Below are 56355 nucleotides of genomic sequence, written 5' to 3'. Positions count from 1 at the left end.
GCCGGCCAGCTCGGCGCGGCCCATCGCGTTGGCGTACCGCCGCTCGATGCGGTCGCGCACCTCGTCCAGCGACGGGGTGTTGGTGGGCGCGGTCAACGACGACATCGACTCCAGCGAGCGGGCCACCGTCTCCTGCATCTTGGCCTGCTCCAGCTGGCTGAGCAGCTTGGTGCGTTCGGCGAGCTTCTGCTGGAGGATCATCGAGTTGTTCTCGACCGCACGGCGGGCCTGTGCTGCGGCACCCAGCGCCTGGTCGTGCAGGGTCTTGAGGTCTTCGGTGGCCTGCTCGGCGGAGACCAGCTGGGTGGCCAGGGTCTGCGCCGACTGCTCGAACCGCACCGCCTCGGCTTCGTCACCCTTGGCCCGGGCCTGGTCGGACAGCACCAGGGCCTGTCGGGCGTTGCCCTGCAACCGCTCGACCTCGGACATCTGCCGGGACAGCTTCATCTCCAGCTGACGCTGGTTGCCGATCACGGCGGCGGCCTGCTGGACCAGCGCCTGGTGCTGCCGCTGGGCATCCTCGATGGCCTGCTGGATCTGCACCTTGGGATCGGCGTGCTCGTCGATCTTGGCACCGAAGAGTGCCATCAGGTAGTTCCAACCCTTGACGAACGGGTTCGCCATCTCCGCGGTATCCCCTCAGTAGCGTCGCTCCACCACAGCCGGGCCGGATGGACCGACCGACCACGACCGGCCGGTCTCCATCGTCCCAGCCGAACGCCAACGAGGCATCCGTACCGGGCGGTCGACGGCACCGGCAGCTCCTGCGGGCCACCCTACGCGGCCGGGGCCAGCCCGCCCACGGTCAACCGGAAGGACGGGCTCAGGCCGCGCAGACCACGTCCCGGTCGCGCTCGGTCGGGCGGACGCGGGCACTGCGCAGCGTGGCCTTGAGCGGCGAATCCTGACGGACCGACACGGCGACCTTGCCATCGGAGGTGACCTGACGCACACCCCGGTTGGTGCTCTTGGACGCGGCCGAGGGATCGGCCTGCTCCTCCTGCATCGAGACGAGCACCCCGGGCATCTGCTCGGCGAGCGCCACTGTGTCGCTCACCTCACGCAGCAGCTCGGACAGGCGCGCGCCGAGGGCGTCGCAGATCGCGGCGAGCAGCTCGCTGGACGGCTCCTTGTGCCCCCGCTCGATCTCGGAGAGGTAACCGAGGCTGACGTTGGCGGCGGTGGAGACCTCACGCAGCGTGCGCTGCTGGCCTTGCCGGCGCGCCCGCAGTGCGTCACCGATCACCCGGCGTAGCAGGATCATCGCACCTCCCCCTGAGGGATACCTCGCGCCCGCCGTTGGGCAGCCGGTCGCGGCGGACCGCGCCGACCCCGAACGTCGGAGCCTTCCCGCAACCGTACCCGCTGCGGGCCCGGCCGACATCCCGCCCCGCCCGTCGGTTCGCCGGCGCGGGCTCGCCGGCGGGCGGCGTCGGCCGTTCCGGCCCTGTCCCGGGTGCCCCCGGCGGTCTCGGCTGGATTTTCCGGGCCGTCGACTTCTGGGGCCTAGGGGTGGCCGGTTGCGGGTTCGGGGGCCCGGGCGCCGGGGCCGGAGTCCTGGGCGTCCGTGCCGAGGTCGGGGTCCTGGACGTCGGCGTCGTGGATCCGCTCGGCGAGTAGCCGCAGAGCCTCGATCACCGCGACCGCGCGGACGTGGTCCCGCCCGCCGTCCAGCTCGAGCTGGCGGACCTCCGCACCGTTGGGGCCGGCGACCGCGACGTAGACCAGGCCGACGGGCTTGTCGTCCTGCGGCTCGGGGCCGGCGACGCCGGTGGTCGCCACCCCCCAGTCCGCGCCGCAGCGCTGGCGACCGCCTTCGGCGAGGGCCGCCGCCACGTCCGGGTCCACCGGCCCCCGCTCGGACAGCAGGTCGGTGGGGACGCCGGCCAGGGTGCCCTTCAGCTCGGTGGCGTAGACCACGAGGCCACCCCGGTAGATCCCGCTGACCCCGGCGATGTCGACGATCGATGCGGCCAGCGACCCGCCGGTGAGCGATTCGACAGTCGCGAGGGTCTCGTGCCGCTGCACCAACCGGTGCACCACACCCGCCGCCGCGCTGCCCATCACGGCCTCGTCCGACGCCGCACCATCCCCCGCCCGCCCGACACCACCACCACTAGCCTCGCGCTGCATGAATCCGTCCTTCCCCACCCAACGGCCCCCAACCCTGCCGACCCGATCCCGTCGATCATGAAGTTATCGCCACGACACGCCGCCGCGGAGGACCACAACTTCATGATCAACCGAGGGGGTGGGGTGGAGCGCCCGGGGGGGTGGGGTTTTCAGCGGGGGCGGCGGAGGCGTAGGGCCTGGGCTATGTAGTCGAAGCCGGTGGCGACCGTGACCACGACGGCGGCGGCCATGATCCACGGGCCGACGGCGGCCAGGGCGGCCGGCATCGGCCAGAGGTACCAGGCGATGGCCAGGATCTGGAGCGCGGTCTTGACCTTGCCGCCTCGGCTGGCGGCGATCACGCCGTGCCGGATCACCCAGAACCGCAGGCCGGTGATGCCCAGCTCGCGGACGAGGATCAGCGCGGTCACCCACCAGGGCAGTTGGTCGTACCAGGAGAGCAGCACCAGGGCCGCGCCGGTGAGCGCCTTGTCGGCGATCGGGTCGGCCACCTTGCCGACCGAGGTGACCAGCCCGAACCGGCGGGCGATCCAGCCGTCCACCAGGTCGGTCGCCGAGGCCACCGCGAAGATCAGGCACGCCGCCATCCGCCAGCCGGAGTGGGTCATCCCGGACACCCCCACCGAGGCGGCGAAGACCGGCACCAGCACCAGCCGCAGGGCGGTCAGCGCGTTGGCCGCGTTGAGGACGGGCACCACCGCGACCACCGCCCGGCCGGGCGTCGACTCCGTCGCCCCGGTCACCGCCGCACCCCGCTCGGGTCGCCGTGGCGTTCCCGGTACCGCACCACGTGGCTCCCCCGCTCCGCTCGGGCCCGCCGTCACCGTGCCGCGCCGGGCGCCGCCGAGATCATCTCATCCGGCACGGCGAGCAGGTCCACCCCTTCGGTGCCGGTCACCGTTGCGCGTACGAGGTCACCCGGGCGCAGCGCGGAGAGGTCGACCCCACCCTCGGCCGGCGCGACCAGGGTGGTGGAGCCGTCCACCTCCGGCGCCTGGTGCGCCGCCCGGCCCTCGACCACGCCGTCGGAGATCGAGTCGACCAGCACCTCGACGCGTGTGCCGAGGCGGTCCTCGGCCCGCTGCGAGCAGAGCTCGTCGGCGAGCGCACTGAGCCGGTCGTACCGCCGCTTGATCGTGGCGGCGGAGACCTTGCCGGGCAGGCCGGCGGCCTCGGTGCCGTCCTCGTCGCTGTAGTCGAACATGCCGATCGCGTCGAGCCGGGCCTCGGTCAGGAACCGCACCAGCTCGTCGACGTCGGCGCGCGTCTCGCCGGGGAACCCGACGATGAAGTTGCTCCGGGCGCCCGCGTCCGGGGCCAGCGCACGGGCACTCGCCAGCAGCTCCAGGAACCGGTCGGTGGAGCCGAAACGCCGCATCCGGCGCAGCACCGGCTCGCTGGAGTGCTGGAACGACAGGTCGAAGTACGGGGCCACGCCCCGGGTGTTGGCGATCGCCTCGACCAGCCCGGGTCGGGTCTCGGCCGGCTGGAGGTAGCTCGCCCGCACCCGGACGATGCCGGTCACGGCGGCGAGCTGCGGCAGCAGCTTCTCCAGCGCACGGGGGTCGCCCAGGTCCTTGCCGTACGAGGTGGAGTTCTCGCTGACCAGCACCAGCTCCCGTACGCCGGACTTGGCCAGCCACTCCGCCTCGGCGAGCAGCTCGTCGGGCGTACGCGAGACGAACGCCCCGCGGAAGGCGGGGATGGCACAGAACGCGCAGCGCCGGTCGCAGCCGCTGGCGAGCTTCAGTGAGGCCACCGGCCCGGTGTCCAGTCGACGGCGCAGGATCTGCCGCAGGTGTGCCGGGGTGTGCTCGTCGGTGTCGGTGGTGGTGCGGGTCACGGTGCCGTGCCCGGGCAGCGACACGCCGCTGTCGCGCCGCTTCACCGGGGTCAACGGCAGCAGCTCCCGCCGGTCCCGGGGGGTGTGCGCCGTGATCTGCTCACCGGCGACGACCGCGTTCAGTCGGGCGGCGATGTCCGGGTAGTCGTCGAAGCTCAGCACCGCCTGGGCCTCGGGCAGGCTGTCGGCGAGCTCCCGGCCGTACCGCTCGGCCATGCAGCCGGCGGCGACGACCTTGGCCCCGGTGCCGGCGGCGGCGAGCAGGGTCTGGATGGAATCCTGCTTGGCCTTCTCCACGAAACCGCAGGTGTTGACGACCACCACGTCGGCGCCCTCGCCGTCGGTGCTCACCTGCCAGCCGTCGGCGTGCAGCCGGGCGGCCAGCTCCTCCGAGTCGACCTCGTTGCGGGCACAGCCGAGGGTCAGGAGGGCGACACGACGGCCCTCGGCGTGGTCGGAAGGAGAAGGAGCGGTGGCAGACACCATCCGAGGGTACCGGGCCGGCCGGGGAACCCCACGCACGCGGGCTGCGGGCACGACCCACGCACCGTCGTTCCGCCGCGCCCGAGGCCGGTCAGCGCGCCGCGACACCGACGCGGGTCAACGCGTCGAGCAGGAAGACCTCGGTCCCGGCCAGGCCGGTGGAGCAGAAGACGGAAACCTGGTCCGCGGTGGTCCGGCCGGGGACCGCGCCGGCCAGGATGCCGCCCAGGTCGCGCAACCGCTCGGCGTACGGGGGTGTGGCCGCGAGCATGGGCGGCTGGTAGTCCGCTGCCTGGGCTGGTGAGTCGGTGACCAGCAGGTCGGCCGTGTCCAGCAGGTCGGTGCCGAATTCGCTGCGGTCGAGTTGCTTGAAGCCGACGGCGTTGACGTGCGTGCCGGGGCTGAGGTCGGCGGCGCAGAGCACCGGGGTCGGGCTGGTGGTGGCGAGCACCACCAGGTCGCGCCCTGCGACGGCCGCGCCCGGGGTGGCCACCGCGCGGGCCGGCACACCCAGCTCGGCGCGGACCCGGGCGGCGAACGCGTCCCTGCGGGCGGCGGAGCGGCTGTGCACCACCACCTCGCGCAACGGGCGGACGGCGGCGGCGGCCCAGACCTGCGTCCACGCCTGCCGGCCGGAGCCGATCACACCGAGGGTGGCCGCGTCCGGGCGGGCCAGCGCGTCGACCGCGAGGCCGCCCAACCCTCCGGTACGCCGTGAGCCCAACTCCTCGCCGACCGCCACCGCCCGGACCGCCCCGGTGCGGGCGTCGTGCAGCACCACCAACTGTTCGCCCTGCTCGTGGCCGAAGGTGTCGTAGGAGCGGAAGCCGTACCACTCGCCGACCAGGTGCCCGGCGGTGAGCACCATCCGCCCGCCGTCGAGCGGGGCGGCGGCCCGAGGTGGAGCGATCAGCCGTCCCTCGTACGCGGCCAGGAGAGCGGCCCGCATGGCGGCGACCGTGGTGGCGGCGTCCAGCGCGGCGGCGACCTCGGGGTCGGCGTAGAGCAGAGTCATGCCAGCAATACTGCAAGTTGAAGTGAAGTGGAGGTCAACGGGCCGTGGCGGGAGTCACCGCCCGACGCCCGACGCCGGTGCTAGCGTCGGCTTCGGTGGCCCCGGATGCTCGTGGCCGCCCCGGACGAGTGGTGGGCGTACCCGGTCAGGCCAAGACGCCCCGCGTGACGTGCAGACTCGTCCCGGCGCGACAGCCCGGGCGCCTTCCGTGAGGTGGACGATGGCTTGGCTCGTGCTGGTGATCTCGGGACTGTTGGAGACGGCCTGGGCGATCGCCCTGGACCGCAGCGCCGGCTTCAGCCGGCTGATCCCGTCCGTGGTGTTCGTGGTGACCCTGCTCCTGAGCATGGCCGGGCTGTCGTACGCCCTCCGGGAGATCCCGGTCGGCACCGGGTACGCGGTCTGGGTCGGCATCGGCGCAGTCGGCACCGCGCTGGTCGGGATGCTGGCGCTCGGCGAGTCGGCGAGCCTGCCCCGGATCCTCTGCCTGCTGCTGGTGGTCGTGGGCGTGATCGGTCTGAAGATCTTCCACTGAGGAAGTACGCGTGACAAGTCCGCACAGTGGGTAGTCATCGATCCGTCACGACAGGCTCTCACACGGAGGAAGACATGGCTGACATGCCGAGCACCGCCCGTCCCCGCAGCAACGCCGCCCGCATCCTCACCATCGTGGGCTTCGTCTTCGCGGTCCTCGCCCTGCTGCTCAACCCGATCATCTTCGGCGTGCTCGGCGTGATCGCGGGCATCGTCGGCGCCGTGCTCGGCGACAAGCCGCTCGGCTGGTACGCCGCCGCAGCCAGCGTCGTCGCCGCGATCATCAGCATCGCGGTCTTCTCCGCTCTGGTGAACAACTAGCCGTATCCACGACACGGGCCCGCCGGCTGCCGGCGGGCCCGTCGCGTGTCCAGGGTCGGCCGCAGGTCACTCCCCGTCGCCGCGCAGGCCGGCCAGGACGTCCTCCAGCTCGTCCGGCTTGACCAGCACGTCGCGCGCCTTCGACCCCTCGGACGGCCCGACCACCCCACGGGTCTCCATCAGGTCCATCAGACGGCCCGCCTTGGCGAAACCGACCCGCAGCTTGCGCTGGAGCATCGAGGTCGAGCCGAACTGCGAGGTGACCACCAGCTCCACCGCCTGCACCAGCAGGTCCAGGTCGTCGCCGATGTCCTCGTCGGTCTTCTTCTTGGTCTCCTGTGCGGGGGCCAACACGTCCTTGCGGAACTCCGGCTCGCGCTGGTCCTTGCAGAACTTGACGACGTCGGCGATCTCCCGCTCGGTGACCCAGGCGCCCTGGATCCGGACCGGCTTGGAGGCCCCCATCGGCAGGAAGAGCCCGTCGCCACGGCCGAGCAGCTTCTCCGCGCCCGGCTGGTCGAGGATGACCCGCGAGTCCGCGAGCGAGGAGGTGGCGAACGCCAGCCGGGACGGCACGTTCGCCTTGATCAGACCGGTCACCACGTCGACCGAGGGGCGCTGGGTCGCCAACACCAGGTGGATGCCGGCGGCCCGGGCAAGCTGGGTGATCCGGACTACCGAGTCCTCCACGTCGCGCGGCGCCACCATCATCAGGTCGGCCAGCTCGTCCACGATCACCAACAGGTACGGGTACGGGCGCATCTCCCGTTCGCTGCCCGGCGGGGCCTTGATCTCGCCGTTGCGGACCTTGCGGTTGAAGTCGTCGATGTGCCGAACCCCGTTGGCGGCGAGATCGTCGTAGCGCATGTCCATCTCGCGGACCACCCAGTCCAGCGAGTCGGCCGCCTTCTTGGCGTTGGTCACGATCGGGGTGACCAGGTGCGGGATGCCCTCGTAGCCGGTCATCTCGACCCGCTTCGGGTCGATCAGCAGCAGCCGCACCTCGTCCGGGGTGGCCCGGGTGAGGATGGACACCAGCAGGGTGTTGAGGCAGCTCGACTTGCCCGCGCCGGTGGCGCCGGCGATGAGGATGTGCGGCATCTTGGCGAGGTTGGCGACCACGTAGCCACCCTCGATGTCCTTGCCGAGGGCCACCACCATCGGGTGGTGGTCGCTGGTCGCCGCCCGTGAGCGCAGCACGTCACCGAGGGCGACGTTCTCCGGGTCGGTGTTCGGGATCTCCACACCGACGGCGCTCTTGCCCGGGATCGGGCTGAGGATCCGCACGTCCGGCGACTTCACCGCGTACGCGATGTTGCGGGACAGCTGGGTGATCCGTTCGACCTTGACGCCGTGCCCCAACTCCACCTCGTAGCGGGTGACCGTCGGGCCACGGGTGAAGCCGGTGACCGCCGCGTCCACATCGAACTGGTCGAACACGCCGGTCAGCGCGGCGATCACCTCGTCGTTGGCCTTGCTGCGGGTCTTCGCGGCGGCGCCGGCGCTGAGCATGTTGGCCGGCGGGAGGGTGTAGTCCCCGGAGAGCCCGGTCAACGCGAGCTGCTCGGCCCGGGTCGGCGCGGGCGAGTGCTCCGGCGGCTCGACCGGCGGCTTGCGGCTCGCCGGCACCTTCGCCGGCGACTTGCGCGGCAGCACCATGGTTTCCTGGAGGTCCGCGCCGTCCAGGTCCTCGAAGTCGTCCGGGTCGAGCGGCGGAGGCATCCGCTTCGCCGGCCGCTTACGCGTCGGCTTCGCGGCCTGCTCGTCGGCGTCCTCCGTGGAGGAGTCCGGTGCCGCGACCAACCCACCGGCGAGCAGCCCGAGGCGCTCGGGGATCTTGTTGATCGGCGTCGCGGTCACCACGAGCAGACCGAAGAGCAGCAGCAGGACCAGCAGCGGCACCGCCACCCAGGCGGTGACGGCCCGCTCCAGCAGACCACCGACGCCCGCGCCGACCAGACCGCCTGCGAAGTCACGCTCCAGCGGGTCGGCCGGGTCCTGGCCGATCTGGAGCAGCGCGGCGGTCGACACCAGCAGCGAACCCCAGCCGATCAGCCCACGGCCCCTGTGCTCGGGGTCGGCCGGCTGACGCATCAGCCGCCACGCCCCGATCATCAGCAGCACCGGCACGACCACCGAGATCGCGCCCAGGAACAGCCGGATCGTGTCGGCCAGTCGCGCGCCCACCGGGCCCGCTCCGGAGAGCCAGAGCGCCACGGCGGAGAGCAGGGCGAGCCCGAAAAGCAGCAGCCCGGCGCCGTCGCGGCGGTGCTCCGGGTCGAGGTCACGGGCCGAGGCGGCCTGCCGGCCGGCGGCCCGCACCGCCCAGCCCATCCCGTGTGCCAGACCCATCCACAGTGCGCCGACCGCCCGGCCCACGTAGACGGCCGGGCCGGGCCGGGCGGGCGCGGTGCGCCGCCGGACCGGTGCCCGGGTCTTCTTCGCCGGTTGACGGGCACGACTGTTGGTGCCACCGCGCGGCGACGCGCCGCGCCGCCGGCTCGCCTGAGAGGTACGGCCCGCCATAGAGTCACGGTAACGGTGGGGCCGGGCAGATCCCCGCTTTTCCGGGTCGTGTCCGCGCGTCGCAACACGACCGCCACCGCCGGTCGTGATATCCGCCTCAGAAGGGATGCCCCATGGCGTCGCCGGAAACCGCGGGCGGTCCGGACGATCCGCTGGCCGGGCACCCTGGTGCGCTGCGTCCACTGAGCGGCGAACTGGTCGCCGCGGTGCTCGCCGCCCGTGGCCGGTCCGTCGGCCTGACCGTGGACGGCGAGTTGGTGGGCCTCTTCGACGACAACATGATCTGGTTCCTCCGCCTGGGCGGCGACGGGGAGCTGCTCCAGGTACGCACCATGGTCACTCCCACCTTCGGAATCGAGCAGGTCCCCGCCCTGTACGCCTTCTGCAACTCGTGGAACCACGACCGGCTCTGGCCCAAGGCGTTCGTGCACGTCGACGACGACGGTCGAGCCCGGGTCTACGGCGAGGTGATCACCGACCTGGAACGCGGGGTGACCCCGCACCAGCTCGACCAACTGCTCGACTGTGGCATCTCCACCGGCTGCCAGCTCGCCGTGGCGGTCCGTCGACTGCCCGGCGCGGTGCTGTCGTGACCGGCCGGGACGAGTTCACGGGCAGTCGCACCAACCGGGCCGGCGCTGCGCCCGACGGCCCGGTCGGCGGGGGCCGCCTACCGGCGCTGGAGGCCGCGCTCGCCGATGCCCGGGACCTGCCCGACGGCCCGGACCGGCAGGTGGCCCTGGAGCGGCTCGCCGAGCGCGCCGACGCCGCCGGGGACGTCCGGTCCGGGGTGGACGCCCGGTTCGCGCTGATCGAGGCGTACCTGCTCGACGGGGAGCGGTGGCGTCTGGTCGAGCCGGTCCGGCGCTGCCGGGCGGCCGCCGACCACCGACCCGAGCTGCTGACCGACAACGAGACCGGGCTGCTGCTGCGCTACCAGCGGTATGCGGTGGAGGCGCTGCTCGGCACCCCCCGGGTCGGGCTGGACCAGACCCGGGCCCTGCTGCACGACCTGGCCCACCGGGTCGGCACGGACGGTCCGGACGCGCCAACCGTCGCGGAGCTGCACTGCCGAATCGCCGATCACCTGGGCGACGAGCCCACCGCCCGCCACTGGTACGAGCGGTGGTCCGGGAAACGGCCCGGCCCGGCCGGTGGCTGCCCGGGCTGCGCCTCGGCCCGGCGGGCGGAGCTGCTGGCCGGCTGGGGTGAGTGGCGAGCCGCGCTCGGCGAGCTGGAGAAGCGCGACGGCGAGCCGGAGCCCTGCACCGACCAGCCCGAACGGGACCTGGTCGCCGGTCTGCTGCCCGCCCTGCGGGCTGGGGAGCGGGAGCGGGCCGCGGCGGCGCACGTGCGGGCGTACCGCCGGCACCGGCGTGAGCCGGCCGCGTTCCCGTACCTCGCCGCGCACCTGCGGTTCTGCGCGTTGGGCGGGCACCTGGAACGAGGGCTGACCATCCTGACCGAGCAGCTGCCCAGGTTGGACCGACCCAGCGACGACCTCGCCGCGATGGAGTTCGCCGCCGCTGGCGCGCTGGTCTGCGCGCTGGCCGAGGAGGCCGGGCTGGGTGGGCGGCCGCTGCCCCGACCTGCGTACGGCGGACGACCCGCCACCGACCCGGACGTGTCCACACTCGGCGCCCTGCTGCTCGGGGTGGCCAGTGAACTGGCCGGCAGCTTCGACGCCCGCAACGGCACCGGCCACCACTCCGGCCGGATGGCCGCCTGGCTCGCGGAGCGCCCGCTCGCGGCGCCGGTTGCGCTGCCCGCCGACGACGAGCCGGACGAGCCGGACGCCGACGGGTCTGACGGGCCCGACGCCGACGGGTCCGACGAGGCGAGCGGGTCGGGCGAGCGGGAGCTGATGGCGCTGACCGTCGACATGATCACCGCGGTACTGGACCGGCGCGGCGACCGGTACCTGGTGGAGGAGGGCGACACCGTCGTCGGCCGGTGGGGCGGCGTGGTGATCCAGTTCCGGCGGGCCGGCGAACGCGGCGAGGTGCTGCACGCCCGGGCGATGGCCGCCCGCCGGCTGCCGGCGACCCGCCGCTCCGAGGCGTACGCCTTCTGCAACGCCTGGAACCACGACCGGCTGCTGCCCAAGGCCTACGCGCACGACATCGGCGAGGAGTTGGTGCTGGCCGGCGACGTGGCCACCGACCTGACCCACGGGGTGGCCCCGGCGCAGCTCACGGTGCTGGTCGACGCGGCCATCGCCACCGGCGTCGCCTACGCCGAGGCGGTCGCGGCGCTCCCCTGAGTCGCGGACAGGGCGAATGGTTGCGCTCCGGGGCGCGGCTGTGCGACATCCGACAGCACGCAACCGGAAGTGCCACGTCGATGTGCTACGGCCATCACCGACCGCGCACCCCCGGGAGTCACCATGAACCGCCTGTTCGCCTCCGGCCTCGTCGCCGCCGCTCTGCTCTTCGTACCGACCCTCGCCGGGCCGGCCGTCGCCGCGCCGGCCGCCTCGACGAGCGTGGAAGCCGCGCCCACGATCACCGCTCGGGGCGACATCGTCTTCCTCGGCAGGGACCCCTGGTCGCCGTCCGGCCCGCTGGAGGTCACCGTCAGGAACCCGGGCAGCACGGCCGCGAAGGGCTTCTTCGTGCTGCGCCTGCCGGCCAACGCCGACCTGACCCTGGGCGGGGACTGCCGGACCGTCCAGGGCACGCCGCGTACCTGGCTCTGCGGCGGTGCGGAACTGCCGGGCGGGGGTGAGCGGGTGCACCGGCTGACGGTGGCCTCGACGGCTGCGGAGCCGGTCTTCGGGGTGCAGGCGTGGGGTTCCGTCGCCGGCCGGGACGCCGCCGGGGTCACCGACGAGTTCTCCGACTTCCGGATCAACTGGCCGGACCGCACCTCGCTGCGATTGCGGGCCACCGCTGGCCCGGTCGTCAACGGGACGACGACGGTGCGTGTGCGGGTCACCAACACCGGCACCTTCGACATCGGCGGTTACTCGTTCACCGTCACCACCCCGACCGGGGTGCGAGTGGCCGCGCCGGCGTGCGCGGACAGCGGCCGGATGGTCGGCGTCGGCTGCGAGATCCTGCGGCCGAACGTGCTCGCCGACGGCGCCACCGACAGCTTCGACGTACGGCTGGCGGTCACCGGGGGCACGAAGACCGTGAAGGTGTCGCTCTCCCCCGCCGACCGCTACACCAACAAGGACACCGCGCTGACGCTGCGCCTGAGCGGCTCGGGCGGGTCAGGTGCCGGCGACGCCACCACGCCGCCACCGGCCGGTCCGACCGCCACGCCGAGCCCGACCGCCGCCGCGACCACGTCCACCCCGGAGGCGGCGCAACTGCCCCGCACCGGCGTCTCCGGCAGCACGTACGGCCTCATCGGAGCAGCCCTGCTGGCTCTGGGGATCGGGCTGCTGGTGCTGCGGCGGCGACTGTTCCGGGGCTGAGCCGGAACCCCTCCTGAACGAGCCGGGCCGGCCACCGACATCCACGGGGGATGTCGGCGACCGGCCCGGTCACGCGAGTGTCAGACCTCGACGACGGTGGGCACGATCATCGGGCGACGACGGTACTTGTCGTTGACCCACCGCCCCACTGTGCGCCGAACGATCTGCTGGAGCTGGTGCGGGTCCGTGATGCCGTCCGCCGCGGCCCGGTTGAGCGCCTCGGTGACCAGCGGGACCACCGGGTTGAACGCCTCCGGGTCCTCGGAGAAGCCCTTCGCGGACAACGTCGGGCCGGCGACCACCTTGCCGGTGACCGAGTCCACGACGACGGTGGTGGCGATGAAGCCGCCGTCGCCGAGGATCCGCCGCTCGGTGAGCAGCGACTCGCTGACGTCACCGACGGCGAGGCCGTCCACGTAGACGTACCGGCTCTTCACGTGCCCGACCAGGGTGGCGCGGCCCTCGACCAGGTCGACCACGTCACCGTCCTCGCAGATCACCACCCGGTCGGCGGCGACCCCGGACTCGATGCCGAGCCGGGCGTGGGCACGCAGGTGGCGCCACTCGCCGTGCACGGGCATCAGGTTGCTGGGCCGGACCACGTTGAGCAGGTAGAGCAGCTCTCCGGCGGGGGCGTGCCCGGAGACGTGCACCTTCGCGACGTCCTTGTGCACGACCACCGCGCCGGCCCGGGCCAGCCGGTTGATGACCCGGTAGACCGAGGTCTCGTTGCCGGGCACCAGCGATGAGGCCAGCACGACGGTGTCGCCAGGGGCGATGGTGATGTGCCGGTGGTCGCCGCTGGCCATCCGGCCCAGGGCGCTCATCGGCTCACCCTGGGAACCGGTGGACATCAGCACGATCTGGTCCGGCGGCAGCGTGGTCGCCTCGTCGATGCTGATGACCAGCCCGGCCGGGATGTTGAGCAGGCCGAGGTCCCGGGCGATGCCCATGTTGCGAACCATGGACCGGCCGATCAGCGCGACCTTGCGGCCGTGCTCCGCAGCGGAGTCGAAGACCTGCTGCACGCGGTGCACGTGCGAGGCGAACGACGCCACGATGATGCGGCCCTTGGCCTTCGCGAAGATCGAGTCGAGCACCGGCCCGATTTCCCGCTCCGGGGTGACGAAGCCGGGGATCTCCGCGTTGGTGGAGTCGGACAGCAGCAGGTCGACACCTTCGGCGCCGAGCCGAGCGAAGCCGGCCAGGTCGGTGATCCGACCGTCCAGCGGGAGCTGGTCCATCTTGAAGTCGCCGGTGTGCAACACCAGGCCCGCGGGGGTGCGGATGGCCACCGCGAGGGCGTCCGGGATCGAGTGGTTGACCGCGAAGAACTCACACTCGAACGGGCCGAGCCGCTCCCGGCCACCCTCCCGCACGGTCAGCGTGTACGGCTGGATCCGCCGCTCGGCCAACTTCGCCTCGACCAGGGCGAGGGTGAACTGTGAGCCGACCAGCGGGATGTCGGGCTTGTGGGCGAGCAGGTAGGGCACCGCGCCGATGTGGTCCTCGTGACCGTGCGTCAGCACGATCGCCTGGACGTCGGCGAGCCGGTCCAGGATCGGGCCGAAGTCGGGCAGGATCAGGTCCACACCTGGCTGCTCGACGTCGGGGAACAGGACCCCGCAGTCGACGATCAGCAACTTGCCGTCGTACTCGAAGACGGTCATGTTCCGACCGATGGCGCCGAGCCCGCCGAGCGGGATGATCCGCAGGCCACCTTCCGGCAGCGGCGGGGGTAGTTCCGCCTCGATGTGCGCCTCGGTCACGCGTCCACCTCAATCTGCGACGCCGTCACTCGGCGTCCATCGTGTCGTTTGATCATTCGGGCAGCTCCAGGCCCGCTGCCGCGAAGTCCGCGCGCAGCTGGGCGATCTCGTCGTTGGTGGCGTCCACCAGCGGGGGTCGCACCGGGCCGGCCGGCAGGCCCAGCGATGCCAGGCCCGCCTTCACCAGGATCGTGCCCTGCGTGCGGAAGATGCCGGTGAACAGCGGCAGCAGCCGCCGGTGCAGCGCCAGCGCGGTCGGCATGTCCCCCGCGTCGTACGCCTCGATCATTTGTGCGGTCAGCGCCCCGGTGAAGTGCGTCGAGGTGCCGACCAGGCCCACGCTGCCGACGGCCAGCGCCGGCAGGGTGAGGGCGTCCTCGCCGCTGTAGAAGGCGAGGGCGGTCCGGCTGGTCACCCAGCTGGTGGCGGTCAGGTCGCCCTTGGCGTCCTTGACCGCGACGATCCGGCCGTGCTCGGCGAGCCGGACCAGCGTCTCGGTGTCGATCGGCACGCCGGAGCGGTGCGGAATGTCGTACAGCATCACCGGGAGGCCGGTGGCGTCGGCCACCGCGGTGAAGTGTCGCAGCAATCCACTCTGCGGCGGCTTGTTGTAGTACGGGGTCACCACCAGCAGACCGTGCGCACCTGCCTTCTCGGCGCCGGCGGCCAGCTCGATGGTGTGCCGGGTGTCGTTGGTGCCGACCCCGGCGACCACCTTGGCGCGGTCACCGACGGCCTCCACCACGGCCCGGATCAGGTGGTCCTTCTCCGCGTCGGTGGTGGTCGGCGACTCGCCGGTGGTGCCGTTGACCACCAGCGCGTCGTTGCCCTGCTCGTCGACCAGATGGCTCGCCAGCCGGGCGACGCCGTCAAGGTCGAGCGAGCCGTCGGGGGTGAACGGGGTCACCATGGCGGTGAGCAGCCGGCCGAAGGGGCGGGACGCCGGTCGGGCGGCGGCGTCGAGGTGGTCGTGCGTCATACCCTCCAACCTAGCGGACGACCAGCCGGGGCCCGCCGGGGAAGGGCTCAGGACGCCTCGTGCGGGCTGGCCGCCACTTCGGTGCCGTCCGGCAGCGTGGAGATCACGAAGTCGGCGAACACGTTGGGGGCGACGCCCTGAAGCTGCCGCAGGCACTCCACGGCCAGCTCACGGATCTCCACATCGGCGTGCTCGGTGGCGCGCATCGCGACGAAGTGCCGCCAGGCCCGGTAGTTGCCGGTGACCACGATCCGCGTCTCGGTGGCGTTGGGCAGCACCGCCCGGGCGGCCTGCCGGGCCTGCTTGCGGCGCAGCGTCGGGTTCGGTTCGTCGGAGAAGCGCTTTTCCAGGCCCTCCAGCAACTCGTTGTACGCCCGAACGCTCGCCTCGGCGGCCTCGGTGAACTTCTTGTGCAGCTCCGGGTCGTCGGCGATGACCGCCGGCTCGACCATGGCCGCGTCCCGTTCCGGGACGTAGCGCTGGGACAGCTGGGAGTACGAGAAGTGCCGGTGCCGGATCAACTCGTGGGTGAAGGAGCGTGACACCCCGGTGAAGTAGAAGGTGACCGACCCGTGCTCCAGCACCGACAGGTGCCCGACCTCCAGGATGTGCGCCAGGTAACCGGCGTTGGTGGCGGTCGCCGGGTTCGGCTTCTTCCACGACTGGTAGCAGGCCCGGCCGGCGAACTCGGCGAGCGCCTGGCCACCTTCCGCGTCGGTCGACCACGGCACGTCGTCCGGGGCCGCGAACTGGGTCCACGCGATCAACTTGACCTGGGGCTGCACCATCTCCGGCATGCCAGGGACTGTAGTGGCGCGGTGCCTCCCGCCCCAACTCAGGCGCGCCTCGTGCAATGTCGATCACTCAGGGCGCGGGCGGCACCGCCGCCGGGACGCGCCCGCCTGCGCGGCGCTCGCCGCGTGATCGACTCGGGTTCCTGGAAGTCGGGGTGTCCGGGGCGGGTGGACGGCCCGGTTTCCTGAACACCGAGTCGATCATGGGGTGGCAGCACATGCCGGCGGTGCGGCGAACCTCGGGCGGCGGGGCGCGCTCAGACGTAGAGCGACGTGAACGGCGCCCAGGGCAGGTTGCGCAACACCGAGAAGGCCAGCCACGCGCCCATGAACCCGACGATGACCTTCGAGCTGAGCCGCAGCTCCGGCAGTCGCCAACCGAACGCCTGGTTTCCCGCCCAGGCCACGAAGAGGTACGCGAGGAACGGCAGCGCGAAGACGAACAGGAAGTGGTGCCGGGCGGCGGCCGGCAGGTCGGCGTGCAGCACGTACCAGAGTGCGCGGGTGCCCCCGCAGCCCGGGCAGTCCAGCCCGGTGGTCAACTTCAGCAGACAGGTGGGCGCGGCGTCCGGGGCGGCGTGGGTCGGATTGCTGAGCAACGCGTAGCCCATGCCGATGGCGACGCAACCGACCGCGGCCAGCGGCACCGCCCAGCGCGGCGAACGCTCGTAGAGCCGCAGCACGAACCGCGTGATCCGGTCCGGCTCCGGTGCCACGTAACCATCCGGCGGTGACGTCGGCCAGCCCACCGGACCCGAGCCACCCGTGGCCGGGTCGGCCGGGACCTCGCCGGCCGATGCCAGGCCGGTCGGACCCGGGCTGGTCGACACCGCGCCGACAGGCACCGGGTGAACCGACCCGGGGGCGGGCTGCGGCTGGTCGACCGGTCCGGGAGCGCTCGTCACGCGCTCACGGTACACCGGACACGCCGGTCAACGCGGCGGTCAGCGGACCGGCCAGGTCGCCGGCGGTGGGCGGCGCCACCGCGTCCAGGCCGAGCCAGCCGGCGAGTCGGTGCAGCTCGGCGGCGAGCGCCACCGCCGTCTCCCCCGGGTCGGCGCCGGGCTCGACCCACGCGGCCGGCACCAGCAGCACACCCGCCTTGCGATCGGCCTTCAGGTCGACCCGGGCGGTGAACCGGTCGCCCTGCAGGAAGGGCAGCACGTAGTAGCCGTAGATCCGCTGTGGCGCCGGGACGTAGATCTCGATCCGGTAGCTGAAGTCGAACAACCTCTCGGTGCGGGCACGTTCCCAGATCAACGGGTCGAAGGGGCTGACCAGCGTGTTGCCGCGAATCCACCGGGGCAGCCGCGCGGACGCGTGCAGCCAGGCCGGCTGTCGCCAGCCCGCCACGGTGACCGGCACCAGCTCACCGGCCTCGGCCAGCTCCGCGACGGCCTGGCGGGCACCGGCCAGCGGCAGTCGGAAGTAGTCGCGCAGCTCCGGCTCGGCGGCCACCCCGAGCGACCGCGCGGCGAGGGCGACCAGCGTGCGGTACGCCTCGGCGTCGGTCGGGGTGGGCGCGGCCAGCACCGCCGCGGGCAGCACCCTCTCGGGTAGGTCGTAGCGGCGGGCGAAGGAGGTGCTGCGCTCCGCGGCAGTCACCTCGCCGGCCCAGAAGAGGAACTCCAACGCGCGTTTGACCGCCGACCAGTTCCACCCCCAGTTGCCGGTCTCCCGAGGTGCGTCGTGCTCGATCTCCGCAGCCGTCAGCGGGCCACGGGCGGCCACCTCGTCGCGAACCCAGGCGACCAGCTCCGGCTGCTCCTGGGCGATCCGCCGCATGCCGCCCCAGGATTCGCTGTGCGCCCGGGCCATCCGCCAGCGCAGCACCGGGTGCAGCTCGACCGGCACCAGCGACGCCTCATGACCCCAGTATTCGAACAACTCGCGGGGGCGGCGGTAGGCGGCCTGGTCCAGCAACCCGGTCGGGTAGGGCCCGAGCCGGCTGTAGAGCGGCAGGTAGTGCGCGCGTTGCAGCACGTTGACCGAGTCCATCTGGATCAACCCGACCCGGTCCAGCACCCGGCGCAGATGCCGGCGCGTCGGCACGCCGGTTGGCGCGGGGTCGGCGAAGCCCTGGGCGGCGAGCGCCACGCGGCGGGCCTGGGCGAGCGAGAGTGATTCCGGTGCGGTCATCGTCGGCGACGATAATTCATCGGTACGACGCCGGTGCGGGAAGCTGGACGCGACGGCCAACGGGGCATAGAACGGTGCAATGCTGACCATCCGCCGGGAGGAGCCGGACGACGCCGAGGCGGTCGCCCGGGTGCACGTGCACGGCTGGCAGGCGGGCTACGCCGGCTTCATGCCGGACGAGGTGCTTCGGCGGCTGAACGTGGCGGCGTGGGCGCAGCGCCGTCGCGAGGTCGGCACCGCCGACCCCGAGCACCCGTTCACCACCCTGCTCGGCGAGGTGGACGGGTTGGTCGTCGGCTTCACGACGTTCGGGCCGTACCGCCGCGACCAGGACCGCGACGACCTGGACCCGACGGTCGGCGAGGTGGTGGCGATCTACGTGGAGCCCGCGTGCTGGGGTGACGGGACCGCCACCGCCCTCCTGGCCGCCGCCCGGGCCGGGCTGCACGAGCGGGGCTGGACCGACTATCGGCTGTGGGTTCTGGCGGACAACCGGCGGGCCCGACGATTCTGTGAGCGGGCCGGGTTGTCACCGGACGGTGAGCAGTCGACCTACCAGGTGCCGCTTGCCGGTGGGAGCCCGCCGGTCGGGCTGATCGAGTTGCGGTACGCCGGACGCCTCGACGGCTGAGCCGCCCGGGGTCAGCCAACGGCGGATCGGCAGGAAGGCCAGCAGCGCCAGGCTGATCCACACGTAGGCGTTGCTGCCCAGGAAGCCGTCGACCCCGGTGAAGTCCTTCTCCCAGAACCAGACGGTGCGGCTGATCAGCACCGCGTACCCGATGGTCGCAGCGACCAGCAGGACCCGCCGACGGCGGCCGGCCGGCGCGGCCATCGCGTTGTCGACCAGCAGGATCAGCGCGGGCAGCAGCCAGACCAGGTGGTGCACCCAGGTCACCGGGCTGACCAGGCACATCACCGCGCCGGTCAACGCCAGGCCGGTCGCCTCGTCACCGACCGCGACGGCGGCACGGGACCGCCAGGCCCAGAGCGCCAGGGTGCCGAGCACCAGCAGCAGCCAGAGCACTGTGCTCGGGTGCTGCGGGTCGAGCCGGGCGACCACCCCGCGCAGCGACTGGTTGGAGACGAAGGCGAGCTCACCGACCCGGCCGGTGTTCCACAGCGCCTCGGTCCAGAACTCCCGGGACGCGTCGGGGAAGAGCGCACCCGCCAGCAGCGTCACCCCGGCGGCGGTGCCGCTGGCGGTGAGGGCCGCCCGCCATCGCCGGGTCACCAGCAGGTAGACGATGAAGACACCCGGGGTCAGTTTGATCGCGGTGGCGAGCCCGATGCCCACCCCGGCCCACCGGTTGCCGGCCGGCAGCAGCCGCAGCAGATCCACGGCCACCAGGAAGAGCAGCAGCGTGTTGACCTGACCGAAGTTGACCGTCTCCCGCATCGGCTCGAACGCGGCGGCCAGGCAGAGCGCCACGGCGAGCGCGAACCACCGGGTCCAGCCGGCCCGGCGGGCGATCGGGTCGATCAACCACCAGAGCAGCACCGTGGTGGTGACGACGCTGGCGAGCACACTCACCACGATCGCGGCCGTCCACGGCAGGTACGCCATCGGCAGCATGACCAGCGCGGCGAACGGCGGGTACGTGAAGCCGTACTGGGTGCCCGGCTTGAGATAGTCGTAGATCTCCCCGCCGTCGTGCACCCACCAGGTCAACGCGCCGTAGTAGACCTTCAGGTCGAAGAAACCGTGCCGGACGGCCGCGACGGCGAGGAACGCGGCGACCGCCGCAGCGAGCACCACCACCCCGACGACCTGCGCGGTCGTCCTGTTGGCACCCTGCGCCACCGTCGCCTCCCTCGCCCTGCGTAGGCTTCCGTCCCATGGCTCTCGGGTACGTCCGCCCGGCGCGTCCCGAGGACGCCGGCGAGATCGCACGCATCCAGCTCGCAACCTGGCGGGTCGCGTACCGCCGCATCCTGCCTCGGCACGTGCTCGACAACCTGGACGAGGCGTTCCTCGCCCGGCGGTGGAGCGCCGCGGTGCTGGAGCCGCCCTCGGGCGCGCACCGGGTGCTGGTCGCCGTCGAACAGGCCGAGCAATCGTATCTGGTGGGGTTCGCCGCCTCCGGCCCGGCTGACGGCGAGGCGTTGGCCCCGGGTGAGCCGGCCGACGCGCTCGGCCCGGACGTGGCCGCCGTGACCGACCTGCTGGTCGAGCCGCGGTGGGGTCGCCGGGGGCACGGCAGCCGGCTGCTCGCCGCCGCCGTCGACCTGTGGCGCGAGGACGGAATGAGCCGGGCGGTGGCCTGGGCGTTCGAGGGTGACGAGGCGACCCGGAAGTTCCTCACCAGCACCGGTTGGGAGCCCGACGGCGCGGCCCGCGCGCTGGACGTCGACGACATGCTGGTGCCCCAGGTGCGCCTGCACGTCGGCGTCCCGGCAGAGAAGGTGCCCACAGACGAGTGACCCCCCCACCACGGGTCGATCACGGACTTGTGGTGGGCGCTACTTCCGCATACACCCCTTTTGTGGGGCACCACAACTCCATGATCGACCGGGGCGGGGCGCGGGCGGGGGCTTTATGGGGTTGGGGATTGTTCGGCTACCAGCTCTTCGTCGTCGACCGCTCCGGTGGGGTGGAAGCCCAGGGAGGTGTAGAGGGCGGCGGCCCGGGTGTTGTCCGGGTGGTACGAGAGGCGGACCGGCGGGTTGCCCTCCCGGGCCGCCAGCCAGGGGGCCAGCGTCTGCACTGTGGCACGGCCGACGCCCCGGCCCTGCTCGGCGGCGTCGATCAGCATCCCGCCGATCCAGTGCGAGCCGTCGTCGTCCACGCCCCACATGACGTGGCCGACGACCGTCTCGTCGGCGTACACGGCGAGCGAGGTCCACACCTCCGAGCGACTGCTCAGCAGCAGGTACCGCGCGCCCAGCGCGGCCACGAACCGGCGCTGGTCGTCACGCGGGGCCACGTCGGCCACCGCCCGCCAGTTGTCGTCGTCGACCGGCCGCAGCGTCACTCGCCGCCCGGCCCGGTCCAGGTGTCCCCCATTGATCATCCGCCGGATGCTACCCGAGCTGAGGACTCAGATCTTGGACAGTTTCCGTTCAGCGCTCACGGAAACTGTCCAAGGTCTGCCGCTGGCGACGAGCATTCTGGCCGCGTGGCGGAGGAACGGACCGTCAGTCGAGCAGGGCGTCCAGGCCGACGGTGAGGCCGGGACGGTTGCGCACCGCGCGGACGGCCAGCAGCACGCCCGGCATGAACGACGCCCGGTCGTACGAGTCGTGCCGGATGGTCAGCGTCTCGCCCGTGGTGCCGAAGAGCACCTCCTGGTGGGCGACGAGGCCGGTGGCACGAACCGCGTGGACGCGTACCCCGTCGATGTCGGCGCCGCGCGCGCCCGACACCTCGTCCTTGGTGGCGTCCGGCACCGGGCCGAGGCCGGCCTCCGCCCGGGCCCGGGCGATCTGCCGGGCGGTGTGTGTGGCGGTGCCGCTCGGGGCGTCCAGCTTGCGCGGGTGGTGCTGCTCGATGATCTCGACGGACTCGAAGTGCCGGGCGGCCCGCGCGGCGAACTGCATCATCAGCACCGCGCCGATGCCGAAGTTCGGGGCGATGACCACGCCCACCCCGGGCTTGTCGGCCAGCCAGCCGCGCACCTGCTCCAGCCGCTGCTCGGTGAAGCCGGTCGTGCCGACGACCGCACTGATGCCCTGGTCGATGCACCAGCGCAGGTTGTCCATGACGACATCGGGCGTGGTGAAGTCGACGACCACCTCGGCGGCGGACACGGCGGAGCGGCTGTCGCCCTGGTCGATCGACGCCGCGAGTTCGAGGTCGTCGGCGGCGTCGACCGCCTTGCAGACCTCGATGCCCATCCGGCCGCGGGCACCCAACACGCCGACCCGCAGCGGCTCGGCCGGGGTCTTGTCCTGCTCGTCAGTCACGGGGCACAACCTATCCCAATCGGGACGTGCCCCTCCGGCCGGATCCGGTGCGCTCCACCGGCCGGGACGCCCCGACCGGGGCGCCGTCGACCGCGCCGCGCGGCAGACCTCAGACCGCGAAGTCGCCCGCGCCGAACGGGCCGACCACGGCCAGCGACATCGGCCGGCTGAGCAGCTCGGCGGCGAGGACGTTGACGTCCTCCACGGTGACGTCGTCGACCCGGCGGAGCAGCTCGTCGACCGGCATCAGGTCGCCGTAGAGCAACTCACCCTTGGCCAGCCGGCTCATCCGGGAACCGGTGTCCTCCAGGCCGAGCACGAACGAGCCCTTGCTCATGCCCTTGCCCCGGGCCACCTCGGCCTCGGTCAACCCGTCGGCGGCGACCCGGGCCAGCTCGGCGCGGGTCAGGGCCAGCACCTCGTCCACCTTGCCCGGCGCGCAGCCGGCGTAGACGGCGAACAGGCCGGTGTCGGCGTACTGGCTGGCGTAGGAGTAGACCGAGTACGCCAGGCCGCGCTGCTCGCGGATCTCCTGGAACAGGCGGCTGGACATGCCGCCGCCGAGCACGTTGTTGAGCACGCCGAGGGCGAAGCGCCGCTCGTCGAGGCGGTCGATGCCGGGGCAGCCGAGGATGACGTGCGCCTGCTCGGTCTCCTTCGGCTCCACCAGGGTGGTTGCCGGCTTCGTCCGTACCGCGGGTGTTGCCGCGCGGTACGGCGCCGGGGTGGCCGGGTCGCTGTCCAGGGGGGTGCCCCGCACCGCCTGGCGGACCATCTTGACCACAGCGGCGTGGTCGAGGTTGCCGGCGGCGGCGATGACGATCTGCGGTGCCGTGTAGCGGCCCCGGTAGAAGCTCTGGATCTGCCGCCGGGTCATCGGCGTGACGGTCTCGGCGGTGCCGGAGATCAGCCGGCCCAGCGGGTGGTCGCCGTAGACGGCCTGGACGAAGAGGTCGTGCACCTCGTCACCGGGCTCGTCGTCGTGCATGGCGATCTCTTCCAGGATCACGCCACGCTCGGTCTCGACGTCCGCCGGCTCCAACAGCGAGTCGGCCACCAGGTCGCACATCACGTCGACCGCGAGCGGCAGGTCCTCGTCCAGCACGCGGGCGTAGTAGCAGGTGTATTCCTTCGTGGTGAAGGCGTTGGTCTCGCCACCCACCGCCTCGATCTGCGAGGAGATCTCCAGTGCGGTGCGCTTGTGGGTGCCCTTGAACAGCAGGTGCTCAAGGAAGTGCGCGGCACCGGCCTGCGGGCCGGTCTCGTCGCGCGAGCCGACCGCCACCCAGACGCCGAACGAGACGCTGCGCATCGCCGGAATCGCCTCGGTGAGGACGCGCAGCCCGCTGGGCAGCACGGTACGTCGTACCGTGCCGCCCAGCGGATCGTCGCTGAGCGTCCGGGTCACCGCGCGGGCGGTGCCGCCGGAGCGGCCCGCCCCGGTGTCCCGAGAGGGGGCCACCCCCCGTCGATCCGGTGGAAACGGCGCGCTGAAGGCCCGACTCACGTACTGCTCCCGGTTCGACGAGGGGTGGGTGATGCGAAGTACGACGATCAGCTGTGCCGGGTCCGGCGGCGCGGACGCTCGCCGCCCTCGCCACCCTCGCCGCCGCCGCCGTTGCCGCCCTCGCCGCCGCCGTTGCCGCGCTCCGGGCCACGCCCGCCCCGGTCGCCGCCGCGCTCACGGTCACCGCGGTCACGCGGAGCCCGGTCGCCGCGGTCACGACCAGCCGGACGGTCGCCACCGGCGGCCTCGCCGGCGGCCGGCGCCTCGGCGCCCTCCGGCCGGACCTTGTCCAGGTAGATCTTGCCGCGCGCGTCGATGTCGGCGATCTCGACCTCGACCCGGTCACCGACGTTGAGGAAGTCCTCAACGCGCTCGACCCGCTTGCCGTCGCCCACCTTGGAGATGTGCAGCAGGCCGTCACGACCCGGCAGCAGCGAGATGAACGCGCCGAACGCGGCGGTCTTGACCACCGTGCCCAGGAACCGCTCGCCCTGCTTCGGCAGCGTCGGGTTGGCGATCCCGTTGATCCGGTCGACGGCCGCCTGGGCCGACGGGCCGTTGGTGGCGCCGACGTAGATCGTGCCGTCGTCCTCGATGGAGATCTCGGCGCCGGTCTCGTCCTGGATCGCGTTGATGGTCTGACCCTTCGGGCCGATCACCATGCCGATCTTGTCGACCGGAATCTTGACGGTGGTGACCCGCGGCGCGTAGTCCGACATCTCGGCCGGAGCCTCGATCGCGGCCTTCATGACACCGAGGATGACCTGCCGGGCCTCGTTCGCCTGCTGCAGCGCGGAAGCCAGCACGTCCGACGGGATGCCGTTGAGCTTGGTGTCGAGCTGGAGCGCGGTGACGAACTCCGGCGTGCCGGCGACCTTGAAGTCCATGTCACCGAACGCGTCCTCGGCACCGAGGATGTCGGTCAGCGTCACGTACTGGGTCTTGCCGTCCACCTCGTCGGAGATGAGCCCCATCGCGATGCCGGCGACCGGCGCCTTCAGCGGGACACCCGCGGAGAGCAGGCCCAGCGTCGACGCGCAGACCGAACCCATCGAGGTGGAGCCGTTGGAGCCGAGCGCCTCCGACACCTGCCGGATGGCGTACGGGAACTCCTCGCGCGACGGCAGCACCGGGATCAGCGCACGCTCGGCGAGCGCACCGTGGCCGATCTCGCGACGCTTCGGCGAGCCGACCCGGCCGGTCTCACCGGTCGAGTACGGCGGGAAGTTGTAGTTGTGCATGTAGCGCTTGCGGTTCTCGGGGGACAGCGTGTCCACCATCTGCTCCATCCGGAGCATGTTCAGAGTGGTGACGCCCAGGATCTGGGTCTCGCCCCGCTCGAACAGCGCCGAACCGTGCACCCGGGGCAGCACGCCGACCTCGGCGGTCAGCGCCCGGATGTCGCGCGGGCCGCGGCCGTCCATGCGGACCTGCTCGCGCAGCACGCGGTTGCGCACCTCGGACTTGGTCAGCGAGCGGAAGGCGGCACTGAGCTCCTTCTCGCGACCCTCGAACCGAGCACCCAGCTCCTCGGCGACCCGGGTCTTGACCCGGTCCAGGGCTTCCTCGCGGTCGGCCTTGCCGGCGATGGTGATCGCCTCGGCCACGTCGCCACGGGCCAGGTCGGCCACGGCGGCGAACACGTCGTCCTGGTAGTCCAGGAAGACCGGGAACTCGGTGACCGGCTTGGCGGCGACCTCGGCCAGCTCGCTCTGCGCGCGGCACAGCTCACGGATCGCCGGCTTGGCGGCCTCCAGGCCGCTGGCGACGACCTCCTCGGTCGGGGCGGTGGCACCGGCCGAGATCAGGGCGACGGCGTTCGGGGTGGCCTCGGCCTCGACCATCATGATCGCGACGTCGCCGTCCTCGAGCGTGCGGCCGGCCACGACCATGTCGAAGGTGGCGCGGGCCAGCTCCTCCAGGGTCGGGAAGGCGACCCACTGGCCGTCGATGTGGGCGACGCGGGTCGCACCGATCGGGCCGGAGAACGGCAGGCCGGAGAGCTTGGTCGACATCGAGGCGGCGTTGATCGCCACGACGTCGTACGGGTGCTGCGGGTCCAACGCGAGGATGGTCTCGACGACCTGGACCTCGTTGCGCAGGCCCTTCACGAAGGACGGGCGCAGCGGCCGGTCGATCAGGCGGCAGGTGAGGATCGCGTCCTCGCTCGGCCGGCCCTCACGGCGGAAGAACGAGCCGGGGATGCGGCCCGCGGCGTACATCCGCTCCTCGACGTCGACGGTCAGCGGGAAGAAGTCGAACTGCTCCTTCGGGTGCTTACCGGCGGTGGTGGCGGAGAGAACGACCGTCTCGCCCAGCTGGGCGATGACGGAACCGGCGGCCTGGCGAGCCAGCCGACCGGTGGAGAAGGTGATCTCACGGGTGCCGAAGGACCCGTTGTCGATCACGGCGGTGCGGGATTCGGTGCCGAGTTTGGTCTCGGTCATGTGCTGTCGTGCTCCTTCGCGTCGTGGGCCCACGACATCGGGGAGCTGCTCAGCCGGCCGGTCTTCGATCGAAGCGCCCGGGTGGCCGGCATGATGCCGGGGTTCCCGGGGGCCACTACCGGAGACCGGTACGCTGACCGGCTCCCTCTCGGGTGGTCGCGCGGCCCGTGTTTCTTCAGATGGGACGCAGTACGGGGGAGCGGCCGGTCGGCCACTCCCCCGTCACGTCACCTGCGCAGGCCGAGCCGCTCGATGAGCGACCGGTAGCGCGCAATGTCCTTCTTCTGGACGTAGTTGAGCAGCCGACGGCGACGGCCGACCAGCAGCAGCAGCCCACGGCGGCTGTGGTGGTCGTGCTTGTGCACCTTCAGGTGCTCGGTCAGCTCGGCGATCCGCTTGGTGAGGACCGCGACCTGAACCTCCGGCGAACCGGTGTCGCCCTCGGCGGTCGCGTACTCCGCGCGGATGCTGGCCTTGGCTTCCTGGTCGAGCGCCATGTTCTCCCTGTTTCGGTGGGTTGATCAAGTAGGTGTCCGTCGTCCCGATGGACCGGGAACGGACCGGTACCTCGCACCCGCGGCGTCGAGCAGGCACGCGAGGCCCCACGCCGGTCACCCGACGTCTCGGCAAGACTACCAGCACTCACCGGTAACACCCGGCCAAGGGCCTCGGCCGGGCCGCGCGGGGGTCAGCCCAGAGCCCGCCGGGTGCGCTCGACGTCCTGATTCATCTGGGCGATCAGCGGCTCGATCGAGTCGTAGCGGATCTGACCGCGCAGGCGCGCCACGAAGTCCAGGGCCAGCCGTTCGCCGTACAGGTCACCGGAGAAGTCCAGCGCGTACGCCTCCACCCGCCGCTCCCGGCCGGAAAAGGTCGGGTTGGTGCCCACGGACACCGCCGCCATCAGCGGTTCATGCTGCCCACGGCGGATCAGCCGAGCCGCGTACACGCCGTCGGCGGGCACCGCCGCGTACCGGTGGCAGAGCAGGTTGGCGGTGGGAAAGCCCAGCTCCCGGCCCCGCTGGTCGCCACGGACCACCACGCCCTCCAGGCGGTGTGGGCGGCCCAGCGCGGCGGCCGCCGCGCCCACGTCGCCCGCGTCGACGCAGGAGCGGATGTACGTGGAGGAGAAGACGGTGCCGTCCTCGGCGACCAGCGGGCCGCCCTCCACGGCGAAGCCGAAGGTCTGCCCCAGCCGCTCCAACAGGGCCACGTCGCCGGCCGCCCGGTGCCCGAAGCGGAAGTTGCTGCCGACCACCACCAGCGCCGCGTGCAGGTGCTCGACCAGGACGTCGTGCACGAACTGCTCGGCCGGCAGCCGGGAGAACTCCTGGGTGAACGGCACCACGCAGAGCACGTCCACGCCGAGTGCCTCGATCAGCTCCGCCTTGCGGGCCGGCTCGGTGAGCACAGCCGGATGCGAACCGGGGCGGACCACCTCGGCCGGGTGCGGGTCGAAGGTGACCACCACCGACTGCACGCCCAGCTCCCGGGCTCGGGCCACGGCGTGCCCGATGGTCGCCTGGTGCCCCCTGTGCACGCCGTCGAAGACGCCGATGGTGACGACCGAGCGTCCCCACCCACCGGGCGCCGCGTCGTACCCCCGCCACCGCTGCATGCCGTTCCTCCCTGTGTCCCGCCGGCCGGCGGGTCGACACCGCCGGCCCCGGGCCGGCGGACCTGCTCCCCGCCGTCAGGCCGGGGCGAGCACGATCTCCGCGCGGGCCCGCCCGTCCCGCTCGCTGACGATAGCGATCAGGCCGCCGGCCGGCCCGAAGACGGCGTACGGCCCGGTGAGGCCGGCCGGGTCCAGCGGCCCGCCGTGGGCGAGCACCCGGGCCTCCTCGGGTGTCGCCTCGCGGCGCGGGAAGAAGCGGTCGGCTGCCGCGTCCAGCGGCAGGTTCACCACGTCCGGGGCGCGCTGCTCCAACTCGCCGAGGGTCGCCGCCTCGGCGAGGGTGAAGCCGCCCACAGCGGTCCGGCGCAGCGCGGTCAGGTGGCCGCCGACGTCGAGCGCCAGGCCCGCGTCCCGGGCGATGGCCCGGATGTACGTGCCGGAGGAGCAGGTGACGTCCACGTCCACGTCCACCACGTCCGGCTCGGTCCGGCGGATCGCCAGCACCTCCAGCCGGGAGATGGTGACCCGGCGCGCGGGCAACTCGACGCTCTCCCCGTCGCGAACCCGCTTGTACGCCCGCTGTCCGTCGATCTTGATGGCGCTGACCGCGCTCGGCACCTGGTCGACCTCGCCGCTGAGCCCGGTCAGCGCCGACCGGATCGCGTCGTCGGTGAGGTGACCGGCGGGCGCGGTGGCGATCACGTCGCCCTCGGCGTCGTCGGTGACGGTGGCCTGGCCGAGCCGGATGGTGCCGTTGTAGCTCTTGCCCGCGCCGATCACATAGGTCAGCAGGCGGGTGGCTCGGCCTACGCCGATCACCAGCACACCGGTCGCCATCGGGTCGAGGGTGCCGCCGTGCCCGACCCGTCGGGTCTTCGCCAGTCGGCGGATGCGTGCCACCACGTCGTGCGACGTCATGCCGCCGGGCTTGTCGACCACGATCAGACCATCGGTGCTCACGTCGGCCAAGCCTGCCAGATGCCCGGCGCCCGGCGGTGTGTGGGCGGGCCCGGCGTGACCCGAGCCTCCGCCCCGCGGGCTGAGCGGCTTTGTCGGGACGAGGCGTCGATCAGGCGATTTGTCAGGCCGGGGCAGCCGGCCGACCTCGGCGGGTGCGAAGATCATCCGCCCGCTGACGCCGACCCGAGATCAGGACCGCCGATGACCCCCGACCAACGTCCGGCCCATCAGCACCGCGCTCGGGTCGACCTGCCGGAGTGGATGCGGCATCCGGCGCCGAAGCGACGCACCCCGGCGCGCTACGTGGACGACCTGATCGAGAGCTGGCCGGCGCTGCGGACCATCCGCCGGGCGGTGTGGCACTGGCGCGGCCGGACCCGGTGGAGCGAATCGCATCCGAACCTCGTCGCCGTGCTGTCGTTCGTCGTGGCCGCCGTCCTCGGGACCGCGTTGGTGACCGGCGCCTACTACCTGCTTGCGCTGGCCACCAGCGGCGAATACTGACGGAGGAACGATGGAGCACACGTCGCCGAACGAGCCCACGCCGACGGACCCGGTCGAGCCTTCACCGCCGCCGGCCGCGGTCGCGCAGGTCAACCCGACGCAGCTACCGGAGTGGATGCGGTCGTCGCCGATCGAGCACCGACCTACCGGATGGGACCGCGTCCGCTTCTTCTCGGCCCGGCACAACGGGGCTGTGCTGGTCGGCCTGGGGCTGGTGCTGGCACTGCTGATGGTCGTCGGCGGCATGGCCCTGGTCGGCCGGATCATCGGTGGTGGCGGCGTGTCCGCCTCGGCGAGCCCCACGCCGAGTCCGACGCCACCGCTGAGCAGGGTCGGCGAGCCACGGGACCTGTTCGCCGGGTCGCCGGCGGCCTCCTTCACTCCAGCCGAGGAGGCCGTGCGGATGCCGGCGGCCAAGGGCACCGGGCCGTTCAGCGAGAGCCAGGTGCGGACCTCGCTGGAATCGGTGCGCAAGGCACTGGTCGAGAGCCGGATCGACACCTCGATGTTCATGGGCGACCCGGAGCCGTTCCTCGCGTTGCTCGCCCCGGACGCCCGCGAACGGCTCCGGTCGGACTTCTCCAACAACAGCTTCCTGCGGTACGCGACCCGGATGGCGTCGCCGTCGGAGTGGGAGCCTGGTGTCCGTGCCGACGGCCGGGTCAGCTACCGGGCCACCACGGCGAACGGCATCCGGGTGCTGGAGGTCTCCACGGAGTTCGTCTGGGCGTACCCGTTCGACGTGGACCTGCGGGCGCCCGCCGGTGCCAGCGTAGTGGCGCTGCGCGACCGCGTGGTGTGGCAGGTGCCGCATCCGGACGACGTCCCGGCCTCCACCCGAGGCCTCTGGATCACCTCGGCCGAGGCCGTGACCTGGAACGCGGACTGCGACGCGCTGCGCGACGGTTGGGTGCACGAGCAGTTCTGGGTGGCCGACGTGCACCGGGACCGGATTCCCGCCGGCGACCCGGGCACGATCTTCGACCTCGACGCACCCGCGCCGACGACCATGCGCTGCTGACCAGCGGGCCCACCGACCCGGTCAGCGGACCGCGCCGGTGACCGCCCAACCGCCGTTGCGCAGGCGCAGCAGCAGGGCGACCAGCCGGATCACCACGAACAGGGTGAGCCCGGCCCAGATACCGCCCAGCCCGAGGTCGAGGGCGTACGCCAGCCAGATGGCCGGCAGGAAACCGCCGAGCGCCGCCACGATGGTGAGGTTGCGCAGGTAACGCACGTCCCCCGCGCCGATCAGCACGCCGTCCAGGGCGAACACCACCCCGGCCAGCGGCAGCATGACGACGAACCACGGCCAGGCCGCCATGGCCTGCTCGCGTACCCCCGCGTCGGAGCTGAACCACGACGGTACGACGCTGGCGCCGGCGGCGATGAGCAGCGCGAAGCCGACGCCGCAGACGCCGCCGAGCAACCCGATCCGGCGGGCGAGCGCCCGGGCGCCGGCGTCGTCGCCGGCACCGAGCGCGGCGCCCACCAGCGACTGGGCGGCGATGGCCAGCGCGTCGAGCACCAGCGCGGTGAAGAACCAGAGTTGCAGGGCGATCTGGTGGGCGCCGACGGCGGCGGCGCCGAAGCGGGCGGCGACGGCGGTCGCGGAGAGGAAGCTGGCCTGGAACGCGAGCCCTCGGATCAGCAGGTCCCGGCTGAGCACCAGTTGCTGGCGGATGACGCGGGGGCGGGGCCGCAGCGACACCCGCTCGGCGACCAGCGCCGCGGCGAACAGCGCCCCGCAGAGCGTCTGCGCGACGACGTTGGCCACCGCCGAGCCGATCAGGCCCAGCCCACCGGGGTAGACCAGCAGCGGGCAGAGCAGCGCGGAGAGCAGGTTGGGGCCGAGCACGAAGAACAAGGGGCGGCGGGTGTCCTGCACGCCGCGCAGCCAGCCGTTGCCGGCGGCGGCGAGCAGCAGGCCAGGGGCGCCGAGGGCCGCGATCCGCAGCCAGTGCGCGGCGGCGTCGGCCACCTCGCCACCACCGCCGGCGAGGGTACGCGCGAGCGCGCCGCCGCCGAACTGCATGCCGATCGCGATCAGCAGACCGACACCGAACGCCAGCCAGGACGACTGGACGCCCTCGGCCACCGCGGCGGCCCGGTCACCCGCGCCGAAGCGGCGAGCCGCGCGCCCGGTGGTGCCGTACGCGACCACGGTGCCGACCCATGCGGTGAGGGTCATCACGGTGCCGCCGACGGCGAGCGCGGCGAGCGGCACCCGGCCGAGGTGACCGACCACGGCTGTGTCGACCAGCACGTAGAGCGGCTCGGCGGCGAGCACCACGAGGGCCGGCAGGGCGAGGCTGGCGATCCGCCGAGGCGAGGCGGATAGGTGGGTGGTGGCGGCGGCGGTCGGGCTCATCGCCGCCGATCCTGGCATGGGCGCAGTAAGGATCGCAAGCCCGATGGTGGCTTACTCCAACGGGACGGTGCGGTTGGCAGTCGGCAGTCGGTCCGGCCGGGGCGAGTGCCTCTGGTCAGAGGCTTTGGAGCTGATGTCGTAGACGAGTCACGTCGCGATGTCGCAGACGATTCAGCTCCGAAGGCACGCCACGAAGGGTCCGCCTTGACCGGCGGCACCGATCCGAAGGATCACCACCGCGCGGGTCGGATCACTACTGACGGGTGTCCATCGACGTCTGCAGCGCGCGGCGGGCCTGCTCGCGGGCGTCGTCGGTGGTCTCGGGCTTGGGCTTGTTCGGCATGGTGGTGGTCCTTCCAGGGAGCGAGCCACCGGCACGCGGCGGCCCTCACGGGCGGTCGTGCTGAGCGCCCCACGGCGGTCCGGGATTACCGGAGCAGCCGACTGGGCAGCGTGAGCCCGGGTCGGTGCGACCCTGGAGGGAGGCGGCACGAGGTGTGGCGCCACCACCCATGAGCTGCGCCGCCATGCGGCGCCGGCCCTCTCCCAAGTTATCGTTCAGGTCCACATGCTGCTCTTGGTTCCCGCCATCTGGACAGCGGACAACCCGGCTCAGCGGGCCAGGAAGTGCCAGCCCAGCCACCACCAGAACCCGAACAGACCGATCCGGCCCACCGGCACCGGACCGACCTCATAGCGCATCACGTACGCACAGACCTCGCCCAGAGTGGGTATCCGGGAGCCCTCCCGCCGGGCCATCCACTCGACCAGCGCGAAGAGGACCAGCGCGGTCAGGAAGCCACCGATCGCGAGTGCCCGCATCATCGCCGCACCAGCCCCCAGAAGGCGGCCAGCCAGGCGAACCAGACCGCCGAGCGGGTCAGGTGATCTTCCAGGAGGGGGTCGGCCAGCCGGGAGAAGGTGGGGAAGTCATCGCCGACCGCCAGCACGAAGGTCGTCCCCTCGAAGACGCCGAAGACCACCACCGGGACCGCCCACCAGGCCGCCCCCGCACCCAGACGACGCGGCGCGGGTCGGCGGGGCACCCGATTGCTCAGACCGAGCCAGATCAGCACCCCGCCGGTGCCGAGCGTGAAAAGATTCGCCTCAGTGGAGAAGGACGCGAACCGGCCACCGACGAGCGACAGGCAGACCAGGACGGGAACGGAGACGGCGGGCCGGTCCCATGCGCGGGGGGCCTCCACGGTGAGGTCGTGCGGCTGCTCCATCCCGCAATTCTTCCCGGTCTCACGGAGCGCGGGAAGACCAACACTCCCCGGAGCTGACCCTGATCTTCCGGACCGACCGATCGATGGCGGCGAAGGCCGTGTCAGCGTGCGGGGCGGACCAGCGCCGCGTCCAGTTGGCCGCGGATCGACTCGACCACCTGCTCGACGGTGCCCCGACCGGTGAACCCGGCCGCGAACGTGTGACCACCACCGCCCAGCGCCACAGCGACCCGGCTGACGTCCACCGCGCCCTTGCTGCGCATCGACACCGCCCACTCGCCCGAGGTGGTCTGCTTCAACACACAACCCACATCCGCCTCGGCGGTGCAGCGCACCGAGTCGATCAACGCCTCCAGCACGTACGGCCGCTGGTCGTGCCGGGCCAGGTCGTCGAGGGTGGCGAAGGTCCAGACCAGCCCTCTGCCACCGGCAGCGCTCGGCTCCAGCTGCGCACGGCCGAGCACCTCACCGAAGAGGCGGACCGCGCCGAAGGGCCGGGTGTCGAAGACCCGCCGGGAGATGTCACCGGGCGAAATGCCGGTCGCCAGCAACCGGGCGGCCATCTCGTGCACCGCCGGGGTGGTCGCCGCGAACCGGAACGAGCCGGTATCCGTGGTCAGGGCCACGTAGAGGCACTCGGCGATGGCCCGATCCACCACGACCCCGAGCCGGACCAACAACTGCTCGGCCACCACCGACGTCGCCGCCGCACCCGGGTCGACCAGGTTGACGGTGCCGAAACCCGGATTGGAGGCGTGGTGGTCCAACACCAGCGCCGCACCCGCTGACGACAGCCGCCCCGCCAACTCGCCGAGGCGCGACTCGCTCGCCGCGTCGAAGCAGATCACCAGATCGGGTGCCACGTCCGCGGCGTCCGCCGGGACCAGCAGCTCGAGACCGGGCAGACCGTGGAACGGCTCCGGTACCTCCGGCGGCCCCGGGAAGGTCGCCTGCACCTCGCGTACGCCGAGCTGCCGCAGACCCAGACCGAAGCCGAGCATGCTGCCCAGCGCGTCGCCGTCCGGGTTGACGTGACAGATCAGCAGCACCCGGCCGTTCGGCGGGACAGCCCGCAGCAGCGCCTCGGCCGCGGCCCAGTCCAACTCGGCGGGAGCGACCCCGGCCGCCCCGGCGAGCGGGACGCTGGCGGTGCTCGTCACCGCGTTTCCCCACCCCGCGGGGTCTCCTTGACGTCGGTGGCCTCCTCGGCCTCGTCCGTCTCGTCGTCCTCGTCCGTCTCGTCGTCGACCCGGTACGGCTGGGCCTCGCCCGCGTACTTCGCCTGGGCGGCGAGTCGCTGCACCTCGGCGTCGGCGTTGCGGGCGGCGGCGAGCAGGTCGTCGATGTGCTTGACCTGGTCCTGAACGTCGTCGAGGACGAACGTGAGGGTCGGCGAGTGACGCAACCCGAGCGCCTTGCCGACAGTGCTGCGCAGCAGGCCCTTGGCGCTCTCCAGAGCCGCGGCGGTGTCCGCCTGGGCCACCGAGTCACCGAGCACCGTGTAGAAGACCGTCGCGTCGCGCAGGTCAGCGGTAATCCGGGCATCGGTGATGGTGATCATCCCGAGCCGCGGGTCCTTGATCTGGCTCCGCACCACCGACGCGACCAGCTCACGCACCCGTTCCGCGTGCCGGCGTACCTTGGCCGGATCAGACATCTCGCCACCTCCACGGCGTCCTGCTCCCGGCCGACCCGGCGGCCCGGGGGCCGCCGGCCGACCGGCCAACATCTCGAACACTACCTTCGCGACCGCACCGGTCGCCCGGCACAGCCGGCACCGTGGTCAGTCGTCGTCCACGCCGTACAACCGGCGTCGAACCGACAGCAACTCGACCTCGGGACGCCCGGCCACCAGGCGCTCACAGGAGTCGAGCACCTCGCGGACGTGCGCCGTCTCGGCGGCCACCACGGCCACCGCAATCTGCGCTCGACCGTGCAGGTCGAGCGCACCCACCTCGGCGGCCGACACCTCGAAGCGACGCAGCGCCGCCACGATCGGCCGTACATATGATCTCTTGGCTTTGAGCGACCGGGAGTCACCCGGCAGCAGCAGGTCGAAGACCGCGGTTCCGGTAAACATCGCTCCGGACGATACCGCCAACCCGCCCTGCATGATCAAGGGGTTTACGCCGTACGGCGTAAACCCCTTGATCAGCGTGTCACTGCCGGATCAGGCGCGAACCTTCTCCCGCATCTCGAAGGTCTCGATGACGTCGCCGACCTGGACGTTGTTGTAACCACCCAGGGTCAGACCACACTCGAAGCCCTCGCGGACCTCGGTGGCGTCGTCCTTGAACCGCTTCAACGAGCTGATCGTGAGGTTGTCCGCCACGACCGCCCCGTCTCGCAGCAGGCGCGCCTTGGCGTTGCGCCGAAGGACACCCGACCGGACGATGCAACCGGAGATGTTGCCGATCTTGGACGAGCGGAAGACGTCGCGGATCTCCGCGCTGCCCAGCTCGACCTCCTCGTACTCCGGCTTGAGCAGGCCCTTGAGCGCTGCCTCGATCTCCTCGATGGCCTGGTAGATGACGGTGTAGTACCGGATCTCCACGCCCTCGCGGTCGGCCATCTCACGAACCTTGTTGGAGGCCCGCACGTTGAAGCCGATGATCGTGACCGGCTCGGACGAGGCACTCGCGAGCATGACGTTGCTCTCGGTGATCGCGCCCACGCCACGGTCGAGGACCTTGAGCTGGACCTCCTCGGGGATGTCCAGGTTGAACAGCGCGTCCTCGAGAGCCTCCACCGAACCGGAGACATCGCCCTTGAGGATGAGGTTGAGCGAGGTCTTCTCGCCCTCCTTGAGCTGCTCCATGAGCGTCTCGAGGGTGGCCCGACCACGGGAGTTGGCGAAGGACGCCGCCCGCCGCCGTGCCTGCCGCTGCTCGGCGATCTGCCGCACCGTGCGGTCGTCCGCCGCGGCGAGGAACGTGTCGCCCGCGCCGGGAGGCGCGGTCAGACCCAGCACCATGACCGGACGCGCCGGCCCAGCCTCGGTGAGCTGGTTGCCGTTCTCGTCGAGCATGGCCCGGACCCGGCCGTGCGCCCCACCGGCGACGATCGAGTCGCCTGCCCGCAGGGTGCCCTTCTGCACCAGCACCGTCGCCACCGCACCGCGGCCCTTGTCCAGGTGCGCCTCGATGGCCACACCCTGCGCCGGCCCGTCGATCGGAGCGGTCAGCTCCAGCGACGCGTCGGCGGTCAGCAGGACAGCCTCGAGCAGCTCCTCGATGCCGATGCCCGGCTTGGCTGCCACGTTGACGAACATGGTCTCGCCGCCGTACTCCTCGGCGACCAGGCCGTACTCGGTCAGCTGCTGGCGGACCTTGTCCGGGTTGGCGTCCGGCTTGTCGACCTTGTTGACCGCGACCACGATCGGCACGTCGGCCGCCTTGGCGTGGTTCAACGCCTCGATCGTCTGCGGCATCACACCGTCGTCAGCCGCGACGACCAGGATCACGATGTCCGTGACCTGGGCACCACGAGCACGCATGGCGGTGAACGCCTCGTGACCCGGGGTGTCGATGAAGGTGACCGCCCGGTCCTCGCCCTCGTGCGGGACGTGGACCTGGTACGCACCGATGTGCTGGGTGATTCCACCCGCCTCACCGGCCACGACGTTCGCCTTGCGGATCGCGTCGAGCAGCTTGGTCTTACCGTGGTCGACGTGACCCATGACGGTCACCACCGGCGCACGGCTGACCAGACGCTCCTCGGCCACCTCCGCGTCGAGGTCGATGTTGAACTGCGCGAGCAGCTCGCGGTCCTCGTCCTCCGGGCTGACGATCTGGATGTCGAAGCCCAGGTGCTCACCCAGCAGGTGCAAGGTGTCGTCAGAGCAGGACTGGGTCGCGGTGACCATCTCGCCCAGGTTGAACATCTCCTGGACCAGCGAACCCGGGTTGGCGTTGATCTTGTCCGCGAAGTCGGACAGCGAGGCGCCACGGGAGAGCCTGACGATCTGACCCTGACCCCGGGGAGCACCCGAGCTCATGGTCGGAGCCGACAGGTTGTCGAACTCCTGTCTGCGCTGCTTCTTGGACTTGCGACCGCGCGTCGGCCGGCCACCCGGACGCCCGAAGGCACCCGCGGCGCCGCCGCCACGGCCACGACCACCCGCACCCGGGCGACCGCCACCACCGGAGGGAGCACCCGGACGGAAACCGCCACCGGGAGCACCGCCACCGCCGCCGGGACCGCCACGGTAGCCACCGCCACCGCCGGCACCGGCGCCGCCACCAGGGCCGCCTCGGTAACCGCCACCGCCGCCGGCGCCACCGCCGGGACCGCCACGGAAGCCACCGCCGCCACCGCCACCGGGACGACCAGCGCCACCGCCACCGGGGCGACCAGCGCCACCGGGACCGGGGCGACCGGCAGCCGGACGCTGACTCGGCATGGACGCCGGGCTGGGCCGCGGCGGCATCGAGTTCGGGCTCGGCCGCGGCGGCATGCCCGCCGGGCTGTTGGGACGGGGGCCACCCGCACCCGCGGCCGGGGGCCGCTGCTGCTGGCCACCCTGGATGCCGAACGGGTTGTTACCGGCGCCACGCGCCGGCGGGCGACCACCAGGTCGGGCACCCGGACCCGGAGCCGGCGTGCTCGGACGAGCTGCCGGCGAACCGGGACGAGGGGGCATCGCGGCCGGACCCGGCCGAGGGCCGGGGCGGTTGCCGCCCTCTGCCGGGGGCTCCCGGCGTACGGGGTTGTCGCGCTGCTGCTGGCGGGCGGCCTGCGCGGCCTTGACCGCGGCCTCCTGCTCAGCCTTCAGCGCTGCGGCACGCGCCTCCGCGGCCGCCACCTCGATGTCGTGGGCACTCGCCGGCTTGGCGACCGGAGCCGCGGGCTGCGGGGCACCAGGCACCGGACCCTTCGGCTTCGGGCCGGGAGCCGGCGCGGTCGGCCGCCGGGGCGGCATCGGCTTGGCCGAGACCCGGGGCGCGCCCGGGGTCGGGGCCGTCGTCGGGGTCGGGGTCGAAGCCGGCGTCGACGCGGGCGCCGACGGAGCGGCGGCCGGTGCCGGAGCACCGGCGGACGCGACGAATGCGTTACGCAGTCGCCGGGCGACGGGCGCCTCGACGGTGCTCGACGCGGACTTCACGAACTCGCCCATTTCCTTCAGCTTGGCGAGAACGGTCTTACTCTCGACCCCGAGCTCTTTTGCAAGCTCGTGTACGCGGGCCTTGCCTGCCACTGCACTCCTCACTCCGAGGTCGTGCGGGCAGCACCCGCAGCGACCTCACTCGTGCACTTGAAGCCTGGTCATTTCAGGGACTTCATCGTGTGCTCATGTCGGTCGTCCTACCCTGCTAGCGACCCTCGCCCGGTCGGGCTGACCGGACGTAGTGGTTGGCGCATCGACGTGCTCCGCCAGCACACCGTGGTCAAGGACCTCGGTGATGCGCAGCGCACGCCCGAAGGCGCGGCGCCGCACCGCCAGCGCGAAGCAGGCCGGATCCGGGTGCAAGTTCGCTCCCCGACCCGGCAGCCTGCGAAGCGGGTCAGGCCGGAGACTGTAACCAGCCTCGTCCCTGACCGCGACTATCCGCAGCAATTCGCTGGCCGGCGCACGTTGCCGGCAACCCACACAGGTGCGCTCCGGCAGCGCGCGTCGTACCACTGGAGGAAGTCTACCCCTAGCTGCCCGAGATCGCTCCGCCCGGCTCCCGCACGTGATCAGCCGACCCCCGCGCGGCCGGGGCGGTCTGCTCCGCATCGGAGCGAATGTCGATCCGCCAACCGGTCAAGCGGGCAGCGAGTCGGGCATTCTGCCCCTCCCGACCGATGGCGAGCGAAAGCTGGAAGTCGGGGACCGTCACCCGGGCGGCCCGGTTGGCCAGGTCGACCACCTCGACCCGCAACGCCTTGGCAGGTGACAACGCGTTGCCGACGAAGGTGGCCGGGTCGTCCGACCAGTCGATGATGTCGATCTTTTCGCCGTGCAACTCGCTCATCACGGCGCGCACCCGCTGGCCCATCGGGCCGATACAGGCGCCCTTGGCGTTCACCCCGGGGGTGGTGGAGCGCACGGCGATCTTCGTGCGGTGACCTGCCTCACGGGCGATCGCGCCGATCTCCACAGTGCCGTCGGCGATCTCCGGCACCTCCAGCGCGAACAGCTTCTTGACCAGTGCCGGGTGCGACCGGGACAGGGTGATCTGCGGCCCGCGCATGCCCTTGGCCACGTGCACCACGACGCAGCGGACCCGCTCACCGTGGGCGTACCGCTCACCGGGCACCTGCTCGGACTGCGGCAGCACACCCTCCAGCTTGCCCAGGTCGACGCTGACGATGCCCTTCTCGGTGCGCGTCTCGTGCGCCTGCACCACGCCGGTGACCAGGTCACCCTCGCGGCCCACGTACTCACCGAAGTGCACCTCGTCGGTGGCCTCCCGCAGACGCTGGAGGATCACCTGCTTGGCGGTCATGGCCGCGATGCGGCCGAAGTCGTGCGGGGTGTCGTCCCACTCCCGCACCAGGCTGCCGTCGGCGTCCATCTCCTGCGCGTACACCAGGGCGGCGCCGGACTTACGGTCGATCTCCACCCGGGCGTGCGGCTCGGCGCCGTCGGTGTGCCGGTAGGCGGTCAGCAACGCGGTCTCGATCGCCGCGAGAATCGTGTCGAACGGGATCTCCCGCTCGCGCTCGAGTGCGCGCAGCGCCGCGAGGTCGATGTTCACCTCTCCTCGTCCTCCACATCATCTTCGTCGTCGATGTCGTCTGAATCGTCGATCTCGTCTGAATCGTCCGCGTCGTCGAACTCATCGTCCGGCTCACCGAGTTCGGCGAGCCGGGTGAACTCGACCTGCACGCGGCCCGGGCCCAGCTGGGCGTACGCCCAGGAGGTGCGGCCGTCCTCGGTCTCCAGCTGCACGCCCTCGTCGTCGGCCGCGATCACCCGACCGGTCAGCTGGCGGTCGCCGGTGGGCTGCTCGCCGCGCTGCTCGGGCAGTGCGGCCGCGCCCCGGACGGTGACCTTGACCAGCCGGCTCACGTTGCGCCGCCAGTGCCGGGGCAGGGTCAGTGGCCGGTCGACGCCCGGCGAGCTGACCTCCAGCTGGTATTCCCCGGCGACGATGTCGCCGCCGGCCTCCTCCGCGGCGTCCAGCGCGGTCGAGACCGCCCGGGAGACGTCCGCGACGGCGTCCAGGTCGATCCCGCCGTCGGCGTCCACCATCACCCGCACCACGTGCCGGCGACCGGCCCGGGAGACCGACAGGTCCTCCAGGTCGTAGCCGGCGTCGTTGACAACCGGCTCGATCACAGCTCGTAGTCGGGCACGTCGCCCGGCGAGATCGCCACCGCGGGGACCCGCGGCATCGCGGGGTCGACCTGTCGGCCTGGTGGCACGGCCACGCTGCGTCATCTCCGCACCCTTTCCCTGGTCGACGGTGATCGGCCGTCCCGCCATGCCGGCACGCCACCGGAGCGGACACGCCGGTGGCTGCGCAGAGCGTAACGCGCCTGCCCGGCAGCGGACCGGGCGGCGCACCGACGCCGGTCGCCCCTGGACCGACGCCGATGGTGTTGACTTGCCCGGTGGGGATCGGCAGAACGACACAGCGCGACCAGGCATCCGGACATTCCCGGCGAAAGTTGCTGCGCGGCGGGGCGCTGCTGGTGCTCGGCGGCGTCGCCGCGCCGCTGACCGGCTGTGATCTTTTCGACCGCGACGACCAGCCAGAGCCACCACCGGACCCGCTGCGCCCGATGGTGGACGAGTCACTGGCGCTGGCCGAGGCGTACCGGAGCACGGCCACCGCTCACCCCGACCTGGCCGACCGCCTCGGCCCGATCGCCGAGGCGCACACCGCACACGCCACCGAACTGGCCCGGGTGATCGGTGTCGCCCTGCCGTCGGCGGCGGCCACCGCCCCCACCACCGCCCCGGCAGCCGAGCCGGCCGGCGCGCTCGCCGCACTGCGTGCCCTGGAGAAGACCGCCCAGCAGTCCGCCACCCAGGCCTGCGCCGCAGCGCCCGCGGAACGGGCCGCGCTGCTCGGGTCGATCGTCGCCGCCCGCGCCACCCACCAGGAGGCACTGAAGTGAGGCAGCCGTCGTCCGGTGAGGCGCTCGCCTCCGCCCTGTCCGCCGAGTACGCGGCCATCTACGCCTACGGGCGGATCGGCGTCCGGCTCACCGGCGCCGCCCGGGACGCGGCGCACCAGGCGGAGGCCGCGCATCGACGCCGACGCGACACCCTCGTGGTGCAGCTCACCACCGCCGGTGGTGTCGTGCCTCCGGACCGCGCCGGGTACGCGCTGCCGTTCCCGGTCACCGACCGGGCGAGCGCCTTGCGGCTCGCCGCCGAGGTCGAGGAACGCACGGCAGCGCACTGGCGGGCGGCTCTGGCGTCCACCACCGGCGCCGACCGGGACCAGGCGCTGGCGGCCCTGGTCGAGTACGCCGTGCGCGCCACCCGGTGGCGTAAGACGGCCGGGTCGAGCCCGCTGACTGTCCCGTTTCCCGGTCGTCCGGCCTGAGCGGGTCCGCTCCGGTTGCGGTGCGCATACCAGGTATGCATACTCCGTTGCCATGTCCATCCGTCACGGGTTGCTCGCCCTGCTCGAACGCGGCCAGATGTACGGCTACCAGCTGCGCGCCGCGTTCGAGGAGTCGACCGGCTCGACCTGGCCGCTGAACATCGGGCAGGTCTACACCACGCTGTCCCGGCTGGAGCGGGACGGTCTGGTGCGCCCGCTGCCGGAGAGCGAGGCCGGGCAGCGCCCGTACGAGATCACCGACGCTGGCCGGGCGGATCTGGCGCTGTGGTTCGCGACCCCGGTCAGCCGGACCGACCGGCCCCGCGACGAGCTGGCGATCAAGCTGGCGTTGGCGCTGACCACCCCCGGCGTCGACGTCCGCTCCGTGGTGCAGGCCCAGCGCAGCGCGACCATGCGGGCCCTGCAGGAGTTGACCCGGTTGAAGTACGGCAGCAACCGACCGGAGGACCTCCCCTGGCGCCTCGTGCTGGACTCGATGGTGTTCCAGGCCGAGGCCGAGGTGCGCTGGCTGGACCACTGCGAGACGAGCCTGGTCCGGCACCAACCCAGTGACCCGGCACCCGCCCCTCCCCGACCGGGTGACGCCGACGCACGTGCCGCTGCCAGATGGGCCGGCGAGGAGGCGCGACGGTGAGCGGCTCGGACGACGCGGTGCTGGAACTCCGCGCCGTCCACCGCACCCACGGCGCCGGACCGGCGGCGGTGCACGCGCTGCGCGGCGTCAGCCTGGCCGTCCGGCCCGGTGAGCTGGTCGCCGTCATGGGACCGTCCGGCTCCGGCAAGTCGACGTTGCTGGCCCTCGCCGGAGGGCTGGACCGCCCGACCGGCGGCGAGGTCCGGGTCGAGGGACAACCGCTGGGGGCACTGGACCGCCGCGGGCTCGCCCAACTGCGTCGCCGCCGGATCGGCTACATCTTCCAGCAGCTCAACCTGCTGGGCAGCCTGAGCGCACTGGAGAACGTGGCGCTCCCCCTGGAACTCGACGGCACCAGCGGACGCCGGGCCCGGGCGCTGGCCATGGCGGCGCTCACCGAGGTGGGTCTGCCCGCCCTGGGTGACCGCTTCCCGGACCAGCTCTCCGGCGGACAGCAGCAGCGGGTGGCCATCGCCCGCGCACTGGTGGGAGAACGCCGGCTGGTGCTCGCCGACGAGCCCACCGGAGCACTGGACTCGCAGACCGGTGAGGCGGTGCTGCACCTGCTGCGCCGTCGGATCGACGCGGGCGCCGCCGGCGTGCTGGTCACCCACGAGGCGCGACATGCCGGCTGGGCCGACCGGGTGGTGTTCCTCCGCGACGGGGTGCTGGTCGACACCACGGCACCGTTGGGCAGCGTGGAGCAACTGCTGTCCGGCAGCGACCGGTGACCATCCGCCGGACGAGGCGGGCCCCTGGCGTGGTCGACGCCCCCACTGCGGAGCCGGTCGAACCACCCGCGCTCGTCGGCCGACGGCGGATCGCCGAGCTGACCGGCTCCTGGCGGACGGCGCTGCGCATCGCCCGGCGGGAATCCCGGCGGGCCCGACGACGGACCGCCCTGGTGCTCGCGATGATCGCCCTGCCGGTGGCGGTGCTCGCCTTCCTGGCGGCGAGCTACGACATGGCCGAGCTGACTCCGCAGGAACGCGTCGACCGTCAGCTCGGCGTGGCCGACGCGGAGCTGCGCTGGATCGCCGACAATCCGGTGGGACAGGACGAGCGGGGTGAGGGCTGGTACACGCGGGACGACACGTACCTGCCTCCCGCGAAGGCCACCGCGGCCCAGTTGACCGCACTGCTCGGGCCCGGCAGCCGGGTCACCGAGGTACGCACGTACATCACCCTGACGCTGCGGGGCCCACACCGCGACGAGGACGTGACCGGGCGCGCGCTGGACCTCGGCGACCCGTTGGCCCGCGGGCTGGTGCGGTTCCGGGCCGGCCGGGCGCCGCAGCAGCCCGGCGAGGTCGCCGTCAGTCCGGCGGCGCTGCGCCGCCTGGACCTCCACCTCGGCCGTGCCGTCGCCGTGGCCGACGGAAGCCGGGCGTACACAGTGGTCGGGGTGGTCGAGTTCCCCGACGATCTCGGCCCGGTGGTGGCGTTGCACCCGGGCGCCGCCCCGCAGACCGGTCCCGAGACGGACAGCGTGTGGCTGGCGGACGTACCCGGAGCCGTCGACGCCCCCCTGGTGTCCCGGCTCAACGACCGGGGGGTGGTGGTCACCCCACGTCTCCCGGCCGACGCGGCGACCGACCAGAACTGGTCGTGGCTCGGCTCGATCAACCTCGGTGACACCAACGACCTCAGCACCGGCGTGCTGATCGCCGGCCTCGGGCTGCTTGAGGTCGTACTCCTGGTCGGGCCGGCGTTCGCCGTCGGCGTCCGTCGCCGTCGGCGGGATCTGGCGCTGGTCGCGGTGGCCGGCGGGGACGCCGCCCAGCTCCGCCGGGTCGTGCTGGCCGACGGAGTGGTGCTGGGTGTGCTGGGCGCCGCCGCCGGCCTGCTCGTCGGTGTCGGCGCGGCGTTCGCCGGTCGTCCCCTGGTGGAGCAGTACGTGTTCGGCGCCCGCTTCGGCGGGTACCGCTGCTGGCCCGCGGCGCTGGTGCTGCTCGGTGGGGTCGCGGTCCTGGCCGGGGTGCTCGCCGCGCTGGCACCGGCCTGGTCGGCCGCCCGGCAGGACGTCAGCGCCGGGCTCACCGGGCGACGTACCCCACCGGTGTCCCAGGCCCGCTGGCTTGCCCTCGGCCTGGGACTGGTGGCCGGCGGGGCCGGGCTGGCGGCGTTCGGGGCCGCCCGAACCTCACCGGCGGTGATCCTCACCGGCCTGATCCTCGGCGAACTGGGCCTGGTCTGCTGCACGCCCACGCTGATCGGGGCGCTCGCCCGCCTCGGTCGGGTGTTGCCACTGGCCCCACGGATCGCGTTGCGCGACGCCAGCCGCAACCGGGCCGCCGCGGCGCCGGCCATCTGTGCCGTGATGGCCGCAGTCGCCAGCAGCGTCGCTCTCGGCGCGTACCTCGCGAGTGACGGCGAGCGCGACGCGCGCGCCTACCAGCCGGCGCTGCCGGCCGGCCACGTGCGGGTCGACCCGATCGAGTCGGCCCGGCAGCCCACGCTGATCCAGGTCGCCGCCGCGGCCCGGGAACAGTTGGGCACCAGCGCTGTCGCCCCGCTGCACACGCTGGGCTGCGGGCCGACGGGCACCGACTACTGCGAGGTCACGCCCGTGCTCCCGGTGGAGCAGGCCTGCCCCTGGCAGCCCCGGGACGGCCTTCCCGAGTCGGACCGCCGGCAGGCCCGCGCCGACCCCCGCTGTCGTATCCGTGAGGCGGACTACTTCGGCGGGTACGTGCAGTCCGGGGTGGACGACGGGACCGCTCTGCCACTGCTCACCGGCGCGGACCCGGCGACGACAGCCGCCGCCGCGGTGGTACTGCGCGCCGGTGGCGTGGTGGTGACCGACCCGCGCTACCTGCACGACGGCCTGGTGACCGTACGCGTCAACGAGGTGGAGGCCGGGCCGGACCGGCCGGCCGCCGTCCGCGACCTCCCGGGGTACGCGCTGCCCCGGGCGGTCGGCCCGCCCCGCCTGCTGCTGTCCGGGACCGCGGCCAGACAACTCGGCCTGAGCTGGTCCCCCGGCGGCTGGGTGATCGGCACCACCAGTGCGCCCGACGAGGACCATCGGAAGCGCTTCGCCGCCGCCCTGCGGTCCTTCGGGACGGTCTCGCTGAGCGTGGAGTACGGCGGTGCTCCCCGCGACGTGTCACCGCTGCTGCTGCTCCTCGCGGCGGCGGCCGGTGTGATCACGGTGGGGGCGGCGGGGATCGCCACCGCGCTCGCCGCCGCCGAGGGGCGCGCCGAGCTGACCACCCTCGCGGCCGTCGGCGCGGCACCCGCGTTACGCCGGCTGCTGGCGATCTGCCAGGCCGGGGTCATCGCCGGGCTCGGTTCGGTGCTCGGCATCGTGGCCGGGCTCGGCACCGCCGCGATCGTGCTGTTCTCGGTCAACCGGCAGTACGCGGACGACTGGCCGTTGGCCGACCCGTACCCGATCCTGGTGCCGTGGCCCGCGCTCGGGGTCCTGGTGCTGGTGCCGGTGGTGGCGATGCTCGGCGCCGGCCTGTTCACCCGCGCCCGGCTGCCGATCGAGCGGCAGATGGACTGACCGCCACCCGGTGGCCGGCCGGTCGACGATCCGGGCGCGTACGGGGGGTGCCGACAGATCCCGGCAGCGGGCAGACTGGTCCGCGTGTCAGTGCTGGGAACTCTCACCCGTCGAGTTGGTCATCACCGCTGGTTCGGTGCCGCCGCGCGCCTGCTGGTGCCCGCCGACCGGGTGGTCGGTCGGCTCACCCGGGGCCGGGTGGTGGCACTCGGCCTGATCCCGTCCCTGGTCATCACCACGACCGGCCGCCGCTCCGGCAAGCCACGCAGCAACCCGCTGCTCTACGTGCCCGACGGCGACGCGTACGTGGTGATCGGTTCCAACTGGGGGCAGACCCACCAGCCGGGCTGGGCGATGAACCTGCTCGCCGATCCGGTCGCCGAGGTGGACGTGAAGGGCCTGCGGGTCCCGGTGCGGGCCGACCTGGCGTCCGGGGCCGAACGCGACCGGCTGTGGCAACTGCTGGTCACCGAGTGGCCCGCCTACCGCACCTACGTGCAGCGGGCCGGCGGCCGGGAGATCCGCATCTTCCGGCTGGTGCCGACCGGGCGCGGCGCACCGGCCGGCCCGCCGCCGGCTGGCTAGGCTGACGCTCGGTAGCCGAGGCGAGGTGGTCCCGTGAGCGCGAGGAGTGAGCCGGGCTTGCGAGCCCCGCAGTCGCGAACAAGAGCGGTCCCGTGAGCGCGAGGAGTGAGCCGACTGCCGACCGGGACCTCGATGATCGACGGTGGACGGTCGCGGAGCGGGTCGCCGAGGCGGTCCGACGGCGGTTCCCGGCGGACGTGCTCGCGGTCGCGGTGCACGGCCCCCTGGCGCACGGCGACGACGACGGCGGTGGGGACCGCGAGGCGGGGATGCTGGTGGTCACCTACCGGTCCGGCGCGGGTCCACCGCCCGCGACCCGGCGGGTGGACGGGGTGCTGGTCGACCTGACCGTGGCCGCCGCCGAGGACTACCTGGCGCAGGCCCGGGTGCTCTCCCCGCTGTGGCCGTTGACCGCCGACCGGTACGTGACCACGCAGGCGTTGCACGACCCGACGGGCTGGTTGCGGACGCTGCGCGACGAGCACCTCGGCCGGTTGGCGAGGGCCCGGCCGGCGGAGTTCAGCACCGCGGCGCGGCAGGCCTGGTACAGGGGCAGCGCGGCACATGCCCGGGCCGCCCGACTGGCCGAGTGGTACGAGACCGACCAGGCCCTGCTGATGCTCGGTGAGGCCCGGTTGGCGGCGGCCACGGTGACCGGGTTGCTGAGTCGCACCTACTTCCGTGACCCCGGGGACGCGGTACGACGCACCGGGTTGGCCGGCGCGGACATGACCGAGGTGGGCGTGGTGCTGGCCCGGCAGGCCGAGGAGCTGGCCGCCCGTGGTCGTGGGGTGGACGGCACGATCGACGAGCTGCTCACCGGTTGACCGGTGTCACAGCCCGCCCTGCACGCCGATCAGCGAGCCGATGAGATAGGTGGCGCCGGCCGCGGCGGCACCCAGCAGCAGCTGGCGTAGGCCGCTGGTCCACCAGGGCCGGTTGGTGAAGCGGGCCACCACCGCACCTGCGACGAACAGCCCGAGCCCGCCGACGGCCAGTGCCAGCCACAGTTCGGTGGCGCCGAACAGGTAGGTCAGTAGCGGGACCAGTGCACCCAACGAGAAGAACAGGAACGACGAGATCGCCGCGGCCCACGGGCTGGGCTGGTCGTCGGGGTCGACCCCCAGCTCCTCGCGGACGTGCACCCGCAGCGCCTCCTCCGGGTCGCGCCGCACGGCTTCGGCGACCTGGGTGGCGAGATCGCGGGGAAGGCCGCGGGCCACCCACGCGTCGGCGAGCTCCCGGGCCTCGGCCTCGGGGTGCCGTTCCAGCTCCCGTCGCTCCTTGGCGACTTCGGCGGCGACCTGTTCGTTGGCGGAGCGCACGCTGGTGTACTCGCCGAGCCCCATCGAGATCGCACCGGCGACCAGGCCGGCGGAGCCGGTGAGCACGATGCTGTGCGACGACACCCCGCCGCCGCCGACGCCGGCGATCAGGGCGATGTTGGTGACCAGGCCGTCCATCGCGCCGAAGACGGCCGGGCGCAGCCAACCGCCGGAGACGTCCGCGTGGTGCGCCTCGCGCAGGGCTGCCGGGGCGTCGGTCACGGCAGGGTCAGGATCTCGTGACCGCTGTCGGTCACCACGATGGTGTGCTCGAACTGGGCTGTCCACCTGCGGTCCTTGGTGACCACGGTCCACCCGTCGTCCCACATGTCGTACTGGTAGGTGCCGAGCGTGATCATCGGCTCGATGGTGAACGTCATTCCCGGTTCCATGATGTCCGTGGGGCGCGGGCTGTCGTAGTGCGGAACGTAGAGCCCGCTGTGGAAGGACTCGCCGATGCCGTGGCCGGTGAAGTCGCGGACCACTCCGTAGCCGAACCGCTTGGCGTACGACTCGATGACCCGGCCCACCACGTTGATCTGGCGGCCCGGGGCGACGGCGCGGATGCCGCGCATCATCGCTTCGTGGGTGCGCTCGACCAGCAGTCGGGCTTCCTCGCTGACCTCACCGACGCAGAAGGTGGCGTCGGTGTCGCCGTGCACCCCACCGATGTACGCGGTCACGTCGACGTTGATGATGTCGCCGTCCTGCAGGACTGTGGAGTCCGGGATGCCGTGGCAGATGACCTCGTTGAGGCTGGTGCAGCAGGACTTCGGGAAGCCCTTGTAGCCCAGCGTCGACGGGTACGCGCCGTGGTCGCAGAGGAACTCGTGCACCACCTTGTCGATCTCGTCGGTGGTCACGCCCGGCTTGCAGTGCTCGCCCGCGAGCTGGGTCGCCTGGGCGGCGAGCCGGCTGGCGATCCGCATCTTCTCGATGGTCTCCGGCGTCTGCACGTGCGAGCCGCGCCACTCCTGTGGGCGCTTCTTGCCCACGTACTCCGGTCGGGCGATCTGGGACGGCACCGGTCGCAGCGGGGAGAGCGTGCCTGGTGTCAGCGGCGGGCGAACGGTCATGCGACAAGCCTATCGCCGGGGCCGCTGGTGACCCGCGCCACGGCCGCCCGGGAGTGGTTGTTGCCCAGCCTGGTCGGCTGTGCCATGGTGTCAGCGTGGATCAAGGTGGAGCGCCGCCAGTCTTCTCCGCCAGCGCGGAGATCGATGGTGACCACCTCCACGTGGTGGTGGCCGGTGAGGTCGACATGGCCACCGCCGACACCATGCTCCAGACCGCGCTACGCGAACCCGCCGGGCAGATCACCCTGGACCTGAGCGCGGTCACCTTCTTCGACTCGGCCGCCATCCATGCTCTGGTCCGGCTCGCCCAGCAGTTTCCGGGCGCACTCACCGTCCTGCCGTCCCGGCAGGTCCGCCGGGTGTTGGAGATCTCCGGCCTGGGTGAGCAGACCTGGCTCGACCCGGCCTGAGAGACGCCGCCGGGCGCACTGTCAGTCCCGCAGCTGCCTGCGCAGCGTCACCTCGGTGCCCTCATCGGTACGCCGCACGGTGAGGTCGCCCAGTGCCCTGATCAGGGCCAGGCCGCGCCCCCGGAACCCGGAGTCGGTCGACTCGCGCCACTGCCCGCTGTCGCGCACGGTGGCCGTCACCGTCCGATCCTCGATGGCCACCTCCACGCTGATCATGGCCTCGGCCGGGTGGATCGGGTGCTCGATGGCGTTGGCGGCGGCCTCAGAGACCGCGACGGTCAGGTCGAACACGTCCGTCTCGTCGACAGCGTGCGCGACCAGGAAGTCCTCCAGACGCTTACGCAGCACACTCAGCCGCGTCGGGTCCGCCGGTAGACGCAATGCGAAACGGTTCAGCTCCACCGCCTCCAGTGCGAGGACCGCCACGTCGTCGCGGCGCGGCCGACCGGCGACCCGCTCCACCACCGCGTCGATCAGGTCCGCCATGTGCTCGCTGGGGGCCGCCGCGTCGACGCGCAGCTGGGCCATCCCGGCGTCGATGTCGAGCTGGCGGTCCTCGATCAGCCCGTCGGTGTAGAGCAGCAGCCGGCCGCCGGGCGCCAGCTCCCCCTCGACCGCCTCGTACGTCGCGCCCGGGATGGCGCCGACCGGTGGACCGAGCGCGCGGTCGTGCAGGAACGTCACGTCGCCTCCCGTGATCAGCAGCGGCGACGGGTGGCCGGCGCTCGCGTACCGCAGACGGCCGGTGCGCGGGTTGAACAGCAGACAGACCACCGTGGCGAAGGATCGACGTTCGGTGGACACGACCAGCCGGTTGAGGCGGGTCAGCGACTCCCCCGGGTCGTAGCCCTCCAACAGGTACGCCCGCAGCGCGTTGCGTAGTTGCCCCATGGCCGCGGCGGCCTGGACACCCTTGCCCACCACGTCGCCGATGACCAGCACCAGTTCGTCGTCTTCGAGGGCGACCGCGTCGTACCAGTCGCCGCCGACCTCGACGTCGGCGCTGCCGGGCAGGTAACGGCTGGCCACGACCGCTCCCGGCAGCCGAGGCAGCGACCGGGGCAGGAGGCTGTGCTGCAACGTGCTGGCGATGCGGTGCTCGGCCTCGTAGAGCTGGGCGTTTTCCAACCGCACCCCGACCAGGCGGGCCAGCTGGGTCAACGCGGCCTCGTCGGCCTGCGTGTCATCAGCTGCCGGCCCCCAGACCCGCAGCTCACCGAGCGGCTTGCCGGTGGTGCCGGCCAGCTCGGCCACGAAGGACGGGTCGGTGGCGGTGGCGCCGCCGGTGTCCGCCTCGGCACGAGCGCCGGTCGCGCTGATCAGCACCCGGGCGGCCTCGGCGAGGCTGAGCGCGTGCCCGGCGGCGACCTGGAGCACGTCGCCGGTCGAGCGGGCGGTGTTGACATCCACCGCCGCGTCGGCCAACGCCCGGAGCCGACGGATGAGCTGGCCACGGAGCTGACCCAGCTCGACGTTGGCCCGGACCCGGGCGATCAGCTCCTGGCCGGTGAACGGCTTGGTGAGGTAGTCGTCGGCACCGACGGACAGACCGGCGACGGCCTCCGCGGAGCCGGCCCGGGCGGAGAGCAGCACGATCGGCACCTGACGGGTGCTCGGGTCCGCGCGCAGCGCGCTCACCAGCCCGAACCCGTCCAGCCGAGGCATCATCACGTCGGCGAGCACCAGGTCGAACCCGCCCTTGCGGGCCAGCGACAGGGCGGCCAGCCCGTCGCTCGCGGTGACCACCTCCCAGGTGGGCGAGAGCAGCCGGGTGACGTGCTCGCGCAGATCCACATTGTCGTCGACGACCAGGATCCGACCGGCCGGGGTGGCCGTCGTCGGTCGGCTGTCAAACTCGGCTGCCGGCTCGACGCCGGTCCACAGTGCGGTCTCCGCCACGTAGAGCCGGGCCTGCTCGGGCTCCCCCGCGGGTAGCGGGCGGAACGCCACCACCCGGTCCGCGGGCAGGTGGGCCGACCCGAACGGCACGGTCACCGTGAAGGTGCTGCCCCGGTCGACCTCGCTGGTCAGCCCGACCTCACCGCCGTGCATCTCAACCAGCTCCCGGACCAGTGCCAGACCGATCCCGGTGCCCTCGTGGGTGCGTGCGCGAACCCCCGGCACCCGGTGGAACCGCTCGAAGACGTGCGGCACCTCATCCGGCACGATGCCGATGCCGGTGTCTGTCACGTCCAGCCGTGCCACGCCGTCCACGGCCCGGACCCGCACCCGGATCTCGCCGTCGAAGGTGAACTTGACGGCGTTGGACACCAGGTTGAGGACGATCTTCTCCCACATGTCCCGGTCGACGAAGACCGGTGCCGGCAGCGGCGGACAGTCCACCACCAGCCGCAGCCCGGCCCGCTCGGTGGAGGAGCGGAAGGTGCTGGCCAGCCGGGCGGTGTAGCCGGCGAGGTCGGTGGGCTGATAGCGGGCGGCGAGCCGGCCGGACTCCAGTCGGGAGAAGTCCAGCACGGTGTTGACCAGCTTGAGCAGGCGCAGCGCGTTGCGGTGCATCATGGTGAGCCGCTCGGTGTCGGCAGCGGGCAACGCCGGGTCGGCCAGCATGTCCTCCAGCGGGCCGAGCACGAGGGTCAGCGGGGTGCGGAACTCGTGGCTGACGTTCGCGAAGAAGTTGGTCTTCGCGCGATCCAATGCCGCCAGCTCGGCGGCGCGAGCCCGTTCCTGCTCGTGAGCCCGCTGCGCGCCCGCCGCCCGGGAGATCTGGGCGGCGACCAGGTCGAGAAAGTCGCGGTAGTCGTCGTTGAGCGGCAGCTGGCGGGCCACGCCGACGACCAGCGCGCCGACCGTCTGGTTGGTCGCCGTGAGCGGCAGCACGAGGGCCTGGTCGGCGGCGTCGGCCGGCAGTGGATCGAGCAGCTCGGCCACCTCGACCGTGGCGGGCGCCCCATCGGCGACCACCCGGGCGAGCAGTTGGGACGTGACATCGACGGCTGGCGGGGCGGCGCCGACGGCGCCGGCCAGGGCGAGCTGGCCGCTGTCGTCGGCCAGGTAGATCAGGACGAACGGCACGTCGGCCCGGTGCCGGCCGAGCACCGTGGCGGCGGTCCGGCCGAGTTCGGCGCCGCTGCCCATGTCGTTCAGCTCAGCACCCAGTTCGGCGAGCGCCCGCAGCCGACGCTCGCCGAGCACCCGCCCGGTGGTCTCGTTGACGATGCAGTAGACGCCACTGACCGAGCCGTCGTCACCCAGGATCGGGTCGTACGAGACGTTGAAGTAGGTCTGCTCGACGAAGCCGTACCGGTCCAGCAGGAAGGGGTGGTCCTCGCCGCGGTAGGAACGCCCGGTGCTCCGGACGCCGTCGAGCAGTGGGCCGAGCACCGCCCAGGTCTCCGCCCAGTGCTGGCGGGCCGGCTGGCCGATCACGTGCGGGTGCTTGGCGCCGATGGTCGGCCGGTAGGCGTCGTTGTAGAAGGCGGACTGCTCGTCGCCCCAGAACATGACGATCTGCGCGCTGGAGGAGAGCATCATGCCGACCGCATTGGAGAGCGCCAACGGCCAGCGACCGGGCTCGCCGAGCGAACTGGTGGCCCAGTCGAAGCTGCTCAGCCGCTCGCCCATCTCGCCACCGGCCGCGAACGCCGCTGCCAGCATCGGGGGGATCTCGCGGCCGGACGCGACGGAATGCCCGACGTCCGCGCCCCCCTGAGCCGAGCTCATGCAGCCTCCCGCTCCGGCCGTACCCCTCGGCCGTTGATCTTCACCCGCCGTGCCTCGACTTGTACCCAAGCGGACCAGCAACGTAACGCATCACCTCAGGCGGACGCTGTTTACGTACGCCTGAGCGGTCGGGCACCGGACACCGCGAGCCCGGGCGGCGTCGGACGGGGGTCGCGGGAGCGCCCTGACAGGTCAGAAGACAGGCAGCCCGTCGATGCTCGCCGCGTTCCTGGTGGCCCGGTAGGCCACCAGGTCGTCGGCCGTACGACGCGAGTGTGAGGTGAGCAACAGATCACGTTCGGCGCGGAAGTCCATCAATGGCACCGCGTAGCCGCAGGAGTCGCTGACCCGCTCCACCTCGACCGTGATCACCGCCCGGACGGCGTGCACGTCCGGCGGTGCGGGAAACTCGGCGAGCCGGTCGGCGAAGGCATCCTCGGTCACGGCGACGCTGCTGCCCCGACCGTGCAACCGGACGATCTTCGGCGGCCCCTCGAAGGCACAGAACATCAGCGTGATCCGGCCGTTGTCCCCCAGGTGGGCGATGGTCTCCGCCCCGCTGCCGTGGTAATCGAGGTAGGCCACCCGGTGCGCCCCGAGGATCACGAACGTGCCCCGCATGCCCTTCGGCGAGACGTTGACGTGGCCCTCCGCACCGGACGGCGCGGTGGCCACGAAGAAGACCGCCTGGGCCGCGATGAAGTCACGCAGTCGAGCGTCGATCTCCGGATAGACCTTGCCCATGCGCCGATCCTCCCACCGGCGGCACCGGCGCGCGGGGGCGATGTCCGTCACACCCGCCGCCGATCCGCTGGCCAGCGGCCCCGACCAGGGCGGTGATCGGACGAGGATCCAGCTCGTTCTCCGGATGCCACTGCACGCCCAGCACGAACGGCCGGGCCGGGTCCTCCACCGCCTCGACCACGCCGTCCTCCGCCCAACCCGTCACCGACAACCGGCCCGGGTCGGCGACCGCCTGGTGGTGGTACGAGTTGACCCGGTCCACCCCGGTCAGCACCGTCGCGGCCAGGCTGCCCGGCACGAACCGCACCGGATGGCTGCCATACACACCGGGCGCCGGGCGGTGTGCCTCGTGACCGACCACATCGGGCAGATGCTGGTGCAGTGTGCCGCCGTAGGCCACGGCGAGCAGTTGCATCCCCCGGCACACCCCCAACACCGGCAGCTCGGCGGCGAGCGCGGCGGTCAGCAGGGTCAACTCACCGGCGTCCCGGTCCGGCCGGTCCTCGGTACGCGGGTCGGGCCGCTGGCCGTACCGCCCCGGACCCACGTCGGCGCCACCGGCCAGCAGCAGTCCGTCCAGGACGGCCACCACCTCGCCGTCCACGTCGTCCGGGGGCAGCACCACCGTTCGGCCACCCGCCGCCGTCACCGCCCGCACGTACGCCGCCGGCACCAGCACGGCCGGCACGCCCCTCCAGACCGCCCAGTCGGCCGGTTCGACGTACGCGCTGATCCCGATCAGCGGCCGACTCCTCACAGCGGGGTGACGTAGGCGCCCGTGATGCCCCCGTCGACCACGAACTGCGCGGCGGTCATGAACGAGGCGTCGTCGCTGGCCAGGAACGCCACCGCGGCGGCGATCTCCTCGGGTTGCCCGAAGCGGCCCATCGGCACGTGCACCAGCCGGCGGGCGGCCCGCTCCGGGTCGGCGGCGAACAACTCCAGCAACAACGGGGTGGCCACCGGGCCGGGGCAGAGCGCGTTGACCCGGATGCCCTCGCGGGCGAACTGCACACCCAGCTCCCTGGTCATCGCCAGCACGCCGCCCTTGCTCGCGGTGTACGCGATCTGCGACGTCGCCGCGCCCATCAGCGCCACGAACGAGGCCGTGTTGATGATCGACCCCTTGCCCTGGCGGCGCATGTGCGGAATGGCGTACTTGCAGCACAGGTAGACGCTGGTGGTGTTGACCCGCAGCACCCGCTCCCACGCGTCGAGGCCGGTGTCCAGGATGGAGTCGTCGTCGGGCGGCGAGATGCCGGCGTTGTTGAACGCGATGTCGACCCGGCCGTGCCGGTCGACCACCCCGTCGAACAGGTCGCGTACCGCCGACTCGTCGGCGACGTCGGTGCGGACGAACTCGCCGCCGCACTCCTCGGCGGCCTTCTCACCGGCCGCCACGTCGATGTCCACGCAGACCACGCGGGCCCCCTCGGCGGTGAACCGCCGGACGGTGGCCAACCCGATGCCGCTGCCCGCTCCGGTGATCACGGCCACCCGGTCCTGCAATCGACCCTGCACTGGCGTCACTCCTCTGTCGCGATGAACACGTTCTTGACATCGGTGAAGGAGTGCAGCGCATCCGGGCCCAGCTCACGGCCGAGCCCGGAACGCTTCATCCCGCCGAACGGGGTCCAGTAGCGCACCGAGGAGTGCGAGTTGACGCTCAGGTTGCCCGACTCGACCGCGCGGGCCAGGCGCAGGGCCCGACCCACGTCCCGGGTCCAGATCGAGCCGGAGAGCCCGTACTCGGTGTCGTTGGCGAGCCGGACCGCGTCGGCCTCGTCGTCGAACGGCAGCACCGAGACCACCGGGCCGAAGATCTCCTCCCGCCAGTGCCGGTCGGCCGGCGAGTCGGCCAGCAGCACGGTGGGCGCATGCCAGAACCCGGGGCCGTCGGGGCAGGAGCCGGTGAAGGCGACCTTCGCCCCGGTCAGGTAGCCGGCGACCCGGTCGCGCTGGGCCGCGGAGATCAGCGGACCCATCTCGGCCGTGTCCCGGGACGGGTCCTCCACCCGCACCGCGCGTACCGCTGGTTCGAGCAGTGCCAGGAAGCGGTCGTACACCGGGCGCTGGACCAGGATCCGCGACCGTGCGCAGCAGTCCTGGCCGGCGTTGTCGAAGACCGCGCCCGGCGCGGTCGCGGCGGCGCGCTCCAGGTCGGCGTCGGCGAACACGATGTTCGCGCTCTTGCCGCCCAACTCCAGGGTGAGTCGCTTCACCTGGGCCGCGCAGCCGGCCATGATCCGGGTGCCGACCTCGGTGGAGCCGGTGAAGCAGATCTTGCGGACCGCCGGGTGGCTGACGAACCGCTCCCCCACCACCGCGCCCTCGCCCGGTACGACGATGAACACGTCGTCGGGCAGGCCTGCCTCGCGGGCCAGTTCGGCCAGCCGCAGCGCGGTCAGCGGGGTCAGCTCGGCGGGTTTGAGCACCACGGTGTTGCCGGCGGCGAGGGCCGGGACGAACCCCCAGGCCGCGATCGGCATCGGGAAGTTCCAGGGGACGATCACGCCGACCACGCCGAGCGGCTCGTGGAAGGTGACGTCCAGCCCGCCCGGCACCGGGATCTGCCGCCCGGTCAACCGCTCGGGCGCCCCGGCGTAGTAGTCCAGGACGTCCCGCACGTTGCCGGCCTCCCACCGGGCGTTGCCGGTGGTGTGGCCGGAGTTGCGGACCTCCAGCGCGGCCAGCTCGTCCAGGTGCGCGTCGACCACGGCGGCGAACCGCCGCAGCAAGCGTGCCCGGTCCCCGGGAGCCACCCTCCGCCACGCCTCGAAGGCGGTGGCCGCCCGCGAGATCGCCGCGTCCACCTCCGCCACCGAGGCCCCGGCCACGTCCTGAAACCCCACCCCGGTAGCCGGATCCACAACCAGAGTCACACCCCCACCCGCCCCTCGTTGTCGATCATGGAGTTGTGGTGCCTCACGGAAGCCGCAATCTGCCGCACTCCGGGCACCACAAGTCCATGATCGACGCGGCGGGGCGCGTGGGCGCGGCGGAGCGCGTTACAGGCGTTCGAAGCCACGGGTCATCTCCCAGTCCGTCACCGCCGCGTCGAAGGCGGCCAGCTCCACCCTCGCCTGGTTGGCGTAGTGGGCCACCACCTCGTCGCCGAACGCCTCCCGGGCAACCGTGGAGCCCTCCCAGAGGGCCAGGGCGTCGCGCAGGGTCCCGGGGACCCGCTCGGCCTCCGGGTCGTCGTACGCGTTGCCGGTGCACTCGTCGCCCAGCTCCAGCTCACTGTCGATGCCGTGCAGCGCGCCGGCGACCAGCCCGGCGATCGCCAGGTACGGGTTGACGTCGGCGCCGGGCACCCGGTTCTCCACCCGCATGCCCTGCCCGTGCCCGACCACCCGCAGCGCGCAGGTGCGGTTGTC

At 72.5% G+C, this 56355-nt stretch carries 55 protein-coding genes and 1 riboswitch (2 of these 56 only partly in view); of the genes, 17 read left to right on the top strand and 38 right to left on the bottom strand.

Annotated elements, in window-relative coordinates:
* The 6 genes from HNR22_RS26465 to HNR22_RS26440 all read right to left on the bottom strand — a co-directional run.
* On the bottom strand, positions 1 to 624 hold the 5' portion of the coding sequence (locus HNR22_RS26465; RefSeq protein WP_179782625.1) for a PspA/IM30 family protein. The gene continues 249 nt to the left of window position 1, outside the view; only the first 624 of its 873 coding nucleotides appear in the window; it begins with the start codon at positions 622 to 624; the stop codon falls past the left edge of the window.
* Positions 625 to 823: 199 nt separating this feature from the next.
* Entirely contained in the window at positions 824 to 1264 is a 441-nt protein-coding gene (locus HNR22_RS26460; RefSeq protein ID WP_179782624.1) for a helix-turn-helix domain-containing protein, read from the bottom strand.
* 242 nt (positions 1265 to 1506) lie between these two features.
* Positions 1507 to 2133, bottom strand: a complete 627-nt coding sequence (locus tag HNR22_RS26455) for a CinA family protein (RefSeq protein ID WP_425488077.1) — start codon at positions 2131 to 2133, stop codon at positions 1507 to 1509.
* A gap of 149 nt (positions 2134 to 2282) precedes the next feature.
* On the bottom strand, positions 2283 to 2876 hold the full coding sequence (gene pgsA, locus HNR22_RS26450) for a CDP-diacylglycerol--glycerol-3-phosphate 3-phosphatidyltransferase (protein WP_179782623.1): 594 nt from the start codon (positions 2874 to 2876) through the stop codon (positions 2283 to 2285).
* 77 nt (positions 2877 to 2953) lie between these two features.
* A complete protein-coding gene (gene rimO / locus HNR22_RS26445; RefSeq protein ID WP_179782622.1) occupies positions 2954 to 4462 on the bottom strand; it encodes a 30S ribosomal protein S12 methylthiotransferase RimO in 1509 nt (502 codons plus the stop codon).
* Positions 4463 to 4550: 88 nt separating this feature from the next.
* Positions 4551 to 5474 (bottom strand): ornithine cyclodeaminase family protein, encoded by a 924-nt coding sequence (locus tag HNR22_RS26440; RefSeq protein ID WP_179782621.1) that lies wholly within the window; start codon positions 5472 to 5474, stop codon positions 4551 to 4553.
* 92 nt (positions 5475 to 5566) lie between these two features.
* A riboswitch (guanidine-III (ykkC-III) riboswitch) is annotated at positions 5567 to 5639 on the top strand.
* A 55-nt stretch (positions 5640 to 5694) separates the two neighbouring features.
* On the opposite strand from HNR22_RS26440, the gene HNR22_RS26435 reads away from it, so the two are divergent.
* Positions 5695 to 6009 carry a DMT family transporter gene (locus HNR22_RS26435; RefSeq protein ID WP_179782620.1) on the top strand — a complete coding sequence of 105 codons (315 nt, stop codon included), beginning with the start codon at positions 5695 to 5697 and terminating at the stop codon, positions 6007 to 6009.
* 74 nt (positions 6010 to 6083) lie between these two features.
* On the top strand, positions 6084 to 6329 hold the full coding sequence (locus HNR22_RS26430; RefSeq protein WP_179782619.1) for a hypothetical protein: 246 nt from the start codon (positions 6084 to 6086) through the stop codon (positions 6327 to 6329).
* 66 nt (positions 6330 to 6395) lie between these two features.
* On the opposite strand, the gene HNR22_RS26425 is transcribed toward HNR22_RS26430, so the two are convergent.
* The gene (locus HNR22_RS26425; protein ID WP_179782618.1) at positions 6396 to 8855 is read right to left on the bottom strand and encodes an FtsK/SpoIIIE family DNA translocase; all 2460 of its coding nucleotides are present in this window, start codon (positions 8853 to 8855) and stop codon (positions 6396 to 6398) included.
* A 113-nt stretch (positions 8856 to 8968) separates the two neighbouring features.
* Between HNR22_RS26425 and HNR22_RS26420 the strand changes: the two genes are divergently transcribed.
* From HNR22_RS26420 to HNR22_RS26410, 3 genes are all read left to right on the top strand, one after another.
* The gene (locus HNR22_RS26420; protein ID WP_179782617.1) at positions 8969 to 9448 is read left to right on the top strand and encodes a type III secretion system chaperone family protein; all 480 of its coding nucleotides are present in this window, start codon (positions 8969 to 8971) and stop codon (positions 9446 to 9448) included.
* Positions 9445 to 11118 (top strand): type III secretion system chaperone family protein, encoded by a 1674-nt coding sequence (locus tag HNR22_RS26415; protein WP_179782616.1) that lies wholly within the window; start codon positions 9445 to 9447, stop codon positions 11116 to 11118. The genes HNR22_RS26420 and HNR22_RS26415 overlap by 4 nt, the downstream gene beginning before the upstream one ends.
* Before the next feature lie 123 nt (positions 11119 to 11241).
* Positions 11242 to 12279: an LPXTG cell wall anchor domain-containing protein gene (locus HNR22_RS26410; RefSeq protein WP_179782615.1), complete on the top strand. Its 1038-nt coding sequence runs from the start codon at positions 11242 to 11244 to the stop codon at positions 12277 to 12279.
* A gap of 80 nt (positions 12280 to 12359) precedes the next feature.
* On the opposite strand, the gene HNR22_RS26405 is transcribed toward HNR22_RS26410, so the two are convergent.
* The 5 genes from HNR22_RS26405 to HNR22_RS26385 all read right to left on the bottom strand — a co-directional run bounded on the left by HNR22_RS26405 (position 12360) and on the right by HNR22_RS26385 (position 17960).
* Positions 12360 to 14048, bottom strand: a complete 1689-nt coding sequence (locus HNR22_RS26405) for an RNase J family beta-CASP ribonuclease (RefSeq protein ID WP_179782614.1) — start codon at positions 14046 to 14048, stop codon at positions 12360 to 12362.
* A 52-nt stretch (positions 14049 to 14100) separates the two neighbouring features.
* On the bottom strand, positions 14101 to 15027 hold the full coding sequence (gene dapA, locus HNR22_RS26400; RefSeq protein WP_179782613.1) for a 4-hydroxy-tetrahydrodipicolinate synthase: 927 nt from the start codon (positions 15025 to 15027) through the stop codon (positions 14101 to 14103).
* Between the two features lie 47 nt (positions 15028 to 15074).
* Positions 15075 to 15815, bottom strand: coding sequence for an FAD-dependent thymidylate synthase (thyX, locus tag HNR22_RS26395; RefSeq protein WP_179783725.1), 741 nt, complete (start codon positions 15813 to 15815; stop codon positions 15075 to 15077).
* A 263-nt stretch (positions 15816 to 16078) separates the two neighbouring features.
* Positions 16079 to 16570, bottom strand: coding sequence for a DUF2752 domain-containing protein (locus HNR22_RS26390; protein WP_343060054.1), 492 nt, complete (start codon positions 16568 to 16570; stop codon positions 16079 to 16081).
* 160 nt (positions 16571 to 16730) lie between these two features.
* Positions 16731 to 17960, bottom strand: a complete 1230-nt coding sequence (locus tag HNR22_RS26385) for a winged helix-turn-helix domain-containing protein (protein ID WP_179782612.1) — start codon at positions 17958 to 17960, stop codon at positions 16731 to 16733.
* A gap of 79 nt (positions 17961 to 18039) precedes the next feature.
* Here HNR22_RS26385 and HNR22_RS26380 point away from each other — a divergent pair, with 79 nt between their 5' ends.
* Positions 18040 to 18591 carry a GNAT family N-acetyltransferase gene (locus HNR22_RS26380; RefSeq protein ID WP_179782611.1) on the top strand — a complete coding sequence of 184 codons (552 nt, stop codon included), beginning with the start codon at positions 18040 to 18042 and terminating at the stop codon, positions 18589 to 18591.
* Here HNR22_RS26380 and HNR22_RS26375 read toward each other — a convergent pair.
* The gene (locus HNR22_RS26375) at positions 18490 to 19764 is read right to left on the bottom strand and encodes a glycosyltransferase 87 family protein (protein WP_179782610.1); all 1275 of its coding nucleotides are present in this window, start codon (positions 19762 to 19764) and stop codon (positions 18490 to 18492) included. The two genes, HNR22_RS26380 and HNR22_RS26375, sit on opposite strands and share 102 nt — an antisense overlap.
* Before the next feature lie 35 nt (positions 19765 to 19799).
* On the opposite strand from HNR22_RS26375, the gene HNR22_RS26370 reads away from it, so the two are divergent.
* Positions 19800 to 20384: a GNAT family N-acetyltransferase gene (locus HNR22_RS26370; RefSeq protein WP_179782609.1), complete on the top strand. Its 585-nt coding sequence runs from the start codon at positions 19800 to 19802 to the stop codon at positions 20382 to 20384.
* Positions 20385 to 20497: 113 nt separating this feature from the next.
* Here the strand turns inward: HNR22_RS26370 and HNR22_RS26365 are convergent, their stop codons facing one another.
* The 7 genes from HNR22_RS26365 to truB form a co-directional block, all read right to left on the bottom strand.
* Positions 20498 to 20974 (bottom strand): GNAT family N-acetyltransferase, encoded by a 477-nt coding sequence (locus HNR22_RS26365; RefSeq protein WP_179782608.1) that lies wholly within the window; start codon positions 20972 to 20974, stop codon positions 20498 to 20500.
* 124 nt (positions 20975 to 21098) lie between these two features.
* Positions 21099 to 21866 (bottom strand): 4-hydroxy-tetrahydrodipicolinate reductase, encoded by a 768-nt coding sequence (dapB, locus tag HNR22_RS26360; RefSeq protein WP_179782607.1) that lies wholly within the window; start codon positions 21864 to 21866, stop codon positions 21099 to 21101.
* Between the two features lie 109 nt (positions 21867 to 21975).
* Positions 21976 to 23373: an insulinase family protein gene (locus tag HNR22_RS26355; RefSeq protein ID WP_179782606.1), complete on the bottom strand. Its 1398-nt coding sequence runs from the start codon at positions 23371 to 23373 to the stop codon at positions 21976 to 21978.
* A 47-nt stretch (positions 23374 to 23420) separates the two neighbouring features.
* Positions 23421 to 25820 (bottom strand): polyribonucleotide nucleotidyltransferase, encoded by a 2400-nt coding sequence (locus HNR22_RS26350; protein WP_179782605.1) that lies wholly within the window; start codon positions 25818 to 25820, stop codon positions 23421 to 23423.
* A gap of 227 nt (positions 25821 to 26047) precedes the next feature.
* The gene (gene rpsO, locus HNR22_RS26345; RefSeq protein WP_030337594.1) at positions 26048 to 26317 is read right to left on the bottom strand and encodes a 30S ribosomal protein S15; all 270 of its coding nucleotides are present in this window, start codon (positions 26315 to 26317) and stop codon (positions 26048 to 26050) included.
* Positions 26318 to 26508: 191 nt separating this feature from the next.
* Positions 26509 to 27438: a bifunctional riboflavin kinase/FAD synthetase gene (locus HNR22_RS26340; protein ID WP_179782604.1), complete on the bottom strand. Its 930-nt coding sequence runs from the start codon at positions 27436 to 27438 to the stop codon at positions 26509 to 26511.
* Between the two features lie 75 nt (positions 27439 to 27513).
* Positions 27514 to 28398: a tRNA pseudouridine(55) synthase TruB gene (truB, locus tag HNR22_RS26335; protein ID WP_425488076.1), complete on the bottom strand. Its 885-nt coding sequence runs from the start codon at positions 28396 to 28398 to the stop codon at positions 27514 to 27516.
* Between the two features lie 201 nt (positions 28399 to 28599).
* Here truB and HNR22_RS26330 point away from each other — a divergent pair, with 201 nt between their 5' ends.
* Together HNR22_RS26330 and HNR22_RS26325 are read left to right on the top strand one after the other, a co-directional pair.
* Positions 28600 to 28902, top strand: a complete 303-nt coding sequence (locus tag HNR22_RS26330; protein ID WP_179782602.1) for a hypothetical protein — start codon at positions 28600 to 28602, stop codon at positions 28900 to 28902.
* A gap of 10 nt (positions 28903 to 28912) precedes the next feature.
* Positions 28913 to 29923, top strand: coding sequence for a hypothetical protein (locus tag HNR22_RS26325; protein WP_179782601.1), 1011 nt, complete (start codon positions 28913 to 28915; stop codon positions 29921 to 29923).
* A gap of 21 nt (positions 29924 to 29944) precedes the next feature.
* Here the strand turns inward: HNR22_RS26325 and HNR22_RS26320 are convergent, their stop codons facing one another.
* The 10 genes from HNR22_RS26320 to rimP all read right to left on the bottom strand — a co-directional run bounded on the left by HNR22_RS26320 (position 29945) and on the right by rimP (position 39871).
* Positions 29945 to 31273 carry an MATE family efflux transporter gene (locus tag HNR22_RS26320; protein WP_179782600.1) on the bottom strand — a complete coding sequence of 443 codons (1329 nt, stop codon included), beginning with the start codon at positions 31271 to 31273 and terminating at the stop codon, positions 29945 to 29947.
* A 612-nt stretch (positions 31274 to 31885) separates the two neighbouring features.
* Complete coding sequence (locus tag HNR22_RS26315; RefSeq protein ID WP_179783723.1) at positions 31886 to 32095, bottom strand: DUF6186 family protein; 210 nt, start codon at positions 32093 to 32095, stop codon at positions 31886 to 31888.
* Positions 32095 to 32502 carry a hypothetical protein gene (locus tag HNR22_RS26310; RefSeq protein ID WP_179782599.1) on the bottom strand — a complete coding sequence of 136 codons (408 nt, stop codon included), beginning with the start codon at positions 32500 to 32502 and terminating at the stop codon, positions 32095 to 32097. Before HNR22_RS26310 ends, HNR22_RS26315 begins: the two co-directional genes overlap by 1 nt.
* Before the next feature lie 101 nt (positions 32503 to 32603).
* Positions 32604 to 33662: a DHH family phosphoesterase gene (locus tag HNR22_RS26305; protein WP_179782598.1), complete on the bottom strand. Its 1059-nt coding sequence runs from the start codon at positions 33660 to 33662 to the stop codon at positions 32604 to 32606.
* The gene (gene rbfA, locus HNR22_RS26300; RefSeq protein ID WP_088946707.1) at positions 33659 to 34159 is read right to left on the bottom strand and encodes a 30S ribosome-binding factor RbfA; all 501 of its coding nucleotides are present in this window, start codon (positions 34157 to 34159) and stop codon (positions 33659 to 33661) included. Before rbfA ends, HNR22_RS26305 begins: the two co-directional genes overlap by 4 nt.
* Before the next feature lie 126 nt (positions 34160 to 34285).
* On the bottom strand, positions 34286 to 34582 hold the full coding sequence (locus tag HNR22_RS26295) for a DUF503 domain-containing protein (protein WP_088946706.1): 297 nt from the start codon (positions 34580 to 34582) through the stop codon (positions 34286 to 34288).
* A gap of 90 nt (positions 34583 to 34672) precedes the next feature.
* A complete protein-coding gene (gene infB / locus HNR22_RS26290) occupies positions 34673 to 37699 on the bottom strand; it encodes a translation initiation factor IF-2 (protein WP_179782597.1) in 3027 nt (1008 codons plus the stop codon).
* Between the two features lie 93 nt (positions 37700 to 37792).
* Entirely contained in the window at positions 37793 to 38125 is a 333-nt protein-coding gene (locus HNR22_RS26285) for a DUF448 domain-containing protein (RefSeq protein WP_179782596.1), read from the bottom strand.
* 16 nt (positions 38126 to 38141) lie between these two features.
* Positions 38142 to 39185: a transcription termination factor NusA gene (nusA, locus tag HNR22_RS26280; protein WP_179782595.1), complete on the bottom strand. Its 1044-nt coding sequence runs from the start codon at positions 39183 to 39185 to the stop codon at positions 38142 to 38144.
* Entirely contained in the window at positions 39182 to 39871 is a 690-nt protein-coding gene (rimP, locus tag HNR22_RS26275; RefSeq protein WP_179782594.1) for a ribosome maturation factor RimP, read from the bottom strand. Before rimP ends, nusA begins: the two co-directional genes overlap by 4 nt.
* A gap of 230 nt (positions 39872 to 40101) precedes the next feature.
* Between rimP and HNR22_RS26270 the strand changes: the two genes are divergently transcribed.
* From HNR22_RS26270 to HNR22_RS26240, 7 genes are all read left to right on the top strand, one after another.
* Positions 40102 to 40554, top strand: coding sequence for a hypothetical protein (locus tag HNR22_RS26270; RefSeq protein ID WP_179783722.1), 453 nt, complete (start codon positions 40102 to 40104; stop codon positions 40552 to 40554).
* Entirely contained in the window at positions 40551 to 40988 is a 438-nt protein-coding gene (locus tag HNR22_RS26265; protein ID WP_179782593.1) for a DUF4439 domain-containing protein, read from the top strand. Before HNR22_RS26270 ends, HNR22_RS26265 begins: the two co-directional genes overlap by 4 nt.
* Before the next feature lie 52 nt (positions 40989 to 41040).
* Positions 41041 to 41643 (top strand): PadR family transcriptional regulator, encoded by a 603-nt coding sequence (locus tag HNR22_RS26260; RefSeq protein WP_179782592.1) that lies wholly within the window; start codon positions 41041 to 41043, stop codon positions 41641 to 41643.
* Positions 41640 to 42374: an ABC transporter ATP-binding protein gene (locus tag HNR22_RS26255; RefSeq protein ID WP_231927249.1), complete on the top strand. Its 735-nt coding sequence runs from the start codon at positions 41640 to 41642 to the stop codon at positions 42372 to 42374. Before HNR22_RS26260 ends, HNR22_RS26255 begins: the two co-directional genes overlap by 4 nt.
* A gap of 29 nt (positions 42375 to 42403) precedes the next feature.
* Positions 42404 to 45154, top strand: a complete 2751-nt coding sequence (locus HNR22_RS26250; RefSeq protein ID WP_179782591.1) for an FtsX-like permease family protein — start codon at positions 42404 to 42406, stop codon at positions 45152 to 45154.
* 84 nt (positions 45155 to 45238) lie between these two features.
* Positions 45239 to 45739 carry a nitroreductase family deazaflavin-dependent oxidoreductase gene (locus HNR22_RS26245; RefSeq protein WP_179782590.1) on the top strand — a complete coding sequence of 167 codons (501 nt, stop codon included), beginning with the start codon at positions 45239 to 45241 and terminating at the stop codon, positions 45737 to 45739.
* 92 nt (positions 45740 to 45831) lie between these two features.
* A complete protein-coding gene (locus HNR22_RS26240; protein WP_179782589.1) occupies positions 45832 to 46566 on the top strand; it encodes a nucleotidyltransferase domain-containing protein in 735 nt (244 codons plus the stop codon).
* Between the two features lie 6 nt (positions 46567 to 46572).
* Here HNR22_RS26240 and HNR22_RS26235 read toward each other — a convergent pair whose 3' ends face one another.
* Together HNR22_RS26235 and map are read right to left on the bottom strand one after the other, a co-directional pair.
* Entirely contained in the window at positions 46573 to 47286 is a 714-nt protein-coding gene (locus HNR22_RS26235; protein ID WP_088946695.1) for a VIT1/CCC1 transporter family protein, read from the bottom strand.
* Positions 47283 to 48140, bottom strand: coding sequence for a type I methionyl aminopeptidase (map, locus tag HNR22_RS26230; protein ID WP_099851267.1), 858 nt, complete (start codon positions 48138 to 48140; stop codon positions 47283 to 47285). The genes HNR22_RS26235 and map overlap by 4 nt, the downstream gene beginning before the upstream one ends.
* A 95-nt stretch (positions 48141 to 48235) precedes the next feature.
* Between map and HNR22_RS26225 the strand changes: the two genes are divergently transcribed.
* Complete coding sequence (locus tag HNR22_RS26225) at positions 48236 to 48550, top strand: STAS domain-containing protein (protein WP_179782588.1); 315 nt, start codon at positions 48236 to 48238, stop codon at positions 48548 to 48550.
* A gap of 21 nt (positions 48551 to 48571) precedes the next feature.
* Here HNR22_RS26225 and HNR22_RS26220 read toward each other — a convergent pair whose 3' ends face one another.
* The 6 genes from HNR22_RS26220 to HNR22_RS26195 form a co-directional block, all read right to left on the bottom strand.
* Positions 48572 to 52231: a SpoIIE family protein phosphatase gene (locus tag HNR22_RS26220; RefSeq protein ID WP_179782587.1), complete on the bottom strand. Its 3660-nt coding sequence runs from the start codon at positions 52229 to 52231 to the stop codon at positions 48572 to 48574.
* Positions 52232 to 52423: 192 nt separating this feature from the next.
* Positions 52424 to 52975: a pyridoxamine 5'-phosphate oxidase family protein gene (locus HNR22_RS26215; RefSeq protein ID WP_179782586.1), complete on the bottom strand. Its 552-nt coding sequence runs from the start codon at positions 52973 to 52975 to the stop codon at positions 52424 to 52426.
* Entirely contained in the window at positions 52935 to 53732 is a 798-nt protein-coding gene (locus HNR22_RS26210; protein WP_343059970.1) for a gamma-glutamyl-gamma-aminobutyrate hydrolase family protein, read from the bottom strand. Before HNR22_RS26210 ends, HNR22_RS26215 begins: the two co-directional genes overlap by 41 nt.
* On the bottom strand, positions 53729 to 54496 hold the full coding sequence (locus tag HNR22_RS26205) for a 3-oxoacyl-ACP reductase (protein WP_179782585.1): 768 nt from the start codon (positions 54494 to 54496) through the stop codon (positions 53729 to 53731). The genes HNR22_RS26210 and HNR22_RS26205 overlap by 4 nt, the downstream gene beginning before the upstream one ends.
* A gap of 5 nt (positions 54497 to 54501) precedes the next feature.
* Positions 54502 to 55857: an aldehyde dehydrogenase family protein gene (locus tag HNR22_RS26200; protein WP_179782584.1), complete on the bottom strand. Its 1356-nt coding sequence runs from the start codon at positions 55855 to 55857 to the stop codon at positions 54502 to 54504.
* Positions 55858 to 55983: 126 nt separating this feature from the next.
* Positions 55984 to 56355, bottom strand: partial view of a glutamine synthetase family protein gene (locus tag HNR22_RS26195; protein WP_179782583.1) — the final stretch only. It continues 993 nt past the right edge of the window; 372 of the gene's 1365 nt are visible here — the last part of the coding sequence; its start codon lies off the right edge, out of view; its stop codon occupies positions 55984 to 55986.

The sequence above is a fragment of the Micromonospora jinlongensis genome, from assembly GCF_013410645.1.
Classification (GTDB): Bacteria; Actinomycetota; Actinomycetes; order Mycobacteriales; family Micromonosporaceae; genus Micromonospora; species Micromonospora zamorensis.
The sequence above is the reverse complement of the archived record's forward strand: the minus strand, read 5'-3'. Positions and strand labels throughout refer to the sequence as shown.

Coding starts and splice junctions, on each gene's coding strand:
- HNR22_RS26460 (WP_179782624.1), bottom strand. CDS start 1,264: ATGATCCTGCTACGCCGGGTGATCGGTGACGCACTGCGGGCGCGCCGG.
- HNR22_RS26455 (WP_425488077.1), bottom strand. CDS start 2,133: ATGCAGCGCGAGGCTAGTGGTGGTGGTGTCGGGCGGGCGGGGGATGGT.
- rimO (WP_179782622.1), bottom strand. CDS start 4,462: ATGGTGTCTGCCACCGCTCCTTCTCCTTCCGACCACGCCGAGGGCCGT.
- HNR22_RS26440 (WP_179782621.1), bottom strand. CDS start 5,474: ATGACTCTGCTCTACGCCGACCCCGAGGTCGCCGCCGCGCTGGACGCC.
- HNR22_RS26435 (WP_179782620.1), top strand. CDS start 5,695: ATGGCTTGGCTCGTGCTGGTGATCTCGGGACTGTTGGAGACGGCCTGG.
- HNR22_RS26430 (WP_179782619.1), top strand. CDS start 6,084: ATGGCTGACATGCCGAGCACCGCCCGTCCCCGCAGCAACGCCGCCCGC.
- HNR22_RS26425 (WP_179782618.1), bottom strand. CDS start 8,855: ATGGCGGGCCGTACCTCTCAGGCGAGCCGGCGGCGCGGCGCGTCGCCG.
- HNR22_RS26420 (WP_179782617.1), top strand. CDS start 8,969: ATGGCGTCGCCGGAAACCGCGGGCGGTCCGGACGATCCGCTGGCCGGG.
- HNR22_RS26410 (WP_179782615.1), top strand. CDS start 11,242: ATGAACCGCCTGTTCGCCTCCGGCCTCGTCGCCGCCGCTCTGCTCTTC.
- dapA (WP_179782613.1), bottom strand. CDS start 15,027: ATGACGCACGACCACCTCGACGCCGCCGCCCGACCGGCGTCCCGCCCC.
- thyX (WP_179783725.1), bottom strand. CDS start 15,815: ATGGTGCAGCCCCAGGTCAAGTTGATCGCGTGGACCCAGTTCGCGGCC.
- HNR22_RS26385 (WP_179782612.1), bottom strand. CDS start 17,960: ATGACCGCACCGGAATCACTCTCGCTCGCCCAGGCCCGCCGCGTGGCG.
- HNR22_RS26380 (WP_179782611.1), top strand. CDS start 18,040: ATGCTGACCATCCGCCGGGAGGAGCCGGACGACGCCGAGGCGGTCGCC.
- HNR22_RS26370 (WP_179782609.1), top strand. CDS start 19,800: ATGGCTCTCGGGTACGTCCGCCCGGCGCGTCCCGAGGACGCCGGCGAG.
- HNR22_RS26365 (WP_179782608.1), bottom strand. CDS start 20,974: ATGATCAATGGGGGACACCTGGACCGGGCCGGGCGGCGAGTGACGCTG.
- HNR22_RS26350 (WP_179782605.1), bottom strand. CDS start 25,820: ATGACCGAGACCAAACTCGGCACCGAATCCCGCACCGCCGTGATCGAC.
- rpsO (WP_030337594.1), bottom strand. CDS start 26,317: ATGGCGCTCGACCAGGAAGCCAAGGCCAGCATCCGCGCGGAGTACGCG.
- HNR22_RS26340 (WP_179782604.1), bottom strand. CDS start 27,438: ATGCAGCGGTGGCGGGGGTACGACGCGGCGCCCGGTGGGTGGGGACGC.
- HNR22_RS26330 (WP_179782602.1), top strand. CDS start 28,600: ATGACCCCCGACCAACGTCCGGCCCATCAGCACCGCGCTCGGGTCGAC.
- HNR22_RS26325 (WP_179782601.1), top strand. CDS start 28,913: ATGGAGCACACGTCGCCGAACGAGCCCACGCCGACGGACCCGGTCGAG.
- HNR22_RS26320 (WP_179782600.1), bottom strand. CDS start 31,273: ATGAGCCCGACCGCCGCCGCCACCACCCACCTATCCGCCTCGCCTCGG.
- HNR22_RS26315 (WP_179783723.1), bottom strand. CDS start 32,095: ATGCGGGCACTCGCGATCGGTGGCTTCCTGACCGCGCTGGTCCTCTTC.
- HNR22_RS26310 (WP_179782599.1), bottom strand. CDS start 32,502: ATGGAGCAGCCGCACGACCTCACCGTGGAGGCCCCCCGCGCATGGGAC.
- rbfA (WP_088946707.1), bottom strand. CDS start 34,159: ATGTCTGATCCGGCCAAGGTACGCCGGCACGCGGAACGGGTGCGTGAG.
- HNR22_RS26295 (WP_088946706.1), bottom strand. CDS start 34,582: ATGTTTACCGGAACCGCGGTCTTCGACCTGCTGCTGCCGGGTGACTCC.
- rimP (WP_179782594.1), bottom strand. CDS start 39,871: ATGACGCAGCGTGGCCGTGCCACCAGGCCGACAGGTCGACCCCGCGAT.
- HNR22_RS26260 (WP_179782592.1), top strand. CDS start 41,041: ATGTCCATCCGTCACGGGTTGCTCGCCCTGCTCGAACGCGGCCAGATG.
- map (WP_099851267.1), bottom strand. CDS start 48,140: ATGACCGTTCGCCCGCCGCTGACACCAGGCACGCTCTCCCCGCTGCGA.
- HNR22_RS26220 (WP_179782587.1), bottom strand. CDS start 52,231: ATGAGCTCGGCTCAGGGGGGCGCGGACGTCGGGCATTCCGTCGCGTCC.
- HNR22_RS26215 (WP_179782586.1), bottom strand. CDS start 52,975: ATGGGCAAGGTCTATCCGGAGATCGACGCTCGACTGCGTGACTTCATC.